This window comes from Paenibacillus sp. KS1 (assembly GCF_001680695.1).
Classification (GTDB): Bacteria; Bacillota; Bacilli; order Paenibacillales; family Paenibacillaceae; genus Paenibacillus_B; species Paenibacillus_B suaedae.
Window position 1 is genome coordinate 1 of the sequence record NZ_MAIS01000044.1, and the last position, 49,108, is coordinate 49,108.

The 49,108-nt window shown below is 43.9% G+C and carries 47 protein-coding genes and 1 pseudogene; 33 read left to right on the forward strand and 15 right to left on the reverse strand.

All coding sequences use genetic code 11. The features are described from left to right. Window positions 1-216: 216 nt before the first annotated feature. From BBG47_RS15655 to BBG47_RS15695, 9 genes are all read left to right on the forward strand, one after another. Entirely contained in the window at window positions 217-600 is a 384-nt protein-coding gene (locus BBG47_RS15655) for a hypothetical protein (protein WP_065292457.1), read from the forward strand. A gap of 275 nt (window positions 601-875) precedes the next feature. Then, window positions 876-1,523 carry a DUF1963 domain-containing protein gene (locus tag BBG47_RS15660; RefSeq protein ID WP_065292458.1) on the forward strand — a complete coding sequence of 216 codons (648 nt, stop codon included), beginning with the start codon at window positions 876-878 and terminating at the stop codon, window positions 1,521-1,523. A 100-nt stretch (window positions 1,524-1,623) separates the two neighbouring features. Then, window positions 1,624-2,124, forward strand: a complete 501-nt coding sequence (locus BBG47_RS15665) for a hypothetical protein (protein WP_175400548.1) — start codon at window positions 1,624-1,626, stop codon at window positions 2,122-2,124. 85 nt (window positions 2,125-2,209) lie between these two features. Further along, on the forward strand, window positions 2,210-2,812 hold the full coding sequence (locus BBG47_RS15670; protein ID WP_139070708.1) for a hypothetical protein: 603 nt from the start codon (window positions 2,210-2,212) through the stop codon (window positions 2,810-2,812). Between the two features lie 41 nt (window positions 2,813-2,853). Then, window positions 2,854-3,045 carry a hypothetical protein gene (locus BBG47_RS15675; RefSeq protein WP_065292461.1) on the forward strand — a complete coding sequence of 64 codons (192 nt, stop codon included), beginning with the start codon at window positions 2,854-2,856 and terminating at the stop codon, window positions 3,043-3,045. Then, a complete protein-coding gene (locus tag BBG47_RS15680) occupies window positions 3,042-3,614 on the forward strand; it encodes a hypothetical protein (protein ID WP_065292462.1) in 573 nt (190 codons plus the stop codon). Before BBG47_RS15675 ends, BBG47_RS15680 begins: the two co-directional genes overlap by 4 nt. Before the next feature lie 23 nt (window positions 3,615-3,637). Then, a complete protein-coding gene (locus tag BBG47_RS15685; RefSeq protein ID WP_065292463.1) occupies window positions 3,638-4,726 on the forward strand; it encodes a serine hydrolase domain-containing protein in 1,089 nt (362 codons plus the stop codon). Continuing rightward, window positions 4,708-4,971, forward strand: coding sequence for a hypothetical protein (locus BBG47_RS15690; RefSeq protein WP_065292464.1), 264 nt, complete (start codon window positions 4,708-4,710; stop codon window positions 4,969-4,971). Before BBG47_RS15685 ends, BBG47_RS15690 begins: the two co-directional genes overlap by 19 nt. Further along, window positions 4,972-6,132, forward strand: a complete 1,161-nt coding sequence (locus tag BBG47_RS15695) for an acyltransferase family protein (protein WP_065292465.1) — start codon at window positions 4,972-4,974, stop codon at window positions 6,130-6,132. Window positions 6,133-6,464: 332 nt separating this feature from the next. Here the strand turns inward: BBG47_RS15695 and scfB are convergent, their stop codons facing one another. Next, entirely contained in the window at window positions 6,465-7,844 is a 1,380-nt protein-coding gene (gene scfB / locus BBG47_RS15700) for a thioether cross-link-forming SCIFF peptide maturase (protein WP_065292466.1), read from the reverse strand. A gap of 102 nt (window positions 7,845-7,946) precedes the next feature. Beyond that, the gene (scfA, locus tag BBG47_RS28990) at window positions 7,947-8,096 is read right to left on the reverse strand and encodes a six-cysteine ranthipeptide SCIFF (protein WP_021258244.1); all 150 of its coding nucleotides are present in this window, start codon (window positions 8,094-8,096) and stop codon (window positions 7,947-7,949) included. Between the two features lie 459 nt (window positions 8,097-8,555). Between scfA and BBG47_RS15705 the strand changes: the two genes are divergently transcribed. From BBG47_RS15705 to BBG47_RS15715, 3 genes are all read left to right on the forward strand, one after another. Next, the gene (locus BBG47_RS15705; RefSeq protein WP_065292467.1) at window positions 8,556-9,962 is read left to right on the forward strand and encodes an N-acetylmuramoyl-L-alanine amidase family protein; all 1,407 of its coding nucleotides are present in this window, start codon (window positions 8,556-8,558) and stop codon (window positions 9,960-9,962) included. A 20-nt stretch (window positions 9,963-9,982) separates the two neighbouring features. Then, complete coding sequence (locus BBG47_RS15710; RefSeq protein ID WP_065292468.1) at window positions 9,983-10,546, forward strand: GerMN domain-containing protein; 564 nt, start codon at window positions 9,983-9,985, stop codon at window positions 10,544-10,546. Between the two features lie 74 nt (window positions 10,547-10,620). After that, window positions 10,621-11,172 carry a cupin domain-containing protein gene (locus BBG47_RS15715; protein ID WP_065292469.1) on the forward strand — a complete coding sequence of 184 codons (552 nt, stop codon included), beginning with the start codon at window positions 10,621-10,623 and terminating at the stop codon, window positions 11,170-11,172. A gap of 175 nt (window positions 11,173-11,347) precedes the next feature. On the opposite strand, the gene BBG47_RS15720 is transcribed toward BBG47_RS15715, so the two are convergent. Then, the gene (locus BBG47_RS15720; RefSeq protein WP_065292470.1) at window positions 11,348-12,055 is read right to left on the reverse strand and encodes a Crp/Fnr family transcriptional regulator; all 708 of its coding nucleotides are present in this window, start codon (window positions 12,053-12,055) and stop codon (window positions 11,348-11,350) included. Window positions 12,056-12,155: 100 nt separating this feature from the next. Here BBG47_RS15720 and BBG47_RS15725 point away from each other — a divergent pair, with 100 nt between their 5' ends. Further along, window positions 12,156-13,433, forward strand: coding sequence for a solute carrier family 23 protein (locus BBG47_RS15725; RefSeq protein ID WP_368072451.1), 1,278 nt, complete (start codon window positions 12,156-12,158; stop codon window positions 13,431-13,433). Between the two features lie 169 nt (window positions 13,434-13,602). On the opposite strand, the gene deoD is transcribed toward BBG47_RS15725, so the two are convergent. Both deoD and BBG47_RS15735 read right to left on the reverse strand, forming a co-directional pair. Next, complete coding sequence (deoD, locus tag BBG47_RS15730; RefSeq protein WP_065292472.1) at window positions 13,603-14,319, reverse strand: purine-nucleoside phosphorylase; 717 nt, start codon at window positions 14,317-14,319, stop codon at window positions 13,603-13,605. Between the two features lie 158 nt (window positions 14,320-14,477). Then, window positions 14,478-15,095: a Crp/Fnr family transcriptional regulator gene (locus BBG47_RS15735; protein WP_083189342.1), complete on the reverse strand. Its 618-nt coding sequence runs from the start codon at window positions 15,093-15,095 to the stop codon at window positions 14,478-14,480. Window positions 15,096-15,454: 359 nt separating this feature from the next. Here BBG47_RS15735 and BBG47_RS15740 point away from each other — a divergent pair, with 359 nt between their 5' ends. From BBG47_RS15740 to BBG47_RS15760, 5 genes are all read left to right on the forward strand, one after another. After that, window positions 15,455-16,486 carry a BMP family lipoprotein gene (locus BBG47_RS15740; RefSeq protein WP_065292473.1) on the forward strand — a complete coding sequence of 344 codons (1,032 nt, stop codon included), beginning with the start codon at window positions 15,455-15,457 and terminating at the stop codon, window positions 16,484-16,486. 83 nt (window positions 16,487-16,569) lie between these two features. Beyond that, window positions 16,570-18,102, forward strand: coding sequence for an ABC transporter ATP-binding protein (locus BBG47_RS15745; RefSeq protein ID WP_021255494.1), 1,533 nt, complete (start codon window positions 16,570-16,572; stop codon window positions 18,100-18,102). Further along, complete coding sequence (locus BBG47_RS15750; RefSeq protein ID WP_065292474.1) at window positions 18,099-19,172, forward strand: ABC transporter permease; 1,074 nt, start codon at window positions 18,099-18,101, stop codon at window positions 19,170-19,172. The genes BBG47_RS15745 and BBG47_RS15750 overlap by 4 nt, the downstream gene beginning before the upstream one ends. Before the next feature lie 3 nt (window positions 19,173-19,175). After that, window positions 19,176-20,126: an ABC transporter permease gene (locus BBG47_RS15755; protein WP_021255492.1), complete on the forward strand. Its 951-nt coding sequence runs from the start codon at window positions 19,176-19,178 to the stop codon at window positions 20,124-20,126. A gap of 635 nt (window positions 20,127-20,761) precedes the next feature. Then, window positions 20,762-21,661 (forward strand): SDR family oxidoreductase, encoded by a 900-nt coding sequence (locus BBG47_RS15760; RefSeq protein ID WP_065292475.1) that lies wholly within the window; start codon window positions 20,762-20,764, stop codon window positions 21,659-21,661. Window positions 21,662-21,773: 112 nt separating this feature from the next. On the opposite strand, the gene BBG47_RS15765 is transcribed toward BBG47_RS15760, so the two are convergent. Further along, window positions 21,774-22,247 (reverse strand): GNAT family N-acetyltransferase, encoded by a 474-nt coding sequence (locus tag BBG47_RS15765; RefSeq protein ID WP_065292476.1) that lies wholly within the window; start codon window positions 22,245-22,247, stop codon window positions 21,774-21,776. Window positions 22,248-22,446: 199 nt separating this feature from the next. Here BBG47_RS15765 and BBG47_RS15770 point away from each other — a divergent pair, with 199 nt between their 5' ends. The 3 genes from BBG47_RS15770 (at window position 22,447) to BBG47_RS15780 (ending at window position 27,035) form a co-directional block, all read left to right on the forward strand. Then, on the forward strand, window positions 22,447-24,006 hold the full coding sequence (locus tag BBG47_RS15770) for a limonene hydroxylase (RefSeq protein WP_065292477.1): 1,560 nt from the start codon (window positions 22,447-22,449) through the stop codon (window positions 24,004-24,006). Between the two features lie 43 nt (window positions 24,007-24,049). Next, entirely contained in the window at window positions 24,050-25,276 is a 1,227-nt protein-coding gene (locus BBG47_RS15775; protein WP_065292478.1) for an RtcB family protein, read from the forward strand. A 619-nt stretch (window positions 25,277-25,895) separates the two neighbouring features. After that, the gene (locus tag BBG47_RS15780; protein WP_065292479.1) at window positions 25,896-27,035 is read left to right on the forward strand and encodes a beta-ketoacyl-ACP synthase III; all 1,140 of its coding nucleotides are present in this window, start codon (window positions 25,896-25,898) and stop codon (window positions 27,033-27,035) included. 113 nt (window positions 27,036-27,148) lie between these two features. Here the strand turns inward: BBG47_RS15780 and BBG47_RS15785 are convergent, their stop codons facing one another. Further along, a complete protein-coding gene (locus BBG47_RS15785; protein WP_065292480.1) occupies window positions 27,149-27,697 on the reverse strand; it encodes a hypothetical protein in 549 nt (182 codons plus the stop codon). 437 nt (window positions 27,698-28,134) lie between these two features. Between BBG47_RS15785 and BBG47_RS15790 the strand changes: the two genes are divergently transcribed. The 5 genes from BBG47_RS15790 to BBG47_RS15810 all read left to right on the forward strand — a co-directional run bounded on the left by BBG47_RS15790 (window position 28,135) and on the right by BBG47_RS15810 (window position 34,312). Then, window positions 28,135-29,088, forward strand: coding sequence for a nucleoside hydrolase (locus BBG47_RS15790; protein WP_065292481.1), 954 nt, complete (start codon window positions 28,135-28,137; stop codon window positions 29,086-29,088). After that, window positions 29,088-30,044, forward strand: coding sequence for a nucleoside hydrolase (locus tag BBG47_RS15795; protein ID WP_065292482.1), 957 nt, complete (start codon window positions 29,088-29,090; stop codon window positions 30,042-30,044). Before BBG47_RS15790 ends, BBG47_RS15795 begins: the two co-directional genes overlap by 1 nt. 100 nt (window positions 30,045-30,144) lie before the next feature. Then, window positions 30,145-31,359: a NupC/NupG family nucleoside CNT transporter gene (locus BBG47_RS15800; RefSeq protein ID WP_065292483.1), complete on the forward strand. Its 1,215-nt coding sequence runs from the start codon at window positions 30,145-30,147 to the stop codon at window positions 31,357-31,359. A 220-nt stretch (window positions 31,360-31,579) separates the two neighbouring features. Further along, a complete protein-coding gene (locus tag BBG47_RS15805) occupies window positions 31,580-32,929 on the forward strand; it encodes an Nramp family divalent metal transporter (RefSeq protein WP_065292484.1) in 1,350 nt (449 codons plus the stop codon). Between the two features lie 855 nt (window positions 32,930-33,784). Continuing rightward, a complete protein-coding gene (locus BBG47_RS15810; protein WP_083189344.1) occupies window positions 33,785-34,312 on the forward strand; it encodes a DUF4241 domain-containing protein in 528 nt (175 codons plus the stop codon). 171 nt (window positions 34,313-34,483) lie between these two features. Here BBG47_RS15810 and BBG47_RS15815 read toward each other — a convergent pair whose 3' ends face one another. Next, the gene (locus BBG47_RS15815; RefSeq protein WP_065292485.1) at window positions 34,484-34,888 is read right to left on the reverse strand and encodes a winged helix-turn-helix transcriptional regulator; all 405 of its coding nucleotides are present in this window, start codon (window positions 34,886-34,888) and stop codon (window positions 34,484-34,486) included. A 196-nt stretch (window positions 34,889-35,084) separates the two neighbouring features. Between BBG47_RS15815 and ahlS the strand changes: the two genes are divergently transcribed. From ahlS to BBG47_RS15840, 5 genes are all read left to right on the forward strand, one after another. Further along, window positions 35,085-35,933, forward strand: a complete 849-nt coding sequence (gene ahlS / locus BBG47_RS15820; RefSeq protein ID WP_065292486.1) for an AhlS family quorum-quenching N-acyl homoserine lactonase — start codon at window positions 35,085-35,087, stop codon at window positions 35,931-35,933. A 329-nt stretch (window positions 35,934-36,262) separates the two neighbouring features. Continuing rightward, the gene (locus tag BBG47_RS15825) at window positions 36,263-37,495 is read left to right on the forward strand and encodes a copper amine oxidase N-terminal domain-containing protein (protein WP_065292487.1); all 1,233 of its coding nucleotides are present in this window, start codon (window positions 36,263-36,265) and stop codon (window positions 37,493-37,495) included. Between the two features lie 169 nt (window positions 37,496-37,664). Then, window positions 37,665-37,847: a DUF3934 family protein gene (locus tag BBG47_RS15830; RefSeq protein WP_065292488.1), complete on the forward strand. Its 183-nt coding sequence runs from the start codon at window positions 37,665-37,667 to the stop codon at window positions 37,845-37,847. A gap of 255 nt (window positions 37,848-38,102) precedes the next feature. After that, window positions 38,103-38,369, forward strand: coding sequence for a type II toxin-antitoxin system Phd/YefM family antitoxin (locus BBG47_RS15835; RefSeq protein WP_065292489.1), 267 nt, complete (start codon window positions 38,103-38,105; stop codon window positions 38,367-38,369). Window positions 38,370-38,450: 81 nt separating this feature from the next. After that, window positions 38,451-38,771, forward strand: a complete 321-nt coding sequence (locus BBG47_RS15840; protein ID WP_065292490.1) for a type II toxin-antitoxin system RelE/ParE family toxin — start codon at window positions 38,451-38,453, stop codon at window positions 38,769-38,771. Window positions 38,772-39,000: 229 nt separating this feature from the next. Here the strand turns inward: BBG47_RS15840 and BBG47_RS15845 are convergent, their stop codons facing one another. From BBG47_RS15845 to BBG47_RS15865, 5 genes are all read right to left on the reverse strand, one after another. Then, window positions 39,001-39,789 (reverse strand): response regulator transcription factor, encoded by a 789-nt coding sequence (locus tag BBG47_RS15845; RefSeq protein ID WP_065292491.1) that lies wholly within the window; start codon window positions 39,787-39,789, stop codon window positions 39,001-39,003. Next, the gene (locus BBG47_RS15850) at window positions 39,767-41,482 is read right to left on the reverse strand and encodes a sensor histidine kinase (RefSeq protein WP_065292492.1); all 1,716 of its coding nucleotides are present in this window, start codon (window positions 41,480-41,482) and stop codon (window positions 39,767-39,769) included. Before BBG47_RS15850 ends, BBG47_RS15845 begins: the two co-directional genes overlap by 23 nt. A 170-nt stretch (window positions 41,483-41,652) precedes the next feature. After that, entirely contained in the window at window positions 41,653-43,308 is a 1,656-nt protein-coding gene (locus BBG47_RS15855; RefSeq protein ID WP_021255470.1) for an ABC transporter permease, read from the reverse strand. Then, complete coding sequence (locus BBG47_RS15860) at window positions 43,305-44,411, reverse strand: ABC transporter ATP-binding protein (RefSeq protein WP_065292493.1); 1,107 nt, start codon at window positions 44,409-44,411, stop codon at window positions 43,305-43,307. Before BBG47_RS15860 ends, BBG47_RS15855 begins: the two co-directional genes overlap by 4 nt. 103 nt (window positions 44,412-44,514) lie before the next feature. After that, window positions 44,515-45,534, reverse strand: coding sequence for an ABC transporter substrate-binding protein (locus BBG47_RS15865; protein ID WP_021255468.1), 1,020 nt, complete (start codon window positions 45,532-45,534; stop codon window positions 44,515-44,517). A 497-nt stretch (window positions 45,535-46,031) separates the two neighbouring features. On the opposite strand from BBG47_RS15865, the gene BBG47_RS15870 reads away from it, so the two are divergent. Further along, window positions 46,032-47,105, forward strand: coding sequence for a HindVP family restriction endonuclease (locus BBG47_RS15870; protein ID WP_065292494.1), 1,074 nt, complete (start codon window positions 46,032-46,034; stop codon window positions 47,103-47,105). Window position 47,106: 1 nt separating this feature from the next. Here the strand turns inward: BBG47_RS15870 and BBG47_RS15875 are convergent, their stop codons facing one another. Both BBG47_RS15875 and BBG47_RS15880 read right to left on the reverse strand, forming a co-directional pair. After that, window positions 47,107-47,364: a hypothetical protein gene (locus BBG47_RS15875; RefSeq protein ID WP_065292495.1), complete on the reverse strand. Its 258-nt coding sequence runs from the start codon at window positions 47,362-47,364 to the stop codon at window positions 47,107-47,109. After that, window positions 47,357-48,283: a DNA cytosine methyltransferase gene (locus BBG47_RS15880; protein WP_065292496.1), complete on the reverse strand. Its 927-nt coding sequence runs from the start codon at window positions 48,281-48,283 to the stop codon at window positions 47,357-47,359. The genes BBG47_RS15875 and BBG47_RS15880 overlap by 8 nt, the downstream gene beginning before the upstream one ends. A gap of 617 nt (window positions 48,284-48,900) precedes the next feature. Here BBG47_RS15880 and BBG47_RS29005 point away from each other — a divergent pair. Continuing rightward, window positions 48,901-49,108 (forward strand): annotated as a pseudogene (locus BBG47_RS29005) (very short patch repair endonuclease); the annotation flags it as partial.

Here is a 49,108-nt window from a genome sequence, read left to right on the forward strand (position 1 = left end):
CTATTTACACAAGATATTTTACGCTCTCTTGAAAATTACAAGAATGAATATATTCACATTTCAATATTAAGTATAAATGTATTGGTAATTCGAAATAAGAAAGAGATATTGCTACAAGGCGAGCTTGAGGAGATAAAAAGATACGTTACCAATTTTGTTTTCAATTAGATGTAAAGTTAAATTAGCTCGATTTCGAAAAGAGGAGGAATCAGGAAATTGAAGTTCTATCGCTATGTGCTAAGCATCCCGCCTTTGGATTGGGAGTGTTGCTTTCTTAGCATTGAAGAGTATAAGCAGAGCTTTGCGAATAAGTATAATCAGAATATAGCGTATTACATGCAAGTTATGGGGGATTGTCAACAGCATCTTGGTGATATCGACACCCTCGCTGCTATTACTTATAAAGATCTATGTGCAAGCGTTCATTCTGCTGAGCTGCGTTGTTCAGCTATGATTTTCTCTATACCGAGTGGCGATCAGCGAGGTTCAGCTTTGTTTTGTATCATGTATAAGCTTGAAGATGGCGGGGATACGTTTATTTATTCTCCTGTTCCACTTGTTCATCTAGGGCAAGATCAAGCAGGTGAAGTAGAGCTTTAATGTTTTGAATTCAGAGGTGGCTTGGATGCTACTCAACTGTCACGAGGGTCATCAATAATACGATATGGGACATGTCTCAAATAAAAAAGCTTGCCTTTGGGCAGGCTTTTGACGTTTTAAACACAGTTCATTTTACTGGTAGGATTTAACTCGATTTATGTCGAAGTATGGTGGGAGGATGAACAGGACGTAATTATATAGGAATGTGAATAGCAGGGGGATTAACAGGAGAGATTTAAAGATTCTTAAAGAAACGACAAGGATGTGTTGTAAAGATGTCAGTTGAAATTACCTTTAAAGATGTTGAAAATGAATCCAATGTACCACGGCTTGGTGGATATAGCTTCCTGCCTGAAAATATGGATTGGCCATTAAACCCAGATGGAGATAAATTAACACTCGTATTAAGCTTGCCAACGGATTTTCTTAATAAAACATTAGATGTAAACTTGCCAAAAGAACAGGTACTATCCGTGTTTACAACGTATAGCAAGGATGATTACTTTCTAGATGTAATAACTTTTCATGGTGATAACGAAGAGTTACAAAACATTAGAAAAGGATACACGAGAGTTTTATTACACGAAGTAGGTAATATTCGAAATGAATCAGAGTTCTTGATACCAGCACAAGAGTTCATTTTAGGGGATGAATTGAATTTAGATTTAGAAGAAGAAGTAGATGGAGAAGAGTTGGATGATGGAGAGATTTACTGTGGTTCGTTGATTGGGCATACACCCTCTCTGTTACAAATAGAAGACGTGGGTCTGGCTGATTATCAATTTTGCCTACAAATTTATGGCGGCGATTTCCCTGAAGGGTTTCATGATATATTTTGCGTCAGTGACTCGACCGGATATTTGTTTATAAATAAAAATGTTGATCAGAATAATGCAGGTGTATTTTTTACACAATGCACTTAGAAGAATAACTTTTCAAATATACAAGCTCCCGAACATATATAAAGAAGAAGACGTCATAAGCTCATTCTTTACATATGTTTTTTTGTTAGAAAAGATAGTCATGCAAAAGTTAAATGTCCTTGGGGTGAGTAAAGTGGAATTTGAAATCATAATTAACCCAAATTTTAAGATTGGAATACGTGATCCAGAAGATACAACGATATCGGAAGCACTAGATAATAGGCATGTTAATAACCAACACTTTACAATGAAATGGCATGATACCTCATTAAGAATCAATTATGGAACACAAATAGCCGATGGCATAAGTGATGTTGTTAGGATGTTAGAGGCAATCAAAGAAAGAGAAGAGCGGTTTGTCGTAACTTTCCCAAGTCAAGCATTTTTCGAAACATGGATATGTAAAATTGAAAAATGTGATATTAACATTAATTGGGATAGTCGTGATGGTTATGAGAGCATTACGATGAAAACTGATTTATTTATAAAAGAATGGCTCAAGCTATTGCAGCAACTACGACAGGTCTTGAGAGAGACTGGATATAATGGTACCAATCTAGTAGATTTTGATTTACTTGAAAATCTCGAAAGATTCCATTAGTCAATTTTTTCAGAAAAGTTGGAGGAGCTATGGTAGGCAGACGTCAGTATAGAGCAGGTGGATGAGAGCCAATAGGGAGATGCAAATGAGGGGAAAAACGGATATTTTGAGTATAATAATTTACTACTATAGAGATGAAGAAAGAATGAAAAATCTTTGGTCAAATAAAAAAGAGTTTTCAAAGATTCTCTCTCTAGTAATGGAAGTTGAGCATGATACCTCTCCAACAACGATGTTACAAAGTTGTGCAGAGTATTTTATAAACTTTACTAGTGTTTTTTTAATAAAACAAAGTTCTGATTTTTTGCATTTATTTTCTGAGATAAATGACAGTAATAAACGTGTTTCGTTTATGAAAAAATTTTTTATAAATGATCTTGTTTCTGACAAGATTATTTTTAATGTTTTGAACGATATAGAAGTAATAAAAATAGTAGGCTCTTACAAAGAGTGGATAGAATTGCCTATTGTGATAAGGGCGCGAAAACTTATTACTACATCGAATGATAGTGAAATATCTGTAGACAAAATTATTCCATTAGATTTGGATTTAGATAATAGTTTTCAAGAATATTTATTATCTTGGGCTTTTGAAGAAAAAAAATTAAATAAGGACGGGAATGAATATTTTAGAAAGAACTTTGAAAAAAAGTATAAACACATATGTTCTGTCATGGAACAAGGTTGATATTATTTCTTCATAAAACAATCTTGAAAAGAGGTTTAATAATGGATACAGAAAACGGAAGAATTTACTGTAATATTTATGGCTATTGCGGCAGTGTCTCAGAATGGATAAAAAAATCTGTTGAGCTTTTCTCTAACATTGGTTTTCCGCTTAAAAGTGTTAGCTACGATGTGAACTATCAGAAGTTAGAAGGAAGAGCCTTAACAAGTTTCAGAGTGAATGTAATGAGATGAATGAAGGAAGTTTGGAAAGTTTATTTTCATTTACGATATTCAAGGGCAAAAGCATGAAGGTTCCAAGCTCTTGGGAATATGGGGTAAGGTTTGATAAACCCAGTAGAGAGTTACAGATTTTCTTCAATACAAGCTTAGAAATGAACCATACACAAACTCTTGTAGATCTATTAAGTGCTTACTTAGATGATAAAATAATCAACTTTGGATATTTTTCATATGACACAATTTGGGGCAAAGGTGAAAGTTTAGATTTATATATGGAGAATAATCATAGTTGGTGGCTTGCCTTAAATCCAAGAAATAGGGATGTCCTTTACAATTCTTCACCTAAACTAAGGCATATCTATCCAATCAACATCATAAATCGTGAATTTTTAGAGTATGAGGATGCTACCTTTTCATTTAAAGACTGGGTGAAAAATCCCGAACATGGTGCTTTGGAGGAAATAGGGCAAGGTAATTGGCTGTGGACAGTTCCTGGAGAACGCCTACATGAAATAGGGAAGCTTTTATATGATAAAAAACTGTTAATTGGGGTAAAAGGTCAGAATTTTGGTTTCGTTTAAAGAATAGACTGAGAGGTATACATATGAAAAAATTCTTAAAGATTTTCTCTATTACTATTCTTGTAATTGTAATCGTGTCTATAGGAGCTTTGCTAGTATTTGGACGTAACAACCATAGTAATTTATCTGGAAGCGTTCCTGATAAAATCGATCAATATTTGATAAATGAAAAATTTCAGGGAACCGTCCTAGTTGCAAAGGAGGGGGAAGTTTTATTTACAAAAGGTTATGGATTGGCAGCTACTGATTTACCGAATAACCCAAGCACGCTCTATCAGATTGCTTCATTATCTAAAACATTCACTGCAGTAGCAGTCATGCAGCTAGTAGAAAAGGGACTTCTAAACGTAGATAATCCAATTTCGCAATACTTTCCAGACTTTCCGAATGGAGAGTCTATTACAATAAGTCATCTACTAAGTCATAGCTCGGGAATTCCGGATTATTTAAAGCCGAATTTCAAATTTGACTACAGCAAAGAATGGAATCCAAATGATATTGTAAAAACCGTTAGCAGTTCTGAATTAGAGTTTACCCCAGGTAAAAGCTTTAGTTATAGTAATACTGGTTATGTGATGTTAGGACTTATTGTTGAAAAAGTTAGCGGACAGTCATATGCAAATTACATAGAAGAGCATATTTTTAAGCCAAGCAACATGTTGAATTCTATGTTTACGGTTTCGGCTGATACACCAAAAGCGGAAGGACATGTAAAGGGGGAAGTCGGACCCGTAATGCATAATTCTGCAGCGTTTGCAGCCGGGGATATCATTTCTACAGTTGAAGATTTAGAACGGTTTGACAGAGCCCTGCGTAGTAATTCATTGCTAAGCAAAGAATCATCAGAACTGATGGGTATGACCCATGCTAAAAAGTTTCCATCTCAATATGGATATGGATGGTATACGCAAGATGTCATGGGGAGAAAAGCAGTTGGGCATCCAGGGGGATACCCAAGTGGTTTCCGTCATTTTGTTACACGGCTAATTGACGAGGAATTAACAGTGATCGTTCTTAGCAACGAGATGACGGTGAATTCCAAAAAAATCAACCGTAATCTTACATCCATCGTTCTTCAGCAGCCGATTTGGATATGGGAGGAGAAACTTTAAATAAGGAGAATTTAGTAAAACAGATTAATGGTAATCGAAAAATGACGATAGATCATCACGCTATAAAAACATTTGAAAATTTTGCAGAGATACTAGATTTAAAAGTTGACCCAAGTATTTACGAGAAAAAGATACCCAAAACAAAATACATCAAAATGAAGAATGAAAGTAGGTATTTTCCTAAAGTGGTAAAAAAACATCGATATTATCTCAGTGTAACTTCTAGTGGGAAAGGAGTTTTATAGGTGAAAAAAGAGAGTGATCGTTTATATTTCATCGATAATTTAAAAATAGCTTTAATTATGCTTGTAGTAGCTCACCATGCTGGACAAGCTTATGGACCAGGTGGTTGGTGGTTTTTTTTGGATGATGAATCTATCAATTGGTTGGGCAGATTTTTCTCTGTAAATGCAGCATTTTTTATGAGTTTGTTTTTCTTTTTATCAGCCTATTTTCTCCCCCAATCAATCTCAAGAAAAGGGCCGAAACGGTTTTTAAAAGAACGGCTTATTAGAATTGGTATTCCATTACTACTGGGATTTCTCGTGATGATTCCTATTCTGATGTATTCATATTACGTTAATTTCAGAGATTATGAGCCCATCTCATTTTTTTCTTACTATGTTAATATATTTTTTGGACTTGGTAATGAACCCGCGAATTGGACTGGGCCATCATGGCCTGATATGCAATTTGGCCATTTATGGTTTTTAGAGCATTTACTTGTGTATGCGATTGTGTTTTCGGTCTGGACCTTCTTTACATCTAAGAAATTCACACAAAAGTCTGATAGAAACATTAAGGTTTATCAGATTCTCTCCCTGTGGTTGGTCGTTAGTTTAGTGACTTTTATTACAAGGATATGGTTTCCTATTGATCATTGGACAGCTTTTTTAGGATTTATTCAAACTGAGTTTGCACATGTACCACAGTATGTGAGTTTCTTTTGTTTAGGCATTATGGCTTATCATCGCAAATGGTTTTTAACTATGAGTGCGAGAGCAGGATACATCTGGCTTGTTATTGGAATATTAATAGTGACCATTTTGTATTTTGGAGGAAATACGATAGATCCTTTTCTTTTAAAGGGTGGACAAAACTTCGGTTCGTTGGCTCGATCATTAATTGAGACGTTACTGTGTATTTCACTTGTAATCGGTCTTCTAATTTTATTTAGAGAGAAAGTTAACGGCGCTAATCGTTGGTCAAAAATGTTAGCAAACAATGTATTTGTTGTTTATTTCATCCATATCCCAGTAGTTGTCTTCCTTCAATATACATTGAATGACCTACCAATATCAGTCTGGACTAAATTTTTTATAACGGTATTTTTAGGAATCATTCTAAGCTTTTTGCTAAGTCATTTTGTATGGCGAAAGATTCCATACCTCAAAAAAATGATGTAAAAGGAAATAATTTTTAGATAAGTGAAAAAGCCAGCATTAATGCTGGCTTTTGTCTTAATAGGATAATGATGTGTCATAAAAATAATGCTTCTTGTTCAACTAACATCTATCTTGTTGGTTCAAATTGGTTCAAGTAATGTCAATTGCAATCCTTTGCCATACATTTTTATCCATATAACAATTCCCAAAACGTTGATATAAATGGATTATGATGTATTCAATACACTTAGAATATATCTGTATATTTCTCTAAACGTTAGGATAAAAAAAGATAGTAGGGATATTCAATCCTTACTATCTTTACTCCTAATATTTACACGTCTATCTACATTCTACACTTCACTCTCTTCCAACTCTCGAATCGACTCGGCGACCTTGGCCATCATGGAGCATTCAATCCGTTTGCGGAAAACGTCACAACTAAACTCATAGGATCCGTTGATGGAGCCTGTCGCATGCAGGGCATTGGCAGGGCAGCCGCCGCTGCAGTAGAGCTTCGCCCAGCAATTCTGGCACTCCGGCTTTGTGTAGCAGTTGCTCTCTTTGAATTGGCACTGCAGCTCAGGTCGCGTGACGCCATCCCAGATGTTGCCCATGCTGTAAGCTTCATCCCCGACGAACTGGTGGCAAGGGAATAGTTCGCCCCATGGCGTAACGGCAAGATATTCTGTGCCTGATCCACAGCCCGTAATTCGCTTCTGGATGCAAGGGCCTTCCGAAAGATCAAGCATGTAATGATAGAATGTAAATCCTTTGCCTTGTTCACTGCGCTTAATCATTTCCTTGGCGAGAATTTCGTACTGATTATAAATCTCCGGGAGATCCTTCTCGGTAAGCGCATAGGGTTCCCGTGGATCACAGATGACAGGTTCCATCGAGATTTTGTCAAAACCAAGATCTGCAATATGGAAGATGTCATTGGTGAAGTCGACATTATTCCGCGTATACGTTCCCCGCACATAGTATTCCTGGTCTCCGCGCTTTTGGATGAATTCCTGGAACTTCGGTACGATAGAATCATAGCTGCCTTTGCCGGTCACGGTTGTGCGCAGCCGATCATGAACCTCTTTTCTTCCATCCAGACTTAAGACGACATTGTACATTTCCTGATTTAAAAACTCGGTAACTTCATCGTTGAGCAGCATGCCGTTCGTTGTGAAGGTGAAGCGGAATTTCTTCTTCCATTCCTTCTCCTTGCTTCGTGCGTACTTTACAATCTCTTTGACGATTTTCCAAGCCATAAGCGGCTCTCCGCCGAAGAAGTCGATGTCAAGGTTACGGTGATGGCCCGAATTTTCGAGCAGATAATCAATAGCTCTTTGTCCAACCTCTACGCTCATAATTGCTCGATCACCATTGTACTTCCCTTGGCTGGCGAAGCAATACTCGCATGACAAATTGCAAGTATGCGCGACATTGAGACAGAGCGCCTTCACATACGTTTTACGTGTTTTTAAGTGAATAGACAGATCCTCATAAGCATCCTCTGTAAAAAGCTGCTCATTCTTTATAAGTTCCTCGACCTCTGATATTGTATCTCGAATGCTTTCTTCTGGATATTGTTTTTCCTTCATTAAGTCCAGGATTTGTTCGGGTGTTTCCTGTTCATAAAGCGCAATGATCTCATACGCCAGGTCATCAACAACATGCACTGAGCCACTATAGGTATCGATCACGATGTTGTATCCGTTCAGTTGGTATTGATGAATCATACTGCGAATCAAGCTCCTTTTTGTCTACAAATTGCAGGTGGTATCCGTAGAAACAACTTCGCCGTCCTTGGAAGGACGGCGGTGAGTTTCATTGCCTATTTGTTATTTGTTCATTTCATTCTCACAACGTTGATTGGCTACGCCGCAGGAAGTCTTGCAAGCAGACTGGCAAGATGTCTGGCATGCGCCGCATCCGCCGTGTTTTGCAGTGTCCATCAGTTTGCGTGTGCTTAGTGTTACGATTCTTTTCATCTTGAATAACTCCTCTACCATTTCGTGAATTCGAATAAACTTGCTACGTTGAACTATGGTAGCAACAACTTTGGAGGTTCAACAATCAAAAAGGTCACACCATTGATTGGTGTGCATATAATTATGCTTCGATTAACCCTATCTATTAGCCAATCAGAAAATAAATGAACACTTTTGCCAACAACATGGAAGGGGATTCACCTATACTTGTAGAATATTGTATGTCAAATAATTGGAAATTTTGATAGAAGATACGAATACCTATATTCGGTGCCGGGAGGTGAATGGTCGACTTACGAGACTCGAAATTATTTGCTCAATAGTAATTTCATATCAATCAATTACTTATTCATTTTATAGATGCAGTCGAGAGGATCATGGTGTGGTTTTACATGGGTGGTTGGTCGTAGATGTGATCATGAATAACAATTCCGAAGCAGAATGAGACAGAGGTGTAATATGAAGAAATCCATACTTTTTATTCTATTTAGTGTATTTTTTCTGATCGCTTTACCGAATCATAGTGATGCGGCAGCTAAGCAAACGAAAATTATTTTGGATGGTGAAGAGTGCGTTCTTCCTGAGAATGCTGACGTCGTAAATCTTAACAATAACGTGATGATTCCCATTCGTGTAGTTGCGGAAAACCTAAAGTTTAAAGTGGACTGGCATCAAAAAACGCAAAATGTGAAAATACAGCAAAACGCCAAGGTGATCTCATTAGCAGTTGGTAAGAAAGAAGCGTTAGTCGATAATGAACAAAAAACGTTGAATCTCGCCCCTCAAAATATAAAAAACACAGTGGTTGTCCCTATACGATTCGTTAGTGAAGAGATGGGGTTAAAAGTAGGCTGGAATAACGTAGACAAAATCGTCACGTTGGATCGAATCAACCCGGATCCCTCTCCTCCTGCAACAGGTGAAGAGTCTGAATCGGAGTTACATCATGTGAATGACATTCAATTTGCAAACAATCAACTGGTTCTTTCTTTAGATCAAGAGGTTACGCCAGTAATCTCGCAATTGACGAGCCCAGATCGGATCGTTGTTGATCTGCCTCATACTGCATTTGGAGGGTCTTTGGCTGAATCCCTCGGTTCTAAATCGGTAGGTAAATTAGATTTAAGTGGGGTACCCAATGTTACGGAAGTAAGATATTCGTTATTTAATCAAGACCCGGCTCAGATTCGAATTGTCATTGAGTTAAATCAAATAAGCAATGTACAGTATACTTCCGAATGGATCGAAGGCCAATTAATTGTTGATCTGAATATGAATGGTGATCTCATTACTACCAATCCCGATGCTGTGCTTCCTCATTCAGGTGCCAAACTCGTAGTTATCGACCCAGGTCACGGCGGAAGCGATCCGGGAACATCGGGTTATTCGAATCAAGTTGAGAAGGACTTTACGTTAGCGTTGTCCTTGAAAGTACAAGCACTGCTCTTAGAGGAACCTGAAATCAAAGTTGTCATGACTCGTGAAACCGATGTATATCCTACTCGTACAGAACGTGTTCAATTGGCCAATACAGGTAAGGCGGATGTATTTGTATCGATACACGGCAACAGCGTGAAGGATTCACCCAAAACGACAGGTACAGAGACGTTCTACTATCAACGAAGCAGCAGTAAAAGTCTGGCTGAAGTGATTCATAGGCATTTGATCGAGGCTATCGGGCTAAAGGATCGTGGTGTGAAAAATGGCGACTTGCAAGTCATTCGAGAAACAACAATGCCGGCAGTCCTGTTAGAGATTGGATTCCTAAGTAACCCTGAAGAAGAAGCAGCACTGTTATCAGATTCTTTTCAAGATAAAGCTGCTCAAGCTATTGTTGATGGAATCAAAGAATATTTGGGGAAGTAAATCGGTGAGGATGTGCTGGTATGAAGCAACGTATGTCGATTACGATTTTGATATTGGTTATCGCAATAGTAGCGACAGCCTGTGGAGGCAAGCCTGTTACAAAATCAGGGGCGGCTTCAACGTCGAACGAGGGGATTTATTCGCCCGCAAATGGAACGGATAAGGCAGTAGATAAAGCTGAAAATCAAACGGAGGAGATTGTCGTTTACTTCGTGGATTCTCAAGTAACGGAGTTAAAGCAGAGTAAGCTGCAAATTCATTATTCGGATAGTCTGGACAAATATAAGAAAGTATTTAAAGCTCTGCAAAGCAACAATCCTGCTGATCTTCTATCCCTATGGAATAAAATCGAGTTAAACGATATGAGATTCAACGAGGGGGTTTTAACAATAGATGTGCATATTCCAGGCGAGGCGAGATTAGGAGCTGGCGGTGAACTGTTGGCTTTGGATGAGCTCAAGGAGACTCTATTTCAATTTAAGGAGATCGAGAACATCGAACTTCTTAGTGATGGAAAAGCTCTAGATAGCTTCATGGGGCATGCTGAACTGGAACATCCCATTTCTCGTAATAAGGCTAAGTAAGAAATATGCGCCTCTATATGGGCAGCTGCATAGGATATACGGTGGTGATGAAAAACAGTACGAGGAGAATGAATATGTATCCGAGCAATTACCAACCGTGGCATTATCCTTCTCATTATCCCCAGGGCAGCATGAATCGGTGCTATAGTTGGAATCCGTATGATTATAGCTGGAACAATCATCAGTGGCCTTTTTCAAGAAGCAATATGGTGTTGAAGGATTACGGAGGTCAGCCGTTCGTCGTTGATATTGAGCAGGCAGCCGAGCAAAACAAGACATATCGTACGGCTCTGTGGACGGGAGAGCACTTGCAAGTGACGCTGATGAGCATTCCGGTCGGAGAGGATATTGGCCTGGAAATGCATCCGACTACCGATCAGTTCATACGGATTGAAGAAGGGCAGGGGCTTGTGAGGATGGGGGAGAGTAAGGAGAAATTGGACTTCGAGCAGCACGTCGATGGTAATTATGCCATTATGATCCCGGCAGGCACATGGCACAATATCATCAACATCGGGAATAGACCGCTTAAACTCTACTCGATCTATGGCCCGCCTAAGCATCCGTTTGGAACCGTCCATCCAACGAAGGCGAGTGCCATGGCCGCAGAAGGCAGCCATAGCTGAAATATCTCGTTATGGAGCCGAAATGATGAGACTAGTTGTTATCACGCTCCACCAAGCGATAAGCGAGGTGGAGCGTTTTTGCATTTATGATCCAGTTCACAAAATAAACGTTACGGGCGTAACTGATACGCCTCCGGTTCTTTTGATATAGTAAGGCTGTAAGCCAACGTGGTCATTACCACTTCCGAAGTGCAGGGACTTCCTCTGTTTCCTCGCACATCTGTTCTAGCTTCTGTAAATTGACGATATATATAAATTTCTGACGAATGTCGATCAATCCTTCGCTCTGAAAGTCACTAAGGGTTTTGGAGATGGATTCACGTGTGATCCCCACCATATTGCCGAGCAGGGCATGATTGATTTTCATATCAATCTTGTAAGCGGTTCCATCTTCTTGACCAAAATTATAGTATAAGTCCATAATTTGATTTGCGACTTTCGTTCGCACATCACAGAATGTCATATAACGGATCATGCGATTCAAGACGCGCACCCGTTGAAACATAATCCCATATGCTTTGTGGAGAACAGAAGGATATTCCTTAATGATTTGCAAAAAATCAGGCTTACTGATCTGCCAGGCAATAAGCGGTTCCAGCGCTTCGATGGTGCAGATCCGATGGTTATCGCCAGAAATGGCTTCGGCTTCGCCGAATATTTCACCCGCGAGTTGAATGCTGAGCACAACTTCCTTCCCATCTTGAATCCGGTATATTTTGACTTTGCCGGTTCGAAGAATGAAGATCTCATCGCTATGGTCATTTTCAAACATGAAGACATGATTTTTTTTATAATGACGTTCTTTAAGCATTGGTGCGATACGTGCAGCTAAATCACCAGGTGGAATCTCAGAGAAAAGTGGGATTTGAGCAATGTCTATCATACGTTCAGATCCTTTCATAGTGAGATCAGCACTATTGTATCATGGTTTGACCGTAAGTAATAATCAGGAATAATTGGATGGAGGAAGAGGAGAATTGAGGGTGCAAGCGAAGGAACTGTTCCAAATTCGGGACACCGAGACCAATATACGTACGGAAATGCTGGCGGGTCTGACTTCATTTATTACGATTGCCTATATTATTGCGGTTAACGGGGCTATCTTAAGTATTGCGGGCATGCCGTATGAAGCCGCGACAATTGCGACCGTACTGTCTTCCATAGTTGGATGCATGCTGATGGCATTCTGGGCGAAATCACCGCTCATTCTGGCGCCAGGCATGGGGGATAACGCGTTTTTTGTCTTTACGTTGGTGGCCTCCTTCGGCCTGACGTGGCAGCAGGCACTGGCAGCGAGTTGTATCGCAGGTGTTCTGTTCTTTGGCATTTCGATGACGAGAAGCGCCTTCTATTTGTCGCAGACGATACCCGAATCGATGATACGAGCCATGACGGCAGGCATCGGATTGTTCATTGGATTTCTAGGATTGAAAAATGGCGGCGTTATCGTACCCAGTGAGAGTACGTTCGTGCAATTGGCGAGCTTCAGCGATCCGTATGCGTTAACGACTCTATTGACGCTTGCTCTCGTAGTACCGCTGTTTTTGCGCGGGGTGAAGGGGAGCTTCCTGATTGGAATCATTGCAGGAACACTGATTGGGGGAGTTCTTGGGATTGTCGATTTCTCGAAAATGGATAGCTTCACGTTCTCCATGGCGGGGTATGAGCAGCTGCTATTTGCTTTTGATTTTAGCCTGCTGAGCAGCTTTCATTTCTGGATTGCCGTGTTTTCCTTATTGATGGTTATTCTCTTCGCGAATATGGGGGCGCAGTTAGGCATGCTGCCGGACCATTCGAAGTTCAAGCGTTCATTTCAAGCCAACGCGTTATCTATCATTACGGCATCCATGCTCGGATGCAGCCCGACGACTACGGTTGCTGAATCCGCAACAGGCATTGCGGCAGGGGGGAGATCTGGATTAACGCCATTTATCGCAGGTTTGCTGTTTATTCCGGCATTGTTCGTTGTTCCGATCTTGAAATTGATCCCGAATGCTGCGATTGCACCTGTGCTTATCATTGTGGGCTGTTTGATGATGCAAGGGGTCAGACATATTCAGTGGGATGACTTGACGGAGGCTTTTCCAGCATTTCTGATGATGCTCGTGATGCCGTTATCATTCAGTATCGTGAATGGGATAGCATGTGGTTTCATTGCTTATCCGATGGTCAAAATCGTCACGGGGCGGCGCTCTGAAGTCACGGCAGCCATGTATGGGATTGCGGTATTGTTCTTGATCTATTTTATCGTGAGACAGTAAAAGATTTTTGTGTAAATTTTTGTCTAAATATGGTAAACTAGGCGGAGAGGATGGTTGGAGAGGGGGACGTGCCGTGGGATTGATTGCCATCACCCGAATATGACGCATCGCGTATGCTTATGCCTGATGCGCCCATATTCGGGTTTGTTACGGTTACGGTGAAGCAGCATTACCCTTGGCGGATCGCTGTCTCCAAAGCGACTTCAATCATATCGTTGAACGTCAATTGCCGCTCTTCGGATGTCGTCGCTTCACCTGTTAGGATATGGTCGCTTACTGTGAACATAGCAAGTCCGTTGATTTGATGCTTCGCCGCCAGCGTGTACAATGCTGCAGTCTCCATTTCAACAGCCAACACGCCGTAAGCGCCAAGCTTCAGCATCGTTTCCTTGTCATTGTCCTCTGTATAGAAGATATCAGAGCATAAGATGTTCCCTACACGCAGATTTAGTTTCTTCTCCTTGCCGATATCGTACGCTGTCTTGATGAGATCGAAGTTCCCAATCGGCGCGAATGCATAACCCGGGAACCGGTTCGTATTAAGCGAAGAATCCGTACATACCGCTTGGGCGATAAGCACGTCGCGCAGCTTCACATCATGTTGAATCGCGCCGCATGTTCCAATGCGAATGATCGTCTTCACATCATAATCTTGAATCAATTCTGTTGCGTAAATCGCGAATGAAGGAACTCCCATCCCAGAACCTTGCACAGAAACAGGCTTCCCTTTGTATGTCCCTGTGAACCCAAGCATCCCGCGGACTTGGTTATGGCATTTCGCGTTTTCCAAGAATGTCTCAGCAATATACTTCGCGCGCAGCGGATCTCCAGGCATTAAGGCAACGGGTGCGATTTCACCTTTTTTAGCTTCTATATGTACACTCATTGGAACGTACCTCCTTTTTCATTTTCAGCGCATGAATCATGAAAACGCTTTACTCCAATACCCTATCATACGTGTACACATCAATTCAGTAATGCAAGCTATCGCTTTTCTGTGAAGTAGATTACAAAAAAACAGTGCAGCGTTTAACTGAACTTCTTCTACGCTCCATCTATAATCGAGTTGTCTCCAGCTTTTGTGTACCACCTGCGCTGGTCAGGCGAATGAGCGCATACACGATCGCATATGCTGCGAAGCGTGGGGAGATCAACAATTTTGATCGTTTTCTGTTCAATCGAGATAATCCCTTCATCTTGGAAGTCCTTTAATACTTTGGAGACGGACTCGCGGGTTACACCGAGCATATTAGCAATGACATGATGCGTTAATTTATAGCCAATTATGTAAGCGGATTCACCTTCGGCTTTCCGTCCTAGGTTGCAATACAGGTCATAGATGAGGTTCGCCGTCTTCAGACGAGTGTCAAGGAAGGAGATGTACTGGGCTTTGCGATTAAGAATCCGGATGCTCTCTACGAGCAGCCAGTAACAGCGTCGCAGCACGCTGGGATACTCGTCCAGAATGGTCTGGAAATCTTGCTTCTTCAAATACCAGGTGTGCACGGTTTCCATAGCAGCGATGGAGGCAATGCGGTAATCATCATAATGGATGGCTTCGATCTCGCCGACGACATGGCCAGGGAAGGCAACGCCATATATGATTTCTTTGTCTTCGAACAAGCTATATATTTTAATGGATCCGGAGCGAATAAGGAACACATCGCGCCATTATGATCGCTCTCGTAGATAATAGCTTGATTCTTGCGGAATTGCCGTTTGCTGAGCATAGGCATAATACGCTCTACTGCTTCATCTGATAGTTCTTCAGAGATTGAAATGCTTCTTATGTCTGTAATCATCATAGATGCCCTCACTTTCCAATATATGTGGCATGTTAGAAAATCACTGAAATCACTGAAGCTAGTCCATAAAAGATAGATTCATAGAGTAGAGCCGTGTTGAAACGAAGCTTTTTACTGTTCATTATGACCGTGATGCGGCTGAAATTTAAGGCAAGTGAAGCCCATTACCGGTAATGAAAATAGATTTTCACAAATAATGTGTCGGAGGGTCTAGAGATGAAGAAAAAGATGAATCTTATACTTGTATTCGTATTGATGGTTTCCATGGTGTTAACCGCATGTGGTGCAAAGAATGAATCCAAGAGCGGAGCTGGCACACCTGGAGAAACTGGCGGCAAAAAGCTCAAAATCGGTATGGTTACTGACTTGGGTAGCGTCAATGACAAATCCTTCAACCAGAATGCATGGGAAGGATTGCAGAAGTTGAAGGCTGACTTTGGATACGATGTCAAATACGCGGAACCCAAACAAGATTCTGAAGTCATCCCAAATTTGAATCAATTCGTCAAAGGCGGATATGACCTCACATGGGCGACAGCTTATACATTGGATGGCGCCATAACGCAAATTGCCAAAGAAAACCCGGATGCGAAGCTTGGCATCATTGATTCCTCCATTGTTGTGCCAAACGTTGCAGCTGTTTCCTTCAAAGAACAAGAAGGGGCCTACTTAGTAGGGGTAATCGCTGGCTTGATGACCAAATCGAATAAAATTGGCTTCGTCGGCGGCATGGAAATCCCTCCAATCCAACGCTTCGCAGCCGGTTTCCGTGAAGGGATCAAAGCCGTAAATCCGAATGCACAATTATCCGTGAACTATACAGGGCAATTTACGCGCGTTGATATGGGGAAATCCGCTGCGGCAACGATGTACAATGACGGGGCAGATATTATTTTCCATGCTTCAGGATTGACAGGCAACGGCGTATTTAACGAGGCGAAAGAGCGTGTCTCCCAAGGGCAAAAAGTATGGGTTATCGGGGTAGATAAAGACCAATCTTTGACGTTCGGCGATGAAGTAACCTTAACGTCCATGATCAAGAAAGTTGATGTCGCTGTCTATGAAATCTCGAAGCAACTAGCAGAAGGCAACTTCCCAGGCGGTAAAGTGACGAACATGGGTCTCAAAGATAACGGTGTTGACATTGCACCAACATCCACTAAGAACGTTCCGGCAGATGTATTGGCGAAAGTAGAAGAATACCGCAAAAAAATTATTGATGGTGAAATTGTCGTACCAGAAATGTAAAGCAAAGAACCGATTGGAACCGAAAAGCTCCCCTCGCCTAATCAGCGGGGGGTTGTTTCTGGAGGAGGAAGGAGCCAAGTCTAATGGTGCATACAGAGACGGTATTGGAGTTAAAAGGAATCACAAAGCGATTTGGTGACGTCGTCGCGAATGAAGACATCTGCTTTGCCTTGAAGAAGGGCGAGATTCATGCATTGCTTGGTGAGAATGGTGCGGGCAAGTCGACATTGATGAATATCGTATTCGGATTGTATCAGCCAACAGAAGGCTCTATTTGGGTCAACGGACAAGAAGTGATTATGGATACCCCGAACCGGGCGATTGAGCTGGGGATTGGGATGGTGCATCAACATTTCAAGCTTGTACAGCCTTTTACGGTCACTGAAAATATCATTCTCGGCATGGAACCGAAATCCGGTCTGAGAACCGATTTGAAAAGTGCTTCAGCTAAAATTCGGCAATTATCGGAGCAGTATGGCCTAAATGTGGATCCTGCTGCCAAGATTGAGCATATTTCAGTAGGAATGCAGCAGCGGGTAGAAATCTTGAAGACGCTGTACCGCGGCGCAGATATCGTCATCTTGGACGAGCCGACGGCGGTGCTGACTCCTCAAGAGATTACGGATCTGCTTGCCATTATGAAGCGGCTTGCGAGTGAAGGCAAGTCCATTATTATCATCACGCACAAGCTGAAGGAAATTATGGAGGTTGCGGATACGTGCACCATTATTCGCCGGGGGCGCGTGATCGACTCGGTTATGGTCAAGGATTCCAGTCCTCAAGAATTGGCTGAGAAGATGGTGGGCCGCGAAGTGCGGTTCAAGACGGAGAAGGCTCCAGCCAATCCGATGCAGCCTATTCTAAACGTAAACAACTTACACGTTCGCAGGGATAATGGACAATTTGCGGTAGACGGCCTCTCCTTCCAGGTTCGTGCGGGTGAAATCGTCGGCATCGCGGGGGTCGATGGGAACGGTCAAACCGAGTTAATCGAAGCATTAACAGGCATGCGGCGTGTAGAATCGGGCGAGATTCAGTTGGACGGCGTCAATGTCGTGAACAAGACTCCGCGTGAGGTTGGCCGAGCTGGAATGTCGCATATTCCGCAGGATCGCCATAAGCATGGTCTGGTGTTGGACTTTACCGTGCCAGAGAATGCAATCTTGCAGACCTATGATAAGCCTGAATTGACGAAGGGCGGACTTATGGATCACAAAGCTGCGTTAACGCTCGCCGAGAAATACGTGAGATCATTCGATATCCGTATTCCCGGATACGAGGTGCCGGTACGTGCAATGTCCGGAGGCAACCAGCAGAAATTAATTATCGCGCGGGAAATTGATCGGCATCCCAAGCTGTTGATCGCCGCGCAACCGACACGCGGCCTCGATGTTGGAGCGATTGAGTTTGTCCATAAGGCGCTCATTGCGGAACGCGATAATGGCAAAGGCATCCTTCTCGTATCCTTCGAATTGGAAGAAATCATGAACGTGGCTGATCGAATTATCGTGCTCTTCAATGGTCAAATCGTAGGAGAAGCTCGTCCGGAAGAGACCAATGATCAAGAGCTAGGATTGATGATGGCGGGCAGACGACAAGGAGGCGAATCGAATTGAATCGTGTGAACAAGCTTCTGCGTCAAGAATCGATCTGGATACCGGTCATTTCCATTGTGATTGGGATTGTCATCGGCGCGATTGTGATGCTGATTGGCGGATATGATCCATTGCTTGCCTATTCTTCGTTGATAGATAAGATTTTCGGTAGTGTCTATGACGTCGGTGAAACGCTGCGTTCTATCGTCCCACTGATTCTATCAGGTCTCGCGGTTGCGATCGCATTCCGCGGCGGGATGTTCAATATCGGGGTGGAAGGGCAGATCGTGATGGGCTCTCTCGGGGCCTTGATGGTCGGAAATATGCTGGAATTGCCGCCATTCATTCATGGGATCGTAGCGATACTCGTCGGAACCTTGTTCGGTGGAATATGGGGGGCACTGGTCGCCATATTCAAAGTCAAACGCGGGTTGAATGAAGTTATCTCGTGCATCATGCTGAACTGGATTGCCCTATATATTAGTCATATTGCAATCAAATCGTACATGGCTGAAGCAGGCACATCCCGTTCACAAATGATCCATGAATCTGCGGACATCCAGATTCCGTGGTTATCGGATCTGCTCAGCGGGGCTCGTATTCACTGGGGATTCTTCATCGTCATCTTCATCCTTATCGGTTATTACTATTATATGAACCGCACTAAGAAGGGCTATGAGATTCGTGCAGTAGGATACAATAGGCATGCTGCGGAATACGCAGGGATGAATGTATCTAAGATTGCGATTCGTACGTTCTTTATCTCCGGCGCGCTTGGCGGCTTGATTGGCACGTTCGAAGTGCTCGGTGTATTTAAGTATATGGCGATTACGCCTAATACTTCTGGCATTGGGTTCGATGGAATCGCGGTAGCCCTTCTCGGCATGAACACGGCAGTTGGGGTAACCTTGTCCGCAGCTCTATTTGGCGGCTTGTATTATGGTGCGCAAGGAATGAGCTTCGGTGCCGATGTGCCTCCTGAAGTGATTAAGATGGTAATCAGTATCATTATCTTCTTCGCGGCAGCTCCAGGAGCCATCCGCATGTTCATCAAGATGTTCAAACGCAAATCGAAGCGGGAGGAGGGGTAAACCATGGATATTCTAGCCAATCTATTGAATGGAACATTCGTGTTTGCCACGGCATTGATCTTTGCCGCACTCGGCGGGGTGATCGTCGAACGTACCGGTGTTATTAACCTGGGACTTGAAGGGTTTATGATATCGGGAGCATTCGCTGCTGCGGTTACGACGCATTATGCGGAGAGTGCGGGGCTTGGTGGTGCTTCGCCTTGGTTAGGTCTCCTCGGTGCCATGATTTTCACGCTGATCTTCTCCGGCATTCATGCACTTGCTTCGATAAAATTTAAAGCAAATCAGGTAATCAGCGGGATTGTCGTCAACTTGCTGGCGGCGAGCTCGACGTTCTTCATGGTAAAGCTCTTGTTCGATGGAGCAGCGGAGACGCCGATCATTGAGGTGTTTTTTAAATGGTCCATCCCATTGTTGAGTGACATTCCGTTCTTCGGAAAAGCATTCTTTACGGCATATCCAACGACCTATATCGCTTATATTTGTGTATTCGTGGTATGGTTCGTCATGTACAAGACGCCGCTGGGCTTGCGGATGCGCGCGGTTGGGGAACACCCTGGGGCAGCTGATACGGCAGGTGTGAAGGTCAATCGTCTTCGTACGTTATCCATTCTGGTTGGGGGATCCATCGCTGCCCTAGGAGGCGCAACGGTCGCCTTAACGGCGAACAGCAGCTTCGCGCAGAGCACGATCTCCGGTCAAGGCTTTATTGCCCTTGCCGCGGTCATCTTCGGGAAGTGGAACCCAATAGGGGCGTTTGGCGCAGCGATTTTCTTCGGATTTGCCCAAGCGCTCAAGGATCAGGTTGTCATCTATGATTGGGCGAAGACGATACCGACCGAAGTGTTCTACATGCTTCCTTACCTGTTGACCTTGCTGGTGCTTCTCTTCGCAGTTGGGCGTACGAGCGGACCAACCGCACTCGGAGAGCCGTACGATCCGGGGAAAAGATAGAGTTTATTTCGATTTCGTCCATGTGAAGAAAGTATAAGAAAATATACAGTATCCCCTCAGAGGTAAGTGGAGCAACCAATCCCCTCTGAAGGGGATTTTTTTATTTGAAAGTCTATATTCGAATCATCTGTTAAACTGCACACAGTTTCCTAAGCTTCTCTAAGTGAACAGGACAAAATTCCGCGGTTCTTTGCATCCTTAGCAGGTATAATGGAGGGAGCGTGCTGCCCTAACAAACGGAACATGAAGACTGGTCAGGATAAAGGCAATGTTGAAGGTGTTAGTTAGTTTATATTTGGTTGAAATTTCCTGACGTCTTTGTTACAGTATTGGTATCTAACAGGAACGGAGGGTTATGTGTGATAGATTGTTCCCGATAAGCCAACCATGCAAATTGCATTCATTGGTTCTTTGTTTCTCTGCCTGTCAGCAGAGCAATCGGGATAAGTCTGTCCATATGCCGTCTAGTTCATGTCTTGGCGAGTGTCGCGAGGATTTGCCTGCGCTTTTTTATCGAGGGCTTCTTTGGCGCTGTTCGAACATGGACTTATACAGGGATATTCCTACCCGATTATAGTTGGCACAGGCAGAGCATTTGTCTGTGTTTTTTTATTTTGGTTAGGGGGGGATTTCCTATGACAACACAGGAACTGTTCAATCCTGAAGATCGGAAGAATAAGAAGAGACGCGTGTGGCTGATTACGGGCGCCAGCAAGGGGCTGGGCTATGCATTTGCCAATGCTGCGCTAGAAGCAAGGGATCAGGTTGCAGCCGTCGCCAGAACCGTCGGGAAGTTAGAATCACTGAAAGAGCAATACCAAGATGCACTGCTATTTTTGCGGCTTGATATCCGGGAGCGGGAATCTGTATTTGCAACCGTAAAGGCGGCGGTAGAGCATTTCGGGCGTCTTGATATTGTCGTGAACAACGCGGGCACGATGACGTTAGGCATGGTCGAGGAACTGAGCGAAGCTGATGCAAGAGATCTTATGGAAACGAATTTTTTCGGGGCGCTATGGGTCTCTCAGGCGGTATTCCCTTACTTGCGTGAGCAGCGGTCAGGGCATTTGATTCAAATTTCCAGCATAGGGGGAGTAATCTCAGGTCCAATGACAGGCATGTATAGTGCAAGCAAATTTGCACTAGAGGGCCTAAGCGAAGCGTTGGCGCAGGAAGCAGCCCACTTTGGGGTCAAGTTGACGCTCGTGGAGCCGGGCGGATATTGGACGGACTTATACAGCACGATGAGCTATAGCCAGCCATTAGAGGCTTACCATTCTCTTCGAGAAGAGCTAGCCCAACAGTATGCGGAAAGTTCGATAGATAGCGATCCTGCATTGGCTGCCGAAGCGCTTATGAAGCTGGTGAATAGCGAGAACCCGCCTTTGCGGCTTATTTTAGGAAGCGCGATTTTTGATATCGCCAGAAACACTTATAAGGAACGCATTACGACTTGGGAAGCGTGGGAATCAGTGAGCAGAGCGGGGGAACAGGGGATATCCGTCCCGCCGAAGGACGGAGCCACCGAGGTGTAAGAAGTAGCGTACGCGATGCTTATCGTCAACAAAAAGTAGGAAGCCGTTTCTCGGTATGTACTGGGAAACGGCTGTCATTTATCCAAACTATGTCGCTTATTTAATGGAGGATTTACTTGATAGAGATAACAAACAGCACTCTGCTTCCGCCTCTTCCGTCATAGTTCGTATGTACGGGCACCCCATCTATCTCGCCGTCTCCTTCTTCGATTCGGAAGCCCATCCGCGTATGAAATGCGATCGAAGTCGTATTAACGGGTGAAGTCACACAGCGGACGATATCGCAATCATATTGCCGTACGGCATCGAAGAACGCTTCGTACAGCCTTTTCGCGATCCCGGACTTTCGATGATTCGGGTGAACACCGATAAAATGAATATAAGCCTCGTTCGGATAGGTTTGCGACACGAACCCAATTAAGAAGGCGACCATTTCCCCGTCTTGTTCTGCAACAAAGCTCGTTTGTTGAAAATGGACAAAAAACAATTTTGGCAGCATGTCAGACATATTTCTGCCGCCCCACCAATCGTTAAGAACAGAAATTACACTGGTATAATCGGATGTTCTCACTGCACGAATGTTCATAATCAGCACCTCACTTATGCGAATAATAGATAAATTTTACCATGAATTAAGAAAGGGAGCTGTATATATTCTGTGGTCGCAAGATTGCATCGCATAAAAGAACGGGTTTATAGATGTCGTAATACTTTTACCATGTTCATTGGATTGGAAATAAGCGAAGATAGAGGCAGAAGAAAGATCGGGAAAGGGGAACAGTACGATGATTATTTCTTTTGACCAAGCGGCACCATGGAAGGGGAGACCTTCCATTTATTCATACATACGAGATCAAGGGGAGTCAGTAAATGGCTCTTTGCCGGATGACGTCGAATTCTGGGCTGACAGCAAGTTACGGTGGGCATCAGGTGCCTTGGACGGAGTGCTCAGTCACCATGCAGCAGGCAGTGAGCGGGAGGAAGAGGTAGACGAAATCGTCGAATTACTGGCGAAGCAATCTCAGGAGATGAAGCATGCCACGCGAAAGGCACTGTATATGAAGCTCGTGACGGCTCAAATAAGCAGCATGATTGACGATATATTGGAGCAGGTACGTACTCATCCAGGCATACGACCAGAGCCCGTATTCCATGAAGCGGTATGGCTCGCTGAGCATGGGGCACATCGCAATGTCGTGAAGTTCGGTATTGCGCTGCTCGGTCTTTTCCAAAATGAACACGTGAAGGAGCTGCTTCTAACGCTCGGTAGGCATGATGAGTTCACGCTGTATACGGCAGTTGCGATTCGGAATGGAATGGACGACAGCAACGAGGTGCTGTGGGAATTAGCCAAGCATGTTCATGGTTGGGGGAAAATTCATCTCGTTGAGAGGCTGGAGCCGGCGACGCAGGAAATTCGAGATTGGCTGCTGCGCTATGGATGCCAGAACAATATTATGGATGAATATTTGGCATGCATATGTGCGAGAAATGGAGGCTTGCAGGGGGCGCTATCCGCCGAGCAGGTTGACCACGAATTGTATGAAGGTGCGACGGATATCATTGAAGCTTTGTTAAATGGAGGTCCCGCAGAGGATATCGATGATTATGAGTATGCTCCACAAGTGTTATCGGATTATGTAAGGTTGGCGCGAGAGATGTGTTCCACGGTTAAGCACCTGTCGGTCATGCTCCATCTGCACGACTTCTTGGCCCAAGAGGAGGAGAGATGGAACGAGCGAATGTCTGCAGGATGGACGGAGCAGCTTAGAACCGATACGATAGAAGCAGTTCAAGTGATCCTTGCCCAGTCGAAATGGAAGGAGAACGTGCTGGATGCAATTGAATCGGGCGAATCGGTGCATCGCTATTACGGTATAGCATGCGCAGGGAAGCTCGGGATAGATATTTGGGAAACCCTTTATCATCAGCTTGCTGAGGATCCACTGCAGGATTCCCTTTACTTGCAGCTCATGAAATCAGAAGACACGAGCAGAATTCGGAAGCTGGTTCAGTTCGCTGAGGAACACCTGCCGCTGCAGGATATGGCTACAGGTCCGGGAGATGAGATGGGGCTTGGGAGAGAGTTTATTGCACATCAATGTCTGGACAGCATCTTGCAGAGCTTGGATCGATTCGCTGGAATTGGAGAGAGGCTCGTTAAGGCCGGTCTAAACAGTCCTGTCGTTCGCAATCGGAATATGGCGCTGCGGGCGTTGGAAGGCTGGGACGCTGCTTCTTGGGGCGACCAGCTCATCGGGGCGGTCATTCATTTATTTGAAGTAGAGACTGAAGAAGCGGTAAAAGAACGAATTCAGGCGTTGCGAGAAGCTAAAGGCGTTTGAATATTCGAATAGAAATTATACTTTACTGGAGTTGAAGAAGTATATGGCTTATCAACAAATAGACGGCGTACGCGTCTGGGGCAACCCGGAGGAGAGCGCCGTTGCGCAAGCGAAAATGTGCGCTAAGACGGGTAATGTGGTTCAAGCCCTGCTGATGGCGGATCATCATAAAGGATACAGTCAGCCGATTGGCGGGGTCGTAGTCTATGACGGGCAAATCTCGCCTTCAGGTGTCGGGTATGACATTGCCTGCGGGAACAAAGCAGTCCGTACTCATTTGACAGCAGAAGATATCAAGCCTAGTTTGCCGAAAATCATGGACAAAATCGCCCGCAAAATCTCCTTCGGGATGGGGCGAGTCAATAATGAGAAAGTGGATCACGATCTCTTCGATGATCCGGACTGGAACGTCTATCAAGCGATTGGCAAGCAAGAGCATGACAAGTTGAAAGCATTGGCTCGCAATCAGCTTGGTACCGTCGGAAGCGGCAATCATTTTGTTGACATGTTCGAGGAAGTAGGGACAGGTCGCCTATGGATTGCGAATCATTTCGGGAGCAGAGGATTCGGGCATAAGACGGCGAGCGGATTCATGAATCTGGCTGTCGGACGGGAGTTCCTCGCCAGTGCTCCAGGAGAGAAGATGGATCAGCCGCCTATCCTTCTTGATTTGAGCAGCGAGGTTGGAGATATGTATTACCGTGCCATGAAGCTGGCTGGACGGTATGCCTATGCAGGACGGGATTACGTAATCGAGCAAGTGCTGGCGATTCTGGGTACTGATGCTGATCTTGAGGTGCACAATCACCATAACTATGCTTGGAAAGAAACACATAACGGCAAAGAAGTCATGGTTGTCCGCAAAGGAGCGACTCCTTCCGCGCCGGGTCAGGTCGGATTTATCGGCGGCAGTATGGGCGACATATCGGTAATTGTGAAAGGCAAGGATAGCATAGAGAATAGCGAAGCTTATTACAGCACCGTTCATGGCGCGGGACGGATCATGAGCCGGACGCAGGCGGCAGGCAAAATGAACTGGAAGACCCGAACTCGAAGCGGCGGTAAAATTACGACAGCGCAAATGATGGAGGCCGTGCGAACATTCGGCGTTGAACTGCGCGGAGCGGGCACGGACGAGAGTCCGTTTGTATATCGGAAGCTGCAGGAGGTATTGGATGCACATGCAGAAACGATCGAAGTGATGCACACATTAAAGCCGATCGGCGTGTGTATGGCCGGAGCAGATGAGTTCGATCCGTATAAGGATTAATACGAGACTTCCATAATGTAAATAAATTGAGGTGATATAGAATGACGCTCTTTCTATCAAGTAGTTACATCACGTCCAGCCTGTAAGGGATGATATCGAACTCCCTTGGCTACTTTGCAGGCTGGGCCTTTTACCAAGGGGCGTGATGGAATGAAGAGCAAATGCAAAAATCGAACTCGTGCATACTATCGACATCATCGAAGAAGAGTGATTCAACGTAAGAGCAAGATTGCTAAGCAATTAGGTTGGTTCGTGTCGTCTGTGGGAAGGTTCGCAAAAGGGAAGGTCCATTGTTCTTGTTATTATTGCAGAGAAAAGACAAGAGAAGACGGATTCCCTCGGTCTCAACTTGCACAGCTAGAACGAATAAAGGATTCGATGGATACCGATTCGTGGGAGTAACGGACGAAAGTAGATCACGAGAACGATGATGAAAGGGAACCAATGCGGGTCATTGATAGTTAGCTGGTAGCAGTACACAGTTGAAACAAACATGAAAGAAGAGCGCTCCGATACGGAAAAAGAGCGTTCTTTTTGTTGTTTGTAAAATCCAATACTTTACAATTTAATTAAATTCTATGATAATCAAGAAATATATCATATTTTATGGAGGTGCTTCATGAATCAAGTCTATATAACAAGTATAGGTAAATTCCTTCCTGGCTCTCCGGTTAGTAATAATGAAATTGAAGATTATCTAGGCAAAATTGGGGGTAAGACCTCAAAGACCAAGCGGATCATCCTTGAAAAGAATCAGATAAAATATCGCTACTACGCAATGAACAAAGAACAACAGAGTTTATATACGAACGCAGAAATGGCTGCTCTAGCAATACGAGATGCACTAGAACGAAATGAAAATATAGCAAAGCAGGATATTGGCTTCCTAGCAACAGGATCGACGAGACCCGATTTGCTTCTTCCTGGTTTTGCGAGTATGGTACATGCCGAAGCGGGCTTGCCAGTAATGGAGATATCCTCGCATTCGGGTTTATGTGCTAGCGGTATGCAGGCACTTAAATATGCGTACTTACAAATTAAATCTGGCGAACAAGAAGCAGCAGTCGCCTGTGCGAGTGAGTTTCTGAGCCGTGAATTTAAGCATACGAAGTTTGAGGCGCAGTCTGTACATAGCAATGGGCGTGTGCCGTTCGACACGGACTTTTTGCGATTTATGCTGTCGGATGGTGCAGGCGCGGCTATATTGCAGGACAAGCCCTCCGCGAAGGGGTTATCGCTGCGCATCGAATGGATTGATAATAAGTCCTATGCAAATGAGTATGATGTGTGCATGTATTCGGGTATGGATAAGGACAGTGGAGTTCCTTCGTGGCTTGATTATGCATCCATTCATGAAGCGGCGGATCAAGGGGCTCTAAATCTGAAGCAAGACGTCAGACTGGTTAATGAAATCACGACGGTAGGTGTTCGTCGATTTTTGGAGCTGGTGCAGGAAGGCCGGTTTGAACCTGAGACCATCGATTGGATGGTTTGCCACTACTCGTCGCATTTTTTCAGAGATGAGATATTCCGGTTGTTGGAGAAGGGCGGGGTATCAATACCAGCAGAGAAATGGTTTACGAATTTATATACAAAGGGAAACACGGCTTCCGCTTCGATATACATTATGCTGGAGGAGCTCATGAATGAGGGACATCTAATGGAAGGGCAGCAAGTGCTGTGCATCGTTCCCGAAAGCGGTAGATTCCAAACCTCGATTATGATGCTGACAGTAGTTGGGCCTTCGGTCGAAGAATAGAATTGGATAGATGGCATTTCTAGATAAGTGGATCATCAAGTAGGCAGGCAGAGAGTGGGGAGCCACTCTCTCTTTTTGTAATTTCAGAAGTACGACAAGGGGGAGCGCCCCCCTCATAGAGGTTGAACACCCGTCAATTTCAGGATAAATACAAGGAGAATAACCACGCAAATGCCTAGAGGAATCGAAGCAAATGTCGCCCCAACGATTGCTATCCCTCCGCCTCGCGCAGAATGTCTCGCTCTGATCCCTAATGCAAATCCAATTATGTTCAAGATAAAGGACGTAATCATGACGGGCTTTAGTTTGGACGTGAATATGGAGTTATACTTGATCACCTCGTTCAGATGATTCAATATGTATAGAAATGACAGGATACCAAGTAGGCTGAACATAAGGGAAGCAACTGCTTGCCCCTGTCTATTTACGGGAGCCTTGGGTGAAGATGACACAGGTTTAGCAGCAGGCTTGCTGGTCGATGTCTTATCAAGTTCTGTCACTTTTGCCGATTTCCCTGACTGTGAGTTGATCGAAGCAGGGCGAATCGTTCTGGGCTGCTCGCGTGTTCTACGATTTCTGTCAGGCGCTGCTGTTCTGCTGGGTGATTTCATTGTGGTTCTGTTGATAGGTTTTACTGGCGTTCTAGATGGACGCTGCTGCACAATTTGTTCTCCTTTCGTAGGAGGATTAGGTTTTAGGAATCAGTCAATACTATATATGTAATCGGCAGAATCGAGTCAGAAACTTTGTTGATTTTATTTCTCTATACTTTCTATTATGATAGATCATGTACGAATGTTCTCTCTTCACGGTGAGGACATTTCTTTGCAATAAAGCGAGGGATGTACGGGACTGGGGAGAGGAAGTATCATTTGTTAGATAGGAATAAGTTACAATTCTCCCTATTAATACTTTAGAATCGAATATTTTTTTCTTTTAACTATATATTTTTAAAAGAAAATTTAGTATTATTTATAACGGAATCCGAATAATGCGATAAAAATCTTTTTCGTTTGTTCGGTTTTGCGACACTTTGTACGGACATAACATAGAATACATTTACTTCACATGAAGTGTTGATGTATGGAATGGAGACAAGATGAAGAAAAAGATTTATTTTAACCACGATGGCGGCGTTGATGATTTGATTTCTTTGTTTTTGTTATTGCAAATGGATAACGTTGAGTTGACAGGTGTATCCGTTATTCCAGCGGATTGCTACTTAGAACCGGCGATGTTTGCAAGCCGTAAAATCATTGATCGCTTCGGAACAGGCGGGCTAGATGTAGCAGCGTCTAATTCGCGTGGGAAAAATCCTTTCCCGAAAGACTGGCGCATGCATGCATTCTACGTGGATGCTCTGCCGCTCTTGAATGAATCTGGCAAGGTCGTAACTCCGGTTGCGGACAAGCCAGCACATGAACACATTATTGATACGCTGCGTGCAACGGAAGGCAAGACGACCTTGTTGTTCACAGGTCCGCTGACTGATCTTGCTCGCGCATTAGATATGGATCCAACAATTGAAGAGAAGGTAGAACGCCTTGTATGGATGGGCGGTACATTCCGCGAAGCGGGCAATGTGCATGAGCCTGAGCATGACGGAACGGCAGAATGGAATGTATTCTGGGATCCGGATGCTGCTGCTCGCGTGTGGGAGAGCGGAATCGAGATTGATCTCGTAGCGCTGGAGAGCACGAACCAAGTACCGCTTACACTGGATGTTCGTGAACGCTGGGCTGCAGAGCGCAAGCATATCGGGGTTGATTTCCTCGGTCAATGCTACGCTATGGTGCCGCCGCTCGTTCATTTCTCCACGAACTCGACGTATTATCTGTGGGATGTATTAACGACTGCCTTCGTTGGCAAGAGCGATCTTGTGAAGGTACAGACGGTGAACAGCAAGGTAATTACCGAAGGTGCTAGCCAAGGCCGCACGGTAGAAATGGCAGACGGTCGTCCGGTACAGGTCGTATACGATGTAGACCGCGATGCATTCTTCGATTACATGACAGACCTAGCGAAAAAAGCAACAGAGAAGAGGGAGTCATAATGTCAGAGAAGAAACGCGTCATTATTGATACCGACACAGCAGGAGACGATACAATCGCGATCTTAACGGCCCTTCACTATTTCCAAGTCGAAGGCATTATGATTACAGGCGGTAATGTGCAGTTCGATCAACAGGTGGAAAATGCACTGTATACGGTTCAAGTTGCAGGACATAGCGGCAAGGTTCCGGTGTACAAAGGATACGAAGGCCCAATTATGGGACTGGGTCACAAAGAGCATCGTACTGTAGAGGATGTACACGGCAAGGACGGGATGGGCGATTCCTTTTTCGAAAAGGCGATTCAATCCCCTGCAACTGGACATGCGGTTGATTTCTTAATTGACACGGTGCATAACAATCCTGGGGAAATCCATCTGCTGGCGATTGCGCCGCTGACGAATATTGCGATGGCCATCAAGAAGGACCCGACGATTATACCGTTAATCCCGCATCTGTATATTATGGGCGGCACGAACAATGCGCTTGGCAACATTACGCCGACGGCAGAGTACAACTTCTATGTTGACCCGGAAGCGGCTAAGATCGTGCTTCACTCAGGCATTCCAATCACGATGGTTGGCTGGGAAATGTGCACGCAATATTCCATTATGGATGACAATGATCATGCGGAAATCGAGCAGCTCGGCTCTAAGGGTGCGAAATTCTTCAAGGACGTGAACAAGGTCGTCATGCGTTTCAACAAGACTGTTCACCGTCTGAATGGTACAACGCATCCAGATACACTGTTGGCAGCAGTTGCGGCAGATGAGTCGATTATGACGAACTCTCATCTCTATCATGTTGATGTAGAGACGGTGGGCGAGCTGACAAGAGGCTACAGCCTCGTCGACATTAACAATCGCTTGGAGCGCACGCTCAATGTTCGCGTATGTGAAGCGATCGATCGCGATGCGTTTAAAGGAATGCTATTTGATGTATTAAAATCCATAAACTAACATAGAATATTCGAATTCATGCAAGTGAAAATGAAGAGGTCTATCCGACCCTTTCGTATTACAATCTTGGCTATAGACTCGATGAAGAAAGGATCTGTATATGCAATACATTTGGGGGCTTCTAGGCATTTTAGGCATTCTCGTTATAGCACTGGCATTATCTAAAAATCGCAAGGCGATTAATCCGAGAACGGTCATTGGCGCGTTCGCAATTCAATTTATTTTCGCGTTAATCGTACTGAAATGGGAATTCGGCAAGACGATGCTGAACTACTTGTCCAAAGTTGTTCAGAGCATCATCGATTCCACGAATGCAGGGATTCAGTTCTTGTTCGGCGGAATACTCGGGGCAGAGAAGGCGGGCTTTACGTTCGCACTGCAGGTGCTGCCGATCATTATTTTCTTCTGTTCCTTAATCGCAGTTCTGTATTACCTCGGCATTATGCAGTGGGCAACGAAAATCATTGGCGGATTTCTGTCTAAAGTACTCAAGACGAGCGAAACAGAATCTATGTCAGCGGCAGCGAATATTTTCCTCGGTCCAACCGAAGCACCGCTTGTCGTTAAGCCTTATATCGAGAAAATGACCAAGTCGGAGCTGTTCGCGATTATGGTCGGCGGGCTGGCGTGCGTATCCGGCTCCGTGCTTGGCGGATATGCAATGCTCGGCGTACCGATTGAATACTTGCTTGCGGCAGCATTCATGGGAGCACCAGGCGGCTTGTTGATGGCCAAGATCTTGATGCCGGAAACGGAGCATCATCTTCGAGTGGAAAAGGTTCAGATGGTCAAGGATACGGAATCCCGTAATGTGATCGACGCTGCCGCTCGCGGTGCCTCGGACGGTCTGAAAATTGCTGCTGGTGTAGGAGCGATGCTTCTGGCGTTCATCTCGCTCATTTTCCTAGTGAACATGATCATCGGCTGGGTTGGCGGCGTGTTCGGCATTGAAGCATTGACGCTCGAGCAAATTCTCGGCTACCTGTTCGCACCGATTGCCTTCTTGATCGGTGTGCCATGGAGCGAAGCGCTGCAAGCAGGTTCCTTCATCGGACAGAAGTTCGTCTTGAATGAATTCGTCGCGTACACTTCGTTCGCGCCTGAGATTGCAAGCTTGTCTCCGAAGAGCGTAGTCATCATCAGCTTTGCGTTGTGCGGCTTTGCCAATCTGGCAGCCATCGCGCTGCTTATTGGAGGTCTGGGCGGTATAGCTCCTTCCCGCAGACAGGATCTCGCTGAGCTTGGCTTCCGCGCGATCATTGCTGCAACACTTGCGAACTTGCTGAGTGCTGCAATTGCGGGTATGCTCGTGTAATGTTAGCGTAAGACAATAGGTAATCTTTTAACAATAGCACATACTAAGAAATGAAGAGGCGGTCGCTTCTCTGGATTGACACAGGGAACGGTCGCCTTTTCCGTATAAAAAAGTGCGCATGAGGCATGTCTAACACTTGAAATTTTCAGAAAAAAGTATACAATGATTAAAAGTTGATAGTAGGAAACTTTTTTGGGCGTGGAAAAAAGGTGGGCTGATTATGGAATCAGGAAAAGGAAAACTCTTTCACAAAACACAAAATGGATCGAGTTTAGAGGAAATTAATAATACGGTTCCGATACCTGAGAATGCAGGTTTCTGGAGAAAGCTGCTGGCTTATTCAGGACCGGGTGCATTAGTCGCAGTCGGATATATGGATCCTGGCAACTGGGTTACCTCCATTGCGGGTGGGTCGCAGTTTGGTTATTTGCTGTTGTCGGTTATTCTCATCTCCAGTCTGATTGCCATGCTATTGCAGAGCATGTCTGCGAAGTTAGGAATTGTGACCGGGATGGACTTGGCACAAGTAACCCGGTTGAAGACAGGCAGAAAATGGGGCTTTGCCCTATGGATTATTACAGAGCTGGCCATTATGGCTACAGATATAGCTGAGGTTATCGGCAGTGCGGTGGCTCTTAATTTATTGTTCAATATCCCTTTACTCGTCGGGGTATTCATTACTGTACTTGATGTGTTTTTATTATTGATTCTAGCGCGATATGGTTTTCGCAAAATTGAAGCCATCGTCGTTACCTTGATTGCAACGATCCTTGTTGTGTTTCTGTATGAAGTCATTATCGCACAGCCGAATGTGGCGCAAATGCTTGAAGGATTTATTCCACGATCGCAGATCGTATTTAATGAGGGAGCTTTGTTTATCGCTCTAGGTATCGTCGGCGCCACGGTGATGCCGCACAACTTATATTTGCATTCGTCGATTGTGCAGGCGCGCCAATATGATCGTGGAAATCGAGAATCGCTCAAAGAAGCGGTCAAATTTGCGACGATCGATTCCAATATACAACTAACCGTTGCGTTTGTGGTGAACTGCTTACTGCTCATTCTAGGTGCATCTCTGTTCTTTGGTTACAGCGGCTCCTTGGATACGCTGGGGCAGTTATACCGCGCACTGAATGACAGCTCGATTGTCGGTGCGATTGCCAGCCCTGTACTGAGTGTATTGTTTGCCGTCGCTCTGCTGGCATCAGGCCAAAATTCAACGATCACGGGAACCTTATCCGGGCAAATCATCATGGAAGGCTTCATCCATATGAAAATGCCGCTGTGGGCTAGACGGATGATTACTCGTCTTGTGGCCATTATCCCGGTTGTTGTATGTATTCTCGTGTTCGGGAGTACGGAATCTGTAGTCGAGAAATTATTGATCTATTCACAAGTATTTCTAAGCGTCGCATTGCCGTTTTCCATCATTCCTTTGACCCTCTTTACGAGCGATGAGAAACTGATGGGCGAATTTAAAAATAAATTATGGGTCGTTATTCTCGCCTGGGTCACTTCCGTAGTATTAACGATTCTCAATATCTGGCTTATTATTACGACATTCCAATAGTATTGCATAACATGAAGGCTGAAGCCTAAGAACCCGAGTGGTGACACGATAAAGCGTGCTCCTCTCGGGTTCTTTGCGTTTAGGTTGCATATGTATCTTTTTAGTGAACTCGATCATTGATTGAAATAGCGGTATGTTTGGATTCATTTTTGCTGTAACTGCTCTAAGCTATCGGCACAAATGGAATTACGTCTGTTGGACGCTCAGAGTCGAAATCACAAGAAGCCCAGGGACTTTTCATCCGTGGGCTTCTTTGCATTGTATAAACGGTAGTATAACGAGATTAATAGTTGTGGTTATACAAATAATCAATAACTTGATTCAGCAATCTACTGCATTTTGCTAGTTCAAGATATATAAATACAAGAAGAACAGTGATAAGCACCAGTAGTACAGATAAAAAAATCCGGAATTTGTTCAATTGATCACCAGCTATAAGTTATACTAAATGAGTTATTCAAATCAAACATATGTTGAACAAGGCTGTGCCATTCTGTTAAGTGGGATACTTTTACACCTGTATTCTTATTATTAACTTTAGCTTTCCAACTGCTACCTAATTGGAATCTATCAGATGATTGAAGAGACTTTAACCAGCTAGGTGTAATCTCCCAAGTGGCTTTGTCATTACTCCAATCCTCTGAAAGAGAGATACTTGGATTACCGTCATAAGTAAAGCTCCAAGTCAAAGTCCAAGGATAACCAAATGTAACGGTATAAGGTCCACTGCTTGAGTTACCTTGGGCAGCAGCGTAAAGTTGGTCTATTTTTGTGTGAGGCTACACTTAGCAAGTATCGAATAGTGGTAAAATATTAGCTATTATACATATAGAGAAAATAGAAGGAGGAAGAACTATGATAATTTCATTAGGGCAATTTGAAGTCACCTCCGGGAAACTGGTTGTATCCGATCCATGCTATGACTTGGATGAGAATACGATCATTATGGGTGTGTTGGGCAATGTGCTGCAGGGAGCCTGGGACGCTTACGTTGACAAGAAAGAGGTTCGTGATTGGGGCGAAGCATGCGCGAAGCTCATAGCGTGTCATAACTCGGTTGCCGATAAGCTGGGGACCCTTGAATGGGTGAAAGGGAACTTTATTATTGGAGTGGATAGCGGACAGGCCGGAATCTTTGACGCAAGCAAATATCGAATTCCCGATGCCGTTACAGATAGTACAGAACCCAATGATACGGACAGCGAATGGTATTACGCTTGCTGCGATATTACAGAGAGCGGTGAAGAGGCCGGTGTGCTGGATGGTGGAGTAGTTTCTCGCACAGGATTTGGCGATGGAGCGTATGCGGCGTATTATGCCGTCAACGGGCAGAATCAGGTGATCGGAGTTAAGATTATTTTCATTAAAGACGCAGATTTATGAGAAACAACGGCAGCAACTACTTGAACGGGTTATCGTGAAATGTCTGCTGTTAAAGTGTAAGGATAGCTAACAAAAAGCAAGCATAATGATATTCCGAGAGATGGAACGTCATTATGCTTGTTTTTTTCATATCTGTATCTTACGAATCTTCCAGCTATAATTTATATAACTTTAATTTGTGGAAGATTGAGGGTCTTTTTCGTTCGCCAGATCATACGCAGCTCTTGACGCTTCGACATTTGCATAATGAGCCCTTGCCCATTGCCTTAGCTCTTTCATTGGCTGAAGCAAGGATTCGCCTAGGGGCGTTAGCGAGTATTCAACGGCCGGAGGCACGGTTGGTGTAATATGTCGTTGAACCAGCCCATCCCGTTCCAGTTTCCGTACTGTCTGCGTCAGCATTTTTTTAGAGATCCCCTCGATTCTCCTTCCCATTTCCCCATATCGGATGCTTCCGTTCTCCAAGGCATAAATGACAAGTGAAGTCCATTTGTTCGAAATGATTTCAAGTACTCTGCTATAGCCGCACCCTGCCAACGAGATGTCAGGGTGCTTTGTTGTTGGTGAAGATGTCAAATGATCTCCCTCCTATGCACCTTGAAGTATCCTGGACACCAAAAAGTGCCTACTTTTGTAATTTTAGTTTATAAAATATATTATTGTATGTCTATATCAACGGAATAGGCGTCATTCTTAGTCATAAAGTAATAGGGACTTCGAATGAAAACACATGTAGGTGAAAACTTAGCTGTTTAATTGGGAGGAAATGAAGATGACAAATGTGATCAAGGCTCGTCCAAAGCTGTATGTGATGGATAACGGCCGCATGAGCATGGATAAGAACTGGTTGATTGCCATGCATAATCCGGCTACGGTTCAGAATCCGAATGCGGCGACCGAATTTGTGGAGTTTCCTATCTATACAGTGTTAATTGATCATCCAGAGGGCAAGATTCTGTTCGATACAGCTTGCAATCCGAATGGGATGGGCAAGGAGGGCCGGTGGGCTGAATCGATACAAATGCTTTTTCCGTGGACAGCCAGTGAGGAATGTTATCTGCATAATCGGCTGGAACAATTGAACGTATCTCCTCAGGATATCAAGTATGTCGTGGCTTCTCATTTACATCTAGATCATGCAGGATGTCTGGAACTGTTTACGAACGCGACCATTATCGTTCACGAGGATGAGTTGAACGGAGCTTTGCAAACGTATGCCCGCAACGAAAAAGAAGGGGGCTACATATGGGCCGACATCGATGCTTGGATCAAAAATAACCTACAGTGGAAAACGATAAAGCGGACAGAGGATCAACTGGAACTGGCCGAGGGTATTACGCTGCTGAACTTCGGTAGTGGGCATGCTTGGGGCATGCTCGGCTTGCAAATCAACTTGCCGGAAACGGGTGGAATCATCCTTGCTTCCGATACCATTTATACGGCAGAGAGCTATGGCCCACCGGTGAGACCGCCAGGCAATCTGTATGACTTGCTTGGATACCGGAGTACGGTCGAGCGTATCCGTACGCTTGCGACACGAACGAACTCCCAAGTATGGTTCGGGCATGATGCCAATCAGTTCAAGGGGTTTCGGAAGTCAACAGAAGGATACTATGAGTAAGTGGTTTCAAATATAGGATTCATCATTCCAATGAAATGATAGGGTATTGGTGGTGCACCGCATCATTCTCCATTTGAATGCTAGTAAAAAAGGAGTTCATCCGATGATGAACTCCTTGCTGCTTCTAAAAGGACAACATTGCCCCTCGCTCGTCAAACACGGAATCTGGATTCCAAGCGACCTCCCAATAGTTGTTCTCTGGGTCTGCGAAGTATGCTAATAGGACGATATGCCCCACACAGAAATGGGTCTTGTTGCCAGAAATTTTGCGTTTTATAATCTCCTTGTATGTCAGAACTACAAATAGAAAAGCTGAGGTAGCACACATTATGAAAAGATTGCTTTTATGCATGACAGTTATATGTATAGGTATGAGTGTTGGATTCAATCTCCCTAACGTCTATGCTTCTTCACTTCGAGTCGAGGTGGATGGAAGAGAAGTAGCCTTTCCGGACGAACTCCCTTATGTGGACGCTGCTACCAACCTGACCATGGTTCCTGCCAAATTCGTCTCTGAAAAGCTTGGTGCAAAAGCAAAGTGGAATGGGGCATCAAACCAAATATCGTTTTTGTATAAAAATGATACGATCACCTTGGGAATCGGCGACAATCATGCAGAGGTCAACGGAAAGACGGTAACATTTGGCGGGGGCGCATTGGTCAAGAACGGCCGCACCATGGTTCCGCTGCGCTTCATTAGCGAGGCCTTTCATGCTCAAGTGGAATGGCAGCCGAAGCAGAATCAGGTCAGCATCATGACGGCCGTCAGCAATGTGCCAAAAGGGACGTGGATATGGGACAGCCAAGTGATCGTAAGGGATTCAGACAAGGCGATAAGCTTTGCTAGAGAACGCAATGTGACTACCATCTACCTTCAAATTAATACCGATATGGCCCCGGCGATCTATGAAAGCTTTGTTCGCAGCGCCAAGGAACAGGGGATTCAAGTAGAGGCGCTAGAGGGACGTCCCGAATGGGCTTATAAGAAAAACCAGGATAAGATAAAAAAATTCATTGCTTGGGTCAGCGCCTACAATGCGTCCGTCGAAGCGGAGGCAAGGTTTGCGGGACTACATTTCGATATTGAGCCTTATCGCTTAAGCGAATGGAAGAAAGACAATAAGGTGCTTTTGGAAGGCTGGATGGACAACTTGCGACTGATTGAGAAGGAAACCAAGGGGAACGATCTCAAAATTACGATGGACGTTCCGTATTGGCTGAATACGATCAAAGTGCCAGGGACGGATTACAGCATGAGCGCATGGCTTTTGGAAAAATTCGATTGCCTCGTGATCATGAATTATCGGAATCATGCAGTAGGCAAAAACGGGATTGTGGAAAATGCACAAGCCATGTTGAGGGAGGCCTCCACACTGAAAAAGCAAATTGTCATTGCCGTGGAGACAGTAAAAAGTTCGGAGGGTCCGCGGACATCCTTCTACGCTATGAGCAATGAAGCAATGGAAAAGGAGCTGCAAGCCGCCCACAACCAATTGACCCGCTATGCGAGCTATGCCGGATTTGCTGTTCATGATTTTAAAAGTTGGCAGGTTATGAAATAGAACTAGCTAGATAGGGTTATTATTACGTGCAACTTCCATATATTCCAATGGTGAGGGGACTTTGATTCTAATGCTTAGCTTTGATATAGTTAGCTCTTAGGTCGCAAATAAGGATTAAAACCACCCAGGTACAGGGAACTCTATATACAAACAATCATGGAGTGATTATATGAGCAAAGCTAAGGGCAAAGGCGGAACAGGCAGAGGAACGGACAAAAAGGGCTGGACTAGATGGCAAGCTAGTGAAAGAAGAGCAAAAAACAAACCAAAACCTTACACAAGCAAAGGTACTAAAAAAGCGAATGGGCCAAAGTCGGACGGCGCAAAGAGCACAAGCAATAATAAAGGATAAGGGTGGGGTGTGAAATCCGAAAAGTACGGAGATCCCACGGACATCATTCTATTCGATGATCAATGAAGCCATGGAGATGGTGAGATGGAGCTGTAGGCCGCCCATAATAAATTGACACGCTGTGCAAACTATGTCGCTTTACTGTTATGATTTCAACAGATGGGCTACGGTGGATTATTGAATCATAGGGTATCGTGTGTTAGTTGTGAGGATATCATAATTATGATAATATTTCGATAATGAGGAGGTGGCTTTATGCCGCACATTAGACCTGTTTCCGATTTACGAAATCATTTCGCTGAAATATCTAAGATCGTCCATGAGAGCAGTGAGCCTGTTTTCCTTACCAAAAACGGGTATGGTGACATGGTTGTCATGAGCATCGAGCAGTATGAACATTTACAACAAGACAATATGGTTTTTCAAAAATTAAAAGAGGCTGAACTCGAAGCGGCTAATTCGAACGTACGATATAGCCACGCAGAAGTGATGAATGAACTAAGGAAGAAAATAAGCGAATAATCTAACTTCTAACGTATAACCGGAGATCATGATGCTCCGGTTTTTTTAATTCGTGGAGTCATATATAAGGGAGTTGATGACGTGGAACCCAGATATAAATTACGTTACTTGAGACGAGCCCAATTAGATTTAATAGAAATTGTTCAATATATTAGTGAAGAACTGGTCGCACCGGAGGCTGCAAGCAAGCTAGTTGATAAAATTGATAAAGCTATTTTAACATTAGAGCAATTTCCGTTTGCTGGGCATGTCTATTATAGTAACCCGAAATTAAATGATGAGCATCGGATGTTGATAGTTGATCAATATCTTATCTTTTATGTCATTCTTAACGATATTGTTGAAATCCGTAGGGTCATATATGGAAAGCGTGATTATAAAAAACTATTTACGAATAGATAGGCATCACACATTACTTACGTGTTATTCAAATCTATGTGGCAGTGAAGATAGGGAAGAGTGGCTTCAGTGAACATATGTGTAGTGGAAATATCACGCTAAATAAAAAACAATAAAACACCTCCTTTACCTGGAACGGTTAATGCCAAAGAATCCGCGTTGGCTCGAAGAGGTGTTTATTGCATAATGGATGAAAACATGGAACAAGATTATCACTCTTGCAATCGTAATACTAAGCATTCTTGTCCGCAAAATATTCTTGGTACTGGCTCGGCGTGACGTGGGCGTACTTTTTGAAAATGCTGATGAAGTACTTGTAGTCGCTGAAGCCAATATCGTGAGCAATGTTGTAGACTTTGTTGTCGCCTGATTTCAGCAGATCGATCGACTTTTGGATGCGATAGCGGTTCAGGAACTCATTGAACGTATAGCTCGTCTCAGCTTTGAATTTCTGATTCAAGTAGTAGGCACTCAAGTCAAGCTGCTCCACAAGATCGTGGATGCTGATTTTCTTCGCATAATTCTCCTGCACGTACGCGATCATCTGTGATACATACTTCGAAGTCTTCGTTTCTTTCTCCATAAATTTGCTGTTCAGTATCTCTTCGGTTTCTTGCGGATGATTCGAAATGACCTCATATTTGCGCTGCAAATCGACCTTCGTCTTGGCCGATTCTAGGGCGGCGATCAATTGATCATCCTCCAGCGGCTTCACGAGGAACTCGGTTACCCCCAATTGCAGCGCCTGCTTAGCAAGATGGAACTCATTATAGCCGGAAATAATAATGCTGCTGAACGTATGCTGCTGCAAGCCCTCGCGAATCATGGAGATGCCGTCCATAATGGGCATGTTGATATCCGTGATAACGATATCCGGCTTCAGCTCGCAAATTTTCTCATAACCGTCCTGTCCGTTCAGCGCTTCTTCCATCACGATGCAATCATACTGCAGCCAATCAATGCTGAAGCGTATGCCTCTGCGTATCATATCTTCGTCTTCAACTAGCAGAACCTTGAACATCGTCTTCACTCCATTCGTAAGGAATTGTTAATGTTATACAAGTGCCAGTCCCTTGCTTGCTGTTGATGTGGATGCCGGATTCCTCGCCGTAGAGCAGCACTAAGCGGCGGTGAACATTGTAGAGCCCGATATGCTGTGTCGTATTGTTTGGGCTGTGCAGGATTCGGTTCACCTTCAGCAGTGTCTCCGCGTCCATGCCTTGTCCGTTGTCACATACCTCCAGCATCAGCTTCCCGTCAGAAGGGTAGATGCGGATTTCGATAAGCACATTGCTTTGATTTTGATAACCATACTTGATAGCGTTTTCAATGATTGGCTGCAGCAGCAGCTTAGGTACGTATACATGATTGGTTTCCTCTTCGACGGTAATGCGGTATTCCAACCGCTCATTGAACCGAATTTGCTGCAGCTTCAAATAATCCCGCACATAATTCATGTCATCCTTCAACTGGACGCTCCGATCATTGCCGATGCTGTATCGCAGCAGTCTCGACAGCAGCATAACGATTTGCTGCGCTTGATTGGCGTCCATCTTAATGGCGTATCGCAGTGTCTCCAATACGTTGAAAATGAAATGCGGATGGAACTGCGATTGAAGCTGCTTGACCTCGATAATTGTGCGCAGCTCGGACAGCTCTTTATTTTTCATCATCAATTCCTTCAACCGATCCAGCATCACATTGTACTCATCGCCGAGTATCTCGAACTCATCATTCGTGTGAATATCGACATAGCCGTTGAAATTCCCTTCGCGCAGCTGGGCCAAGGCCAGAATTAATTTATCGACCGATTCAGAATTGCGGGCAGACATTTTGTTCGATAGGAAATGAATGATGACCCACAGCAGCAGGCTCGCAGCGAGAATAAAGACAGACACCGTGTAATAGGTGTATTGTTCTGACTTGTAGGAATTGAGCGTGACCACTTGAATTGGTGTGCCTGGTATGCGCTTGGTATACATGTAGTACGTACCGTCGTTCAACAGAACATGTCCTTGCTTGTCCAGCTTAGGACTGAATTTGTTCAATACGCCCTTGGTGACATTGCTGGTGGTGGCAATGATCGTGTTATGCTCGTCCGTGATCATCGCAATCTCATTGTTCTGTTCGAAAATGAGCTTCTGCATGTCAGATTCGTAGAGCTGGTAGATGATATAGCCAATCGTCTGCTTGTCTTTGACGATCGCTTTGCCGAACGTGTAGCTTGTGTCGCGATCATGGGAATAGCGGAAGCTGTTCATTTCAGTCAGCGTGTTGCCGGATTTCTGTTCAATCCGGTTGATGAGATTGCTGAAGGCGAAGCTGTTGTAGAGTGCATCCGGCGAATCGGAGCTGGCTCGGAAGATGCCGTCCGTGTCGACGATATGGAAGATGCTCTTCACCTTTTGCCGATTATTGAAGTCATAGAATTCGGAATACACCTTGTCGCTGCCTAAGCGTGTAGTCACATATTTCGTCACGGCAGGTGAGATAGCCATCCGGTTGATTTCCTCGTGATACTGTTGAAACACCTTCGCCATTGATTCACTGATCGACTCGGCGGCCTCCGTCGTTTTTTGCGTCAAATTCATCCTTCCATTAATGATCGTAAAGATGAAAAACAGCACGATCAAAATCAAAAACGGAATCACCGCATACAGCTGAAATAAGTGACGGGTTGACTCCTTGAAGGTGCGAATCTTCTTCTGTTCCATGTCTCCCTCCAGTGTCGGTAAGCCCTTTCATTCCATATTATACTGGTTCGTTGTTGAAAGAAGATCATCCAAATACAACCAAGCCGGCCCTCCAGATGAGGTACCGACTTGGTGTAGGTGCAAAGCTATTAAAATGCTTGATCAAAGGCGGACTTTTTGAACGTCCTCTCTTATAGGGAAACTTCTTTTTGTCCGGATAGCTTCAGGAAGACCAGCAGCGATATGACTGTGATGACGGTTAGGATTGTAGATAGTGCTGCTGCCACGCCATAGTTGCCGCGAATAACTTCGGTATAAATAGCAACCGTAACGGTCTTCGTCTTACCTGTATACAAGATGATCGAAGTACTTAATTCAGTAATGATTGTGATCCAGCTTAGAATTGCACCGGAGACAACGCCCGCGAGCATCATCGGCAGTGTAATCTTGAAGAATGTCTTCATCTGAGAAGCGCCCAAGCTGATTGCGGCTTCTTCAATACCGCCGTTAATTTGATGCAAAATGGCTGCACTGGATCGAATCGTATAAGGCAACCGCCGGATGACGAACGAGATAATCATAATGAATGCTGTTCCGCTCAGTGCCAGCGGCTTATCGTTGAACGTAATCAACAAGGCGATACCTAAGATAGAACCAGGAACGATGTAAGGGAACATCGTGAAAATATCGATTGTGTTCGTTAATGCATTCTTTCTACGAACGGTTACGTAAGCAATCAGAATCGCAAGCAGGATAATGATGACGAGCGACACGATAGCCAGGATGAACGTGTTCGTAATGACACCGCCGATGCTATTAAAAGCATTCTGATAGCTTTGCAGTGAGAAGCCATCAACGAAGACGCGGCCGTTCGATTTCAAGAATGAAGTATAGATGACGTACAATTGCGGCAGCAGCGCGATTAACGTATACAGATAGATGACAGCATGCGCCGCGATGTTGCCGATGCCTTTTTTCTTCTTCGCTTCAAGTGGATGCAAAGCACTCATTGTGATGGACTTGCGGTTGGCGATGAACTTCTGCATCAGGAATACTGCCGTTGCGAACAATACAACGATGACACTGATTGCGGCAGCAAAGCCGTCGTCGCCGCCGACTTCACTGATGAACTCGGTAAAGATCAGGACAGGAACGGTCTTGTAGCCTTCACCGATCAGCATCGGCGTACCGAAGTCGGCCAGCGCGCGCATGAATACGAGCAGCCCGCCTGCGAGCAGGGTTGGTGTGATGAGCGGGAGCAGTACCTTGCGCATCTTGTTGATGCCCTTGTAGCCCATGCTCTCTGCCGCTTCCATAAGCGATTGGTCAACATTTTTGAGTGCCCCGGATACGTACATGAAGATAAGAGGCACCATTTGCAGGGTCAAGACAACTAATATACCGGTAAAGCCATATATGTCAGGCATTTGGAAGCCAAATGTATTGCTGACGAATTTGGTAATGACGCCGTTTCTTCCGAGTAGAAGAATCCAAGAGTAAGCACCGATGAACGGGGCCGACATGGACGAGAGCAGAATCAAAATCCGAATCGTTGAGTCCCCTTTAATCTTAACGGTAGCCATTATATAGGCTAGCGGTGTTGCGATGAGCGCCGCAAGGGCGGTTACGCTGACGGTAACTTTAATACTGTTGAATAGTGCATTGGTGTAATACGGCTTGCTGAAAAACTTCACGAAGTAGGCGAGTGAGAAATCGCCTGTTGTACCGTTGAAAAAGCTTTTGAACAGCATCGTAAACAAAGGCAAGGCTAGGAACAAAAGATAGAAACCAAATATCAGGAACGAAATGTTAGTCCAGACGTCAAATCGTTTGCGCGTCCCCCTCATAGTTGACCGCCCCTTGTATAGTTCAATTCACCTGCAGCATCGTATACATTGATTTTTTCCTTTTTCACCTTCAAATGAACGACTTGGCCAGGATCAAGAATCTGTGTTGTCTTCGATTCCTGTGTAATTTCCACGCGCTGCCCCGATTCCAGATCGACGAAGTAATGTGTGTTCTGCCCCAAAAAGACGCTGTGCACGATGGTTGCCTTCATGCCCGTCTGATCCTCAGTAATGACGAATTCCTCTGGGCGAACTGAGATTTTGACATTCAATTCATTTTGCTTCGCTGAAGCCGGAAGCTGAATGTTAGGAAGCTCCTCAGCATAGCCGGAACCGAAATTCACCTTATAGCTGTCGCCCTGACGCGTTAAGCTGCCTTCGATAATGTTCGTGCGGCCGATGAATGTAGCTACGAACACGTTGGCTGGGCGTTGATAGATTTCCTGCGGTGTGCCCAAGTGCTGAATGACGCCCGACTTCATAACGGCGATGCGATCGGATACAGCCATAGCCTCTTCCTGATCGTGTGTTACATACACCGTTGTAATGCCGACTTCGCGTTGAATTTCCTTAATCGCGTTCCGCATATCGACACGGAGCTTCGCATCAAGGTTGGACAACGGTTCGTCCATGAGCAGTACATCCGGGTGAATGACGATTGCACGGGCAAGCGCGACGCGCTGCTGTTGTCCACCGGACAGGTTCTTCGGCATGCGATCTTTATATTGCTCGATTTGTACGACCTTGAGGATATCTTCTACTTTGTCGTTGATTTCGGCCTTGGACAGCTTGCGGTTCTCTAGACCGAATGCAATATTTCCCTTAACGGTAAGGTGAGGGAAGATCGCATAGCTCTGGAACACCATCCCGATATTCCGCTTGCCTGGCTCAACCTGATTGATGACACGCTCGTTAAAATTGATTGTGCCGCCTTCAATGCTGTTGAAGCCAGCAATCATGCGCAGAAGTGTCGTTTTGCCGCACCCGGAAGGACCGAGAAGCGTGAAGAATTCGCCTTTCTTGATCTCCAAGGACAACTCTGGGATGACGGTTGTGTCGCCATACTTTTTGACTAGGTCTTTTATTTTTATTGTTACGCTCATTGTTGTCACCTAACCTTTTTATAGGTAGTCAAAAAGTCCGATAATCAAAAGTGGTGCTGAGAACCGGACTTTTTGACACGCATATTTTGATTCTGAAAACCGATTATTTGCTTGTGAATACAGAGATGTAGCGCTCTACGATTTCAGATTTATGTGCACTCACGTAGTCTGTATCTTCGTCAATCATGTTGATCTTGTCGAGTGGCGTCATGTAGTCGCCGAGTTGTGTATCTTTGCGAAGCGGACGGTTCGTCAATTGCGTGCCGAATGCATCTTGCGCTTCCTTGGACAGGATGAAGTCGATGAACTTCTTCGCATTTTCCATGTGTGGTGCGTCTTTAATTATGGCGGATGCTGCATCCAAGAATACGGCGCCTTCCTTCGGATACACGACTTCTACCGGTGCACCGTTTCTTACATATGTGCTAGAAGGATCTTCGTATGTTAAGCCAACAATATACTCGCCGTCTGCGACACTCTTATGAACCGCACCAGAGCCGCTTGCAATTTTGCCATCGAGGTTCTCGATCAGCTTGCTGACATAATCCCAGCCCTTTTGATTTTCATAGTCGCCGCCCATTGCTTTCAGCATGTTCGTAAGCTGTGCGAAGGCGGAACTGGAGCTTGCCGGGTCAGCGGATGCGATTTTGCCTTTCAGCTTGGGATTGAGCAAATCTTCATAGCCCTCAATTTTGATATCGCCGATCAAGTTCTTGTTCACGAGCAGCACGCTGCCGTCTGAAACAAACGGAGTTGCGAAGCCTGTCTTATTGCGATGGCCTTCAATCAAGTTCGCATCTTCTGGAGATACGTAAGGCTCATACAGGTCGGCATGCTCGCGGTAGCCCGCCATGGAGCCGCCGAACATAACGTCCGCGTAAGGATTTTTCTTTTCAGACTGTAGACGCTTAACAATTTCCCCTGTACCAGCTGTTACTAGCTCAACCGTAATGCCTGTTTTCTTTTCAAACATTGGGATGATCGTCTTGATGATTTCTTCGCTGTTCGGACTGTAAATGACCAATTTATTGGATGAACCCGAATCCGATTCACTGCCGCCACAACCGCTTAACACTCCGACAAACATCATGCAAGCAGCTAACATCAAAGAAAGCCTTTTCATTTGTTTATTCCCCCTTGAGCAATGTTCATTGCGTTGTGTGTCTATTGTAGCAAGTATGGTACCGCTTACAAATCCTACAATCCGCAAACATCGTCTAAAATTCGCAAGTGAATTTTGGGTGGCATGCTAATAGGAATTTATTGAATGACCTGTAATGTTGTGATGTTGATAAAATGTGTAATCAAAATTAACCATTACTCTTGAATTTATATATTAATTGATCATAAACACTAGTAATATGGATAATAGTATGCTATACCTTCCTCACATTTGTTGAAACGATATCGAATCAAGATGAAGCTAACGATTGGGTATAAAGTAGGGACTATAGCTTAGAACATCTGGGTCAAAATTCATAACCATCAGACTACTATTGAAGTCAAAAATAGATTAATTTTATTCCCTTAGTATGAAATAATTTACTGGCTATAGTTCGAAATCTTGATGTAAACTATTTAATATTAGGTTGCTATCATATAAAAAGGAGCAAAAAACTAATGGATTCCGAAAAAGAACCAGCTTTATATGGTATCGAGAATAGTAATAGAAAAAGTAAAGATTTTTTTGGGAAAAATCAATTTAATAGTGCTTTTCCAGTGTCACTAGCCTGTTATATGAGAGACACAGGAGCTAAAGCAAATTACTTATTTCTTAATGATGACTTAAAAGTAGAAAGTAAGGAAGTTCCATTTGATGAGATATTTAATACACAATTGCCGACTAACGAGTTACATTTTGACTTTGAAACGAAATACTTACCATATCAGGAGCTTGCTTACGATGATATTAGAGGCATAGATCTTGTTATTAAACATAAAGAAGAATTTTTGAGAGCATTAGAGGTAAAGTTAACTGTTTTGCCAGATAATGCAACTAGTAAAGAAGATGAATCTAAATGGGGCTCGGAAATTGTCATTAGACCGGCTTCAACATCGTATTGTGCATTAGGGATGGTGCATTCGTGTCAAGATGTCATTGGAGAAGTCAGGGAACTATTTGAACCAGTTTGTCACAAGATAAGAAATTGGAGTAATCATGATGAGATTCTTAACAAAAAAGAGGACATATTAAATGTCCTCGATGAGTTTCAAGAAAGATATAGTTTTAAACAAAAACCATTTCTTCTGCAACCTATTTGGAAAACAGAAGGGGTAAACCCGGCACTAAGCGAGAATGCTTTTGACATATTCGTATGGAGTGATTTCGCACTGTGTAGACCATTTCTTGATAAGTCTAGGGCTGGTGCAGAAATAACTCGATATCTAAGAAGTTCAGCAAGATTGGCAAAGATTCTATATGAGCTTTCTACACGTGGTAAAGTCAATATTGAAGAGATTTACACAGAAATGGCTTTTGGTTTGCAGACAGATAAGGAATTTGCGATGAACGGAAAAATGACTAGGGAATATATGATTTCCCCGAGGAGAGTCAAACCAGCTATATCTAAAGACGTATTGACAAAGATAATATTAAACGGGGGAGAAAAGATGTTAAGCCCCGAAAGAAGATTTGATCAGTCTGTCTATTTTACAGCAACACATTTATTTGAGGAACAAAATGACCAAGAATAGGTCATTTTGTTTTTTTTGTTGTCAGTAAAAATTCTCTGTAAAGCTTAACGCTTTTTTTTAATTGAGATTTGACTGTTGGACTTAAATCTAAAAACTCGGGATGCTGGGTTAGTGTAAATATAAGTTCGTCATCTGATGTGTTTTTTGACAAATTTATATATTTGCTAGCCCGTTTGGCGCGACAACGAACATCTCGAGCGACTTTAGTAGAATAACTGGTATTATGCATTAACCAATCTTCAAATGATAATTCATCCATTGTGAACTAATTCCCCTTTGTGTGTATTTATATGTTCATCATATATTTTAATTGAACATCCAACAAATTTTGCTAAGTTCACAGGCACTGCATTACCGATCATTTGTTCAAGAGCAGTCTTGTTTCCAATCCACTTAAAATTAGAAGGGAAGGTTTGAATCATAGATCTTTCATGAGTTGTTAGTTCTCTAAGCTCGTCAGTTATAGGGGCTACATCATTTGGATGTCCAGGATACCCCTTTGGCACTGGCCGATTTACCCCTCGAATTGTTGGTGCAGGTTCATCTATGGAAAACACACCACGGCGATTGTAATTTCTAGGGTGTCTATAATAATAAGTAACATCCAACCGATTCCCGAGATAATCTCTAACAGTCATTGGCTGATTTGCTAGTCTTGAGACGATTTCACTTTCTAAAAACCCATCTTCTGCATTTAATAGACCAATACAGAAAAATCGTTTTCGTTTTTGAGGTACACCGCATAGACTTGCATCCAATACCTTTTCAGTCAAACCGTAACCAGCTGCTTTAAAAATGTTTTTTGCTTGGGCAAAGGCGCGGCTATTTCTTGATCTATCCACGTTCTCCATTACAAACCATTTCGGCATTACTATTTTTATGATTTCTGCAAATGAATTTGTTAGATTAGCTCTATTTCCTTCGCTCCGTTTCCCAGCATGGGAGAAGTCTTGGCATGGAGGACCCCCAATAATCATATCCGGTTTTAAATTGGATATTTTTTGAGCGGATTCTTGAAAATCACTTAAATCTTGCTTAATAATTGGGTGATTAAAATTTGCCTCATAACATTTGATAGCATGATCCCAAAAATCAAATGCGGCTACTACTTCATGACCTGCTTGTTCAAAACCAAGTGACATACCACCACAACCTGAAAATAAATCGACAATCCTCATAATACTCACCTCGTAATGATATTTATAGCATAAACCACAAATGGCGTCAATATATTGACGCCTAAATTAGGAGGATTGCTTTATATTGTAGGTATACTCTCAACTATTTTAATAATGATCGAGGTATAGGTTTAGATGAATGAGTGAAAACGACAAATAAAGATAGTAGAAATAATTTTGTGTAATCGTTGACGGTATGTTGAAACGGATTGAGAAATTAGTTTTTTTGTAATTTGTTACGTCATTGGAGTAATCCATAGTTAGCCTGGTTGGATAATTAGAAAGGTGGAGATTCGATTCTTAATAAATATAAGATGTAATACGAGCTGACATAAATACTTACTGATATTAACAATGATTTCCTTAGGTATATTCAGGTGCTCAAAATAGTATCGGGTGAGAATACAAACAGAGTAAAAGGGATAATGTCGTGAAAGAATGGCAAAAATATAATAAAGTGATTTAAGGGCTATCTACTTAACATTAAAATCCATTTCTACCTTTTAGTTTATTGTCAACTTGCTGTTTTTTGATAATCTTTCTCTTCTTGATTTAATTATATGTGCATTGCATTCGAAGTATATGGATTCTGAGAAATCAGTGTATGGGAGGTACTAATGAGTGATCGATTTTCCCCAGAATTAAGACGAAAAACGATGCAAGCAGTTCGCTCTTCTAACACAAAATTGGAAGAAAAAGTTAGTAGGGAGCTGTGGAAAAGAGGGCTTCGCTTTCGAAAAAATGTTAAAGACTTATTTGGTAAACCTGATATAGCAATAAAGAAATATAAAGTAGTGATATTTATTGATTCTTGCTTCTGGCACG

Bases quoted from the DNA above. Each gene is read 5' to 3' on its own strand.
- BBG47_RS15660 (WP_065292458.1), top strand. From the start codon at position 876: ATGTCAGTTGAAATTACCTTTAAAGATGTTGAAAATGAATCCAATGTA.
- BBG47_RS15665 (WP_175400548.1), top strand. From the start codon at position 1,624: ATGCAAAAGTTAAATGTCCTTGGGGTGAGTAAAGTGGAATTTGAAATC.
- BBG47_RS15670 (WP_139070708.1), top strand. From the start codon at position 2,210: ATGAGGGGAAAAACGGATATTTTGAGTATAATAATTTACTACTATAGA.
- BBG47_RS15675 (WP_065292461.1), top strand. From the start codon at position 2,854: ATGGATACAGAAAACGGAAGAATTTACTGTAATATTTATGGCTATTGC.
- BBG47_RS15680 (WP_065292462.1), top strand. From the start codon at position 3,042: ATGAATGAAGGAAGTTTGGAAAGTTTATTTTCATTTACGATATTCAAG.
- BBG47_RS15685 (WP_065292463.1), top strand. From the start codon at position 3,638: ATGAAAAAATTCTTAAAGATTTTCTCTATTACTATTCTTGTAATTGTA.
- BBG47_RS15690 (WP_065292464.1), top strand. From the start codon at position 4,708: ATGGGAGGAGAAACTTTAAATAAGGAGAATTTAGTAAAACAGATTAAT.
- scfB (WP_065292466.1), bottom strand. From the start codon at position 7,844: ATGATTCATCAATACCAACTGAACGGATACAACATCGTGATCGATACC.
- scfA (WP_021258244.1), bottom strand. From the start codon at position 8,096: ATGAAAAGAATCGTAACACTAAGCACACGCAAACTGATGGACACTGCA.
- BBG47_RS15705 (WP_065292467.1), top strand. From the start codon at position 8,556: ATGAAGAAATCCATACTTTTTATTCTATTTAGTGTATTTTTTCTGATC.
- BBG47_RS15710 (WP_065292468.1), top strand. From the start codon at position 9,983: ATGAAGCAACGTATGTCGATTACGATTTTGATATTGGTTATCGCAATA.
- BBG47_RS15715 (WP_065292469.1), top strand. From the start codon at position 10,621: ATGTATCCGAGCAATTACCAACCGTGGCATTATCCTTCTCATTATCCC.
- BBG47_RS15720 (WP_065292470.1), bottom strand. From the start codon at position 12,055: ATGATAGACATTGCTCAAATCCCACTTTTCTCTGAGATTCCACCTGGT.
- deoD (WP_065292472.1), bottom strand. From the start codon at position 14,319: ATGAGTGTACATATAGAAGCTAAAAAAGGTGAAATCGCACCCGTTGCC.
- BBG47_RS15740 (WP_065292473.1), top strand. From the start codon at position 15,455: ATGAAGAAAAAGATGAATCTTATACTTGTATTCGTATTGATGGTTTCC.
- BBG47_RS15745 (WP_021255494.1), top strand. From the start codon at position 16,570: ATGGTGCATACAGAGACGGTATTGGAGTTAAAAGGAATCACAAAGCGA.
- BBG47_RS15755 (WP_021255492.1), top strand. From the start codon at position 19,176: ATGGATATTCTAGCCAATCTATTGAATGGAACATTCGTGTTTGCCACG.
- BBG47_RS15760 (WP_065292475.1), top strand. From the start codon at position 20,762: ATGACAACACAGGAACTGTTCAATCCTGAAGATCGGAAGAATAAGAAG.
- BBG47_RS15765 (WP_065292476.1), bottom strand. From the start codon at position 22,247: ATGAACATTCGTGCAGTGAGAACATCCGATTATACCAGTGTAATTTCT.
- BBG47_RS15770 (WP_065292477.1), top strand. From the start codon at position 22,447: ATGATTATTTCTTTTGACCAAGCGGCACCATGGAAGGGGAGACCTTCC.
- BBG47_RS15775 (WP_065292478.1), top strand. From the start codon at position 24,050: ATGGCTTATCAACAAATAGACGGCGTACGCGTCTGGGGCAACCCGGAG.
- BBG47_RS15780 (WP_065292479.1), top strand. From the start codon at position 25,896: ATGAATCAAGTCTATATAACAAGTATAGGTAAATTCCTTCCTGGCTCT.
- BBG47_RS15790 (WP_065292481.1), top strand. From the start codon at position 28,135: ATGAAGAAAAAGATTTATTTTAACCACGATGGCGGCGTTGATGATTTG.
- BBG47_RS15795 (WP_065292482.1), top strand. From the start codon at position 29,088: ATGTCAGAGAAGAAACGCGTCATTATTGATACCGACACAGCAGGAGAC.
- BBG47_RS15800 (WP_065292483.1), top strand. From the start codon at position 30,145: ATGCAATACATTTGGGGGCTTCTAGGCATTTTAGGCATTCTCGTTATA.
- BBG47_RS15805 (WP_065292484.1), top strand. From the start codon at position 31,580: ATGGAATCAGGAAAAGGAAAACTCTTTCACAAAACACAAAATGGATCG.
- BBG47_RS15810 (WP_083189344.1), top strand. From the start codon at position 33,785: ATGATAATTTCATTAGGGCAATTTGAAGTCACCTCCGGGAAACTGGTT.
- ahlS (WP_065292486.1), top strand. From the start codon at position 35,085: ATGACAAATGTGATCAAGGCTCGTCCAAAGCTGTATGTGATGGATAAC.
- BBG47_RS15825 (WP_065292487.1), top strand. From the start codon at position 36,263: ATGAAAAGATTGCTTTTATGCATGACAGTTATATGTATAGGTATGAGT.
- BBG47_RS15830 (WP_065292488.1), top strand. From the start codon at position 37,665: ATGAGCAAAGCTAAGGGCAAAGGCGGAACAGGCAGAGGAACGGACAAA.
- BBG47_RS15835 (WP_065292489.1), top strand. From the start codon at position 38,103: ATGCCGCACATTAGACCTGTTTCCGATTTACGAAATCATTTCGCTGAA.
- BBG47_RS15845 (WP_065292491.1), bottom strand. From the start codon at position 39,789: ATGTTCAAGGTTCTGCTAGTTGAAGACGAAGATATGATACGCAGAGGC.
- BBG47_RS15850 (WP_065292492.1), bottom strand. From the start codon at position 41,482: ATGGAACAGAAGAAGATTCGCACCTTCAAGGAGTCAACCCGTCACTTA.
- BBG47_RS15855 (WP_021255470.1), bottom strand. From the start codon at position 43,308: ATGAGGGGGACGCGCAAACGATTTGACGTCTGGACTAACATTTCGTTC.
- BBG47_RS15860 (WP_065292493.1), bottom strand. From the start codon at position 44,411: ATGAGCGTAACAATAAAAATAAAAGACCTAGTCAAAAAGTATGGCGAC.
- BBG47_RS15865 (WP_021255468.1), bottom strand. From the start codon at position 45,534: ATGAAAAGGCTTTCTTTGATGTTAGCTGCTTGCATGATGTTTGTCGGA.
- BBG47_RS15870 (WP_065292494.1), top strand. From the start codon at position 46,032: ATGGATTCCGAAAAAGAACCAGCTTTATATGGTATCGAGAATAGTAAT.
- BBG47_RS15875 (WP_065292495.1), bottom strand. From the start codon at position 47,364: ATGGATGAATTATCATTTGAAGATTGGTTAATGCATAATACCAGTTAT.
- BBG47_RS15880 (WP_065292496.1), bottom strand. From the start codon at position 48,283: ATGAGGATTGTCGATTTATTTTCAGGTTGTGGTGGTATGTCACTTGGT.